This is a genomic window from Paraburkholderia bannensis (assembly GCF_014200455.1).
Taxonomy (GTDB): domain Bacteria; phylum Pseudomonadota; class Gammaproteobacteria; order Burkholderiales; family Burkholderiaceae; genus Paraburkholderia; species Paraburkholderia bannensis_A.
Window position 1 is genome coordinate 172,508 of the sequence record NZ_JACHBW010000006.1, and the last position, 56,608, is coordinate 229,115.

The window sequence follows — 56,608 nt, forward strand, 5'->3', positions numbered from 1 at the left end:
GCCTGCCGCTCACCGGGCAGCAGGAACTGGCGGCGCGCGGTCGGTTGTGGTTGTCGGATCAGGATCGCGGCCTGATTCTGTCGCCGCACGAGACCCAGGATCTGGCGATCACCGGCAACTGCCGCAAGATCATCGTGTCGATTCCGCGGCAGGCCTTACGTCAGGTGCTGGAAGGGCTGTTGCAGCGTCCGCTCGACGCCCCCGTGACTTTCGAACCGCATATGGACGCCGCCAACGGCGATCAGGCGGCATGGTGGCGCATGGTCAGGTTCCTGCTGGCGGAGATGGGGACTGGCGGCCCGCTATTCGGCCATCAGCATATGGCGGGCGATCTCGAACAGGCCTTGCTCAAAGGGCTATTGCTGTCCCAGCCGCACAATTTCTCGCAGGAACTGGCCGACGCGATGCGGCCTTCCTGTCCGCAGTATTTGTTGCGCGCGAAACAATTCATTCACGACAATGCGCGCGAGGACATCTCGCTGGAAGACATCGAGCGTGCAGCGGGCGTATCGCGTTACAAGCTGTTCGATGGCTTCAAACAGCACTTCGGCCATGCACCGATGGCCTGGCTGAAGAAGCATCGGCTGGAGGCGGTGCGGCGCGATTTGCTGTCCGACCGTTCGGAGGGCAACGTTTCCTCGATCGCCATGAACTGGGGCTTTTCGCATCTCAGCCGCTTTGCCAGCGATTACAAGGAACTGTTTGGCGAGACGCCGTCGCAGACCCTGAAGCGGGCGGGGCGCTGAGCGCTTCATCGGGTTTTCCCGTATCAATCACGAAATTCAATAGTTCACGCGCGAAAATAATCATTTTTCAAGGCCGCGACGATGACTGAATAATCCGTCACCAGCTCACACAATGACGGAGACAGCATGTCATCACCCGCCCAGATCAAGCGTGGTATCAGCCTTTACAGCTACCAGGAAGAGTTCTTCCTGGGCAAGCTCGATCTCGAAGGCTGCCTCGCGCAAGCCGCAAAAATCGGTGCGAACGGAATCGAAATCGTCAGCGAACAGATGATCCCGCACGCGCCCCAGGCCGCCGATGCGTTTTATGCGCAATGGCACGAATGGATGGCGCAATATGGACTGACGCCGGTTTGCCACGACCTCTTTCTCGATACGAAACGCTTCCCCGGTCGCCTCATGACCGACGATGAATGCGTGGCGTCGATCGAAGCCGATCTGCGCCATGCACATCGCCTCGGCTGCCGTTTCGTACGTGTGCTCGTGAGTGTCTCGCCGCACATTCTCGCGCGCTGCGTGAGTGCCGCCGAGCGTTACGACGTGAAGATGCTGCTTGAAGTCCATTCGCCGCTGCATTTCGACCATCCGTGGATCATGCGCCACGCGGAAACGATGGAGCGGCTGGGCACGCAGCACATCGGCTTCATGCCCGATATGGGCATTTTCGTGAAGCGCTATCCGCGCGTGATGCGCGACCGGTTCGTGCGGATGGGTGCGCGCGCAACGATTGCCGATTTCATCTGCACCGCCTACGACGACCGCGTTCTCTCCGAATATCTCTTGCAGGACGTACGCCAGATGGGCGGAACGGCGATCGAGCTGGCGATGGCGGAGACGGTGCGCCATACGATCTGGTCGAACCCGAGGCGTCTGCTCGAATTCATGCCGCGCATCCATCATATTCACGCGAAGTTCTACGAGATGACCGCCGAAGGGATCGAGCCAAGCATTCCCTACGACGAAATCCTGCCGGTTTTGATCGAAGGCGGCTACAACGGCTATCTGTCGAGCGAATACGAAGGCAACCGCCACGTGCAGGATGCCTTCGAGGTGGACAGCGTCGAACAGGTGCGACGGCAGCATCGCATGTTCGAACGGCTGCTCGACCAGCACGCCGCGCTGGCGGCCTGATTTGCGGCCTGATCGCCTTGAATCATCTGGAATCGCTTCGATCGCTTCGATCGCTGCGATCAACTCGCAAGGAAACGAATCATCATGTTCGACAAATACATCATCTGCGAAAACAGCTTGCGCCAGCGCGCTGGTAACGGCGAGAGCAACGGATTCTCGCTGGAACTGCGTCTGCCGTATTACCGCGCGCTGGGTCTTTCGATGGTAGAAAAGATTGCTTTGAGCATCGACGGCGAGCCCGTGCCCCAGGAGCGCATGACGCTCGTTGTCGCTGACGGCGCGTTTGCGGTGTCGGAACTGGGCGGCGTGCAGGACGCGCGTTGGGGCTTCGGCGAAGTCGCGCGACTCGATGTGGAGGGCGTGGCGCTTGAAGCGACGCCCGAAGGCCACGACGTGCAGGTCGAGCAGCATTTGCGCATTTCCTATCTGCCGTTCATGCTGGTCGGTAAGGATCGGAAACAACTTGCGTTGCCGGCCGCCGGGGCGTGAGTGGCCGTGACACGCCGGGCTGGTAGCATGCCAGCGCGCGTGCCGGAAGGAACGCGAGTGTAAAGCGTTGAAAAGGGGATTTGAACGCAGCGGGCAAGGGTGCACAGAACACCCGCCCGTCCGGTCGACGGATCGACCACGACAAGACAAAGGCCGCCAGATGGCCGCAAGGAGACGCGTATGACGATCAGGACAGAGCGCAGGACGGAACGCCAGGCCGGTGCGGCCCAGGGGCTCGTGCTCAGCGTGGCATCGACGATGTCGGTGATGGGGGCGGTGGTGATGGCCCCCTTGCTGCCCAGCCTTCACGCCGAGTTCGCGGCGACCCCGGGCGTCGATTTTCTGGTGCCGATGGCGCTCACCGCGCCGTCGCTGTGCGTGGCCTTGCTCGCGCCGGTGATCGGCGTGGCGGCGGATCGCATCGGCCGCCGCCGTGCGTATCTTGTCGCGCTGCTGCTGTACGTGCTGTTCGGCACTGCGCCGCTGTATCTCCAGACGCTGCCGCAGATCGTCCTGAGCCGCGTGGGCGTGGGCTTCGCGGAAGCTGTCATCATGGTCTGCAGCACCACGCTGCTGGGCGATTACTTCACGGGCCCCGAGCGCGTCAAATGGCTGTCGGCGCAATCGGGGATCGCATCGGTGTCGGGCATTGCCTTCATCATGCTGGGCGGCGTGCTTGGTCGCGACAACTGGCGCATTCCCTTCGCGATGTACGCGTTGAGCCTCGTGCTGTTCGCCTTCACGCTGCTGCTGACATGGGAGCCCGCGCAGCGCGCACGCCAAGCCGTCCAGTCGCCGCGCTTTCCGTGGAGCAACCTGCTTGGCAATGGCGTGCTCACGGTAATCGGTTCGCTGCTGTTCTATCTGATTCCGGTGCAGATGGGCGCGGTGCTCGCCGGGCATGGGGTGAACTCGCCCGCTACCATCGGCATTCTGATTTCGATTGCCAGCATCCTGATTCCGATCGGCGCATTCCTGTTTCGCCGCGCGGCCTTGCATATCCGGCTCGATGCGATCGTCTGTCTGCCGTTCCTGCTCATGGGCGTGGGCCTGATCGCGCTCGGCCGCACGGGCGATGCGACGATGGATGTGGTGGCGGCTTCGGTGCATCAGCTTGGCGGCGGCTTCGTGCTGCCCGTGCTGCTGACGATGGCGCTGCAACGGCTGCCGTTCGAATTGCGCGGGCGGGGCACCGGCATCTGGATGTGCGCGTTTTTCCTCGGCCAGTTCATCAGCGCGCCGGTGGCGATTGGCGCGATGAAGGCAGCGGGCAGTATCGGCGTGTCGCTGGGCTGGCTTGGCGCGCTCAGCCTCGTCGTGTGCGCATTGCTGGTGGTGGCGGCGGTGCCGCGTGCACGTCGCGAGGGATGGGGCGTTTTGCCGAATACCACGCCGGGGCAGTGAAGACCGCATCGGTGCGATCGCTAAGCCGATCCATGAACGCCATGCCGCGCACGCCGGCATGGCGTTTTTTTTTATCGGCTTTCAGAGCGCAATGTCCGGTGTGATCTCGCTTGCGCAGTCGATCAGCAGGTCGCGAAACCATGCATAGGCGGGATCGTTCTCGCGTGTCTGCTGCCATTGCATCACCTCGGTAAGCGGCGGCAGCGCGATCGGGCAGTCGACAACGCGTAATTCGCTTTCGCGCGCAGCGAAGCGTTCGGCCACGAATGACGGCAGGGTGGCGATCAGCGGTGTGCCTGCAATGGCGGCGGGAATCGCCAGCAGATGTTCGGTGCGCACCACGCGTTCGCGTTGGGCGCGATGCAGGAGCGCATCGTCGGATTCGATGGTCGCTACGCTGCCGTCCAGCAGCGTCGGCACGATATGCGGCGACGCGTAGAACGCCGCTTCGTCGAGCGCGCCGTGTCTGCTGCGTGCACCGGACACCGCGCGATTGCCGCGCCACACCAGGCATCGATACGGCGCGCTCAGCAACGGCCGGCGCGGATGGTCCGCCGATGTGAAACTTCCCGGCAGCACCACGAAGTCGAGTCCTTGCCGCTCCAGCGCTTCGACGGCAGGCGTGCGCGCCGCACGAAACGCGCTGAAGGTGCGCACGGTGATGCTGATGCCAGGCGCCTCCCGCGTGAGCCGCGCGCTCACGAGCGGCAGCAGGAAGCCGGCGACGATCTCCGAGCAGGCAATCGCGAAACGCCGTTCGGCGCGCGACGGATCGAAACCCGGTTTCGCCGATGTGAGCACGCGCGCACGTTCGAGCCACGCCTGCACGGCGGGTTTCAACTCCAGCGCAACCGGGCTCAGAACCAGCTTGCGCCCTTCCTGCACCAGCAGCGGATCGCCAAAGTGCTCACGCAGGCGGGCCAGCATCGCGCTGATGGCGGGCTGTCCCACGTTGAGCCTGTCGGCGGCGCGCGTCACGCTGGGGTCGTCGAGCAGCGCGTCGAGCACCACGAGCAGGTTCAGATCGATCGAGCGATAGCGCATTGGCGTAATCCCATCAAAAGTTGTGCGCGCAACCGACGATCACTTGCGCGAGCCATTCGACCGCCGGATCGCCCGCGTGCGCCGCGCTCACTTGCAGCGTTTCCCAGACGTCGATGGCCGCGAATGGCGCGGGCACCACGCGCAGCGGCATCGCGCGAGCCGCCGCCTGGGCCAGGCGCGCGGGCACCGTGCCGATGCGCTCGGTGCCCGCCACGAATTCCGGCACGAGCAGAAAGTTGGGCACGATCACTTCGACCTTGCGCGCCACGCCCGCGCGATCCAGACGCCGCCCTTCGACGGTATTGGCTGCCGAATCCATGAACGTGGCGATCACGTGGGGCAGCGTCGAATAGAGCCTCGTGCTCAGACGTTCACCCACGTGAGGATTGTCGTTCGCGACGATGCAGGTGAAGGTCTCGTGAAACAGGTCGATCGACGGTTGATCGGCCGAGGTGAACTCCTTGGGCGCAATCGCGAGATGCGCGCCGCGGCGCTCCAGTTCGTCGCCCATGAGGTTGCGCGAGCGCGGCAACAGGCTGATCAGCGGGCGCATCGAAAGCGACACGCGGGGCGCTTCGTGCATGAGCCGTGCGATCACGCGCGGCATGAAGGCCTGCGCGACGTAGTCGGAGCACAGCACGACGAACTCCTGCTGTGCTTCCTGCGGGACGAAGGCGTGATTGGCGTTGGCGATGACATCGGCGCGTTGCAGCAGCGCGCGCAGGACCGGCTGCAGCTCGTAGCCGAGCGTGGTTGGCGTCATTTGCCGATTACGCCATTCGAGCAGCACATCGTCGAAGTGCTCGCGCAAGCGCCCGAGCGCCGAACTGACCGCCGACTGCTTGAGGCCGATGCGCAGCGCCGCGCGCGAGACGCTGCGCTCGGTGAGCAGGGCGTCCAGCACGACGAGCAGATTCAGATCCAGACCTTTGAGGCGCATGCGTAGCGTTCCTGGGGGCGTGAAAGCGGCTGCGTCGGGGTGGAGCGCAGGCGTGGCGTGAGGAATTGTCCGAAACAATACTTCGTCAGCGCTCTTGGTGGTTTCCCCAGGCGGCAAGCACCTAAAGACGCGCGCAAAGCCCTTGATCCAGCGGATCACAACGATCCTGCCTGGCATCACGAAAATCAATACATCGCAGGCGATATTTTTCATTTTTCGGCATGACTGGACCTGGAAATAATCCGGTTCACGCGCTGCAGACCGCGCGAACAAAAAAGACAAAACACCAAAAACGAAGCCGAAAGACTGGTCAGGAGACAACAACGATGAATCGCCAAAGCGAGGAACCGGCACGCAACGCGGCTGGCAAACAGCGCCGCAGGCGCGCGGTGAGCCGCGCGGTAAGCAGCATAGGCATCCCGCTCGGACTGTGCCTTGCCAGCACCGCCGCGAGCGCGCAGCAGGTCACGCTGTACGGCACGATCGACACCGGCTTGACCTACATCTCGAACAGTGCAGGCGGCAAGCTCATCGAAATGCAGCCGAACATTATGTGGAAAAGCGCGTTTGGCCTGCGCGGCAGCGAGGATCTGGGCGGCGGCACCCAGGCGGTTTTCGACGTGAGCAAGACTTTCAACACGTCGACGGGCGCGGATTACGGCTTCGGTCCGTCGATCGGCTTGAGCAACGACCGCTGGGGCACGCTCACCATGGGCCAGCTCAACGACTTCATGTTTCTTTCGCTCACGGTCCAGCGCTGGGGCCCCGAACTGTATTCGATGCCGCCGTACAACTCCTCGGCGGGGCCGTTCACGTCGCTCGGCCTGACTTTCGGATCGACGGACTTCAACGGCACGGCGGGCTGGTACGTGTTCAACAACGCGGTGAGCTATCGCTCGCCGACCATCGACGGTCTCACGATCGGCGCGATGTACGCGTTCGGCAACGTGGCCGGGCATGTGGGGCGAGGCGCGACGCAGAGCTATGGCGCCGACTACAGCCTTGGACCGCTGCAACTGGACGCCGCCTACACGTTCTCGCGCTCGGCCGACATGGTCGTAGACGGCGGGGCGCTGCGCAACTGGGGCTTCGGCGGGCGCCTGGCCGTGGGTAGCGCGTGGCTGGACGCGCTTTACACGAACACGCGCAACACGGGCCTTGGGACCGGCGTGCAGGTGCTGAGCGCGGGTGGCCAGTTTCCGGTGACGCGCAACACCGTGATGTCGCTGAACTATCACTACGACTGGGCCAACGCGGCGGCGCACAGCTACCACGCGCATCAGATATCGGCAGGGCTGTTCTACGGCTTCTCGCGCCGTACCGATGTCTACGCGACGCTCACCTGGCAGCGCGCGAGCGGCAACGGCGCAACGGCGATGGTCGACTACACGATGGCGCGCTCGTCCACGGCATCGCAGACGGTCGCGCGCGTCGGCATCACGCATCGCTTCTAGTTTTGCGCCCGGGTTCTCCTGATCACACGCTAACACGCTCACACGCCAACGAGGAAAGACCATGTTCACACGCATTCCGATCGCCGTGATGTTGATTGCGGCGACGATGGGCCGCGCGGGCGCGGCCGAGGACGTCAAGCGCGTCTGCCGCGATGTCTGGAAGCACGACCATTACGAGCAGAAGTGCCGCACGGTGCGCCGTGCGCCGCCGCCCGCGCCACGCATCGACGAGCCGCCCCCGCCGCCGAACTCGAAGAAAGACGGCCCGCAAAGCGGCCCGCTCAAGCATCCGCATCCGCAGAAGGATGCGAAGGCGGCCAAAGGCGTTGAGCCGGTCAGCCTGAAGCGCCCGCAGTCGAACTGAGCCGGCAGACAAGGAATCCACACGCCATGAAAACGATACTCGGCCCCGCTCTATTTCTCGCGCAGTTCGTGAGCGACGAAGCGCCATTCAACTCTCTCGACACGATTGCACGCTGGGCCGCCGGTCTTGGCTATCGCGGCGTGCAGATTCCGGCATGGGATGCGCGCCTGATCGACCTCGCGCGTCTCGCGGCCAGTCAGACCTACGCGGACGAAGTGCGCGGCACGCTCGCGCAGCACGGCATTGCCGTGACGGAGTTGTCGACGCATCTGCAAGGTCAACTGGTGGCCGTCCATCCCGCCTACGACGCGGCGTTCGATAGCTTCTGTCCGCCCGCCTTGCGCGGCCAGCCGCAGGCGCGCCAGCAGTGGGCGGTCGGGCAGCTGATGCTGGCCGCGCAGGCGAGCAGGCGGCTGGGTTTGCGCGCGCACGCGACGTTTTCCGGTGCGCTTGCATGGCCGTTCCTGTATCCGTGGCCGCAACGACCGGCCGGTCTGGTGGAGATGGCGTTCGAAGAGCTGGCGCGCCGCTGGCGACCGATTCTCGATGCCTTCGACGAAGCGGGCGTCGACGTGTGCTTCGAGATTCACCCCGGTGAAGACCTGCACGACGGCGCGAGCTTCGAGCGCTTTCTCGATGCACTCGGCGGCCACGCGCGCGCCAACATCCTGTATGACCCGAGCCATCTTCATCTGCAGCAGATGGACTACCTGGCATTCATCGATCTGTATCACGAGCGCATCAAGGCCGTGCATATCAAGGACGCCGAGTTTCGTCCCAATGGGCGCAGCGGCGTCTATGGCGGCTATGGATCGTGGCTGGAACGCGCGGGCCGTTTTCGCTCGCTGGGCGATGGTCAGATTGACTTTCGCGCGATTTTTTCGAAGCTCGCGCAATACGATTTCGAAGGCTGGGCCGTGCTCGAATGGGAGTGCGCGCTCAAGGACGCGGCCGTGGGCGCGCGCGAGGGCGCACGCTTCATCGCCGAGGGCATCATCGAAGTCACGTCGCGCGCCTTCGACGATTTCGCGGCGTCGGGCATGGATGAAGGCGCTAATCGTCGCTTGCTGGGTATCGGTTGATTGCATGTAATAAGGAAAACGAAGCATGAAGGCAATGATCAGGATCGGCATGGTGGGCGGCGGCGAGGGCGCGTTCATCGGCGCGGTTCATCGGATGGCGGCGCGGCTCGATGGCGAATATCGGCTGCTTGCCGGGGCGTTTTCCGGCGATGCGCAGCGTTCGCGCGCATCGGGCATCGCGTTGGGGATCGAACCGGCGCGCGCCTACGCAAGCTGGCAGGCGATGCTCGATGGCGAATGCAAGCGCGAGGACGGCATCGAGGCGGTCGTCATCGTGACGCCCAATCATCTGCATGCGCGCGTCGCACGCGATTGCCTTGCCGCCGGTCTGCATGTGCTCTGCGACAAACCGCTGGCGACGACGCTCGACGAAGCGAACGAACTTGCGCGGCTCGCGCGGGTGTCGGCGCGTCTGTTCGGTGTGACGTACACGTATAGCGGCTATCCGCTCGTTCGCCACGCACGCGAGCTGGTGGCGGCCGGCGAAATCGGCGAAATCCGCTCGGTGCAGGTGCGCTATGCGCAGGACTGGCTGAGCGAACCTGTCGAGGCATCCGGCAACAAGCAGGCGGCGTGGCGCTGCGATCCGGCCCAGGCGGGCGAGGGCGGCGCCGTGGCCGATATCGGCACGCATGCGTACCACCTCGCGCGCTACGTGAGCGGACTGAACGCCCAGTCTCTGCTGGCCGATCTCACGCATGCCGTGCCGGGCCGCAAGGTGGACGACAACGCTCACGTACTGCTGCGCTACGCCAACGGCGCGCGCGGCATGTTGTGGGCGAGCCAGACCGCGCCCGGTAACGCAAACAATCTGGAGCTGGCGATCTATGGCTCGCGCGGCGGTTTGAACTGGCGGCAGGAGACGCCCGACGCGCTCTGGTTCGCGCCGCTGGGCGACAGCCCGCGCGTGATCCGGCGCGGCGATGTTCGTCTTGGCGCAGTGGCCAACAAGGCGACGCGCGTGCCGATGGGGCATCCCGAAGGCTACCTTGAAGCGTTCGCGAATCTTTATGCCGACTTTGCCGCGGCGATTCATGCGCATCGCACCGGTGAGTGCGGACCCGACGTAAGCCCGTTCCCGACCATCGAAGACGGTCTCGACGGCATGCGCTTTGTGCGTACGGCGCTGGCCTCGTCACGCGCAGGCGGCGTGTGGCTGCCGCTGTGCTGAGACGGCGCGCGCGACGGCACATTCTTGAAAAACGACATGCAGGAGTATCGATGAGCAACGTAGATGATACGTATGACTATGTAATCGTGGGCGCGGGGTCGTCGGGCAGCGTGCTCGCCGACCGGCTCACGCGCGACGGCAAGAGCCGCGTGCTGCTGCTCGAAGCCGGCGGCGACAACGAGTCCGAACTCGTGCGCATGCCGCGCGCGTTCATGAAAATGTGGGGCAATCCGCAATACTTCTGGCAGTTTCCCGTGAAGGCGCAGAAGGATCGTCCTGCGAATGAAACCTGGGTCTATGGCCGCGGCCTGGGCGGATCGAGTTCGACCAACGGCACGTGGTATCTGCGCGGCATGCCCGCGGACTACGACGCCTGGCGCGACATGGGCCTGCACGAATGGTCGTGGAGCGAAGTCGAACGCTGCTTCACCGAAATGGAAAGCTATCGCTATCGCCACGGGCATCGTTCGCGCGGACGCAACGGGCCGCTGCAGATAACGGAGCTGCCGTTCCGCTCGCCGGTGATCCGCGCGGCGCGCGAAGCGGGCCGGCAGATGGGGCTGCCCGTGCTCGACGATATCAATACGCCTGATACGCAGGGCATCGGCTATACGCAGGCAACGGTGGATCGGCGTGGCCGACGCGCCTCGGCGTACCGCGCGTTTCTCAAGCCCGCGATGGGCCGCAGCAATCTCGTGGTGAAGACCGGCGCGCTGGCCGAGCGCATCGCCTTCGAGGGTGAGCGCGCAGCGGGCGTGCACTACCGTGTGGGCGAGACGGCGCAGTTCGCGCGGGCGCGGCGCGAAGTGATTCTCTGCGCGGGCGTGCTGCAAAGCCCCAAGCTGTTGCAGCTATCGGGCGTCGGTCCCGCCGATGTGCTGGCGAAAGCGGGCGTCGCCGTGGTGAAGGATATGCCTGCCGTGGGCCGCCATCTCGCCGATCACGCGATGTTCTCGATCTCGTTTCGCATGCGCAACGATGCGGGCTTCAATCGCGAATTCCACGGCTGGCGGCTGATGCGCCATGTGCTGCAGTACTACACGACCCGCACCGGTTTGATGGCGTATACATCGCCGGAATTGACGGCATTGGTATCGATGCGCTCGGCGCCGCATTGGCCCGACGTGCAGTTTGGCATTGGGCCGTTTTCAATGCGATCGAGCGAGGAAATCAAGGCCGATCCGGGGCGCGGCGCGCTGGAGGATCAGCCGGGTCTCACGCTCAACGGCTACTATCTGCGGCCCAAAAGTCGCGGCAGCGTGGCGATCCAGTCTGCCGACATCACGCAACCGGTGCTGGTCGATGCCAACTGGTGGGGCGATCCCGAGGACCGCACGCTGCTGGTCGAGATGTTGCGACTCATGCGCGAGTTCGCGGCGCAACCCGCGCTCGCACCCTATATCGTTCGCGAGGTGGTGCCTGGCGCGCAGCATCAGAGCGACGAAGAAATCTTCGAGGCGCTCAAATGGCTGGTGAGTCCGGGTGTGCATGCAACCGGAACATGCCGGATGGGCGCGCCCGGCGATGCCGTGCTCGACTCGCGCCTGCGCGTGCACGGGCTGCATGGCTTGCGCGTGGTGGATTGTTCGTCCATGCCCACGCTGCCGTCGGGCAATACGAACGGCCCGGCGATGATGCTCGGTTATCGCGCCGCCGAGTTGATTCTCGAAGATCGGGATAGCGGCGATGGGACGTCGCATCGGACGATAAAGGGCACGCACGAGGTTTCGGCGCAATCGCTTGTTTAGCGCGCGAAAATGAAGCATCGCGGGGGGGCGCTGGGGTGGCGTGCTGGGGAGATGGCGAATTGTTGCAACACACCGCAACACCGGTGGTAACATTTGTTGTCGCTCACCGTCTGGCCCCATTGGCCCCGTTGACCCCATCGGCCTCATTGCCCCCCGAGATGCCTCAAATGCCTGAAAGTTTCGACCAGCTTGCCGCATTGATCCGCGCACGATTCGCCGAACTCAGCCCGCAATTCCAGACCGGCGCTGCCTTCCTGCTCGACCATCCCGACGAAGTCGCGGTGTCGTCGATGCGCAAGGTGGCTGAGCGCGCCCAGGTGCAGCCCGCGTCGCTCGTGCGGCTGTCGCAGCAGCTCGGCTTTCCGGGCTGGAACGAATTGCGCGATCTGTTTGTCGCGCGCGTACGTACGCGGCCGGAGCCATTGTCGAGCCGCGCGCGCTCGCTGGTTGCCGGCAGCGCCAAGGATGCGCTCGCCCGCGATCTGCTCACCGCGCAGCAACACAATCTCGAAGCGAGTTCCGCGCACAACGCGCGTGCCATGGTGGAAGCCGCGCGCGTGCTGAAAAAAGCCCGCCATGTGCAGGTGGCGGGCTTTCGTTCGTGTTATGCGGTGGCGTTTGGTCTGGTGTACGGATACCGCCTGTTCAGGCCGGCGGTGTCGCTGCTCGGCGGCGAGGCCGGTACGCTCGAAATGCAGTTGCTCGGCATCGAACGCGATAGCGCAACCATCGTGGTGAGCTTCGCGCCGTATTCGGTCGAGGCGGTACGCGTGGCCGAAGCGGCGCTCGAAAGAGGCAGCAAGCTGATCGCGATTACGGATAGCGCGGTGTCGCCCATCGCGCTCAACGCCGAGAAAGTGCTGATCTTCACGCACGAAAGCCCATCCTTTTTCCCCTCGCTCGTCGCGGCGACGGCGCTGGCCGAATCGCTGGTCGCGCATCTGCTGGCGCTCGAAGGCTCGGGAGCGGTGGCGCAACTGGAAGAGGCCGAGCGCTCGCTCAACGTGCGCGGCGCGTACGTGCCGTAATCGTGCGCCTTTCCCAGGCCTGAATAAAAACGGGACGCGGCTGTGATGCCGCGTCCCGTTTTTACATGGATGCCGTGAAGATCGTCAGTTCTTCAGCCGGTAGCCGGTCTTGAAGATCCACGCGGTAATCCCGAGGAACAGCGCGAGAAACGCCGCCGTCATGCCCAGACTCACGCCCACGGCCACATCGGCGAGGCCGTAGAAGCTCCAGCGGAATCCGCTGATGAGATAGACGATCGGGTTGAACAGCGTAATCACTTTCCACGCGGGCGGCAGCATGTCGACCGAATAGAAACTGCCGCCCAGGAAGGTCAGCGGCGTGATGACGAGCAGCGGCACGATCTGCAGTTTTTCGAAGTTATCGGCCCAGATACCGATGATGAAGCCCAGCAGGCTGAAGGTGACGGCGGTCAGCAGCAGGAACAGGATCATCCAGAACGGATGCTGGATCTGGATCGGCACGAACAGCGCGGCGGTGGCCAGGATGATGAGCCCGAGCAGCACCGACTTGGTGGCCGCCGCGCCCACATAGCTGATGACGATTTCGAAATACGACACGGGCGCGGACAGCAGTTCGTAGATCGTGCCGGTGAAGCGCGGAAAGTAGATGCCGAACGACGCGTTCGAAATGCTCTGCGACAGCAGCGACAACATGATCAGCCCCGGCACGATGAACGCGCCGTAGCTCACGCCGTTCACTTCCTTGATGCGCGAGCCGATCGCCGAGCCGAACACGATGAAGTACAGCGAGGTCGAAATCACTGGCGCGACGATGCTCTGCATCAGTGTGCGTCGGGTGCGCGCCATTTCGAAGCGGTAGATCGCGCGGATCGCATGGATATTCATTGGGCGCTCACCTGTCCGTTGCGGTTGTCCGCGAGCGCGGCGTCTTTGCCGACGAGGCTCACAAAGATGTCTTCCAGCGAGCTCTGGCTCGTTTTCAGGTCGGTGAAGCCGATGCCCGCATCGCCCAGGCTCCTGAGCAGCGCGATGATGTCGTTGCGCTCGTTTTCGGCGTCGTAGGTGTAGGTGAGTTCGGTGCCGTTATCGGCCAGTTCCAGGTTCCAGGCGCTGAGCGCGGGCGGAATCGCACTCAGCGGGACGTCGAGCTGCAGCGTCAACTGCTTGCGACCGAGCTTGCGCATGAGCACGTCCTTGCGCTCGACCAGCATGATCTCACCCGCGTTGATGACGCCGATGCGGTCGGCCATCTCCTCGGCTTCGTCGATGTAATGGGTCGTGAGGATGATCGTCACGCCGCTCGCCTTGAGGCCGCGCACGAGTTCCCACATGTCGCGGCGCAACTCCACGTCCACGCCGGCAGTCGGTTCGTCCAGAAACAGCACCTGCGGCTCGTGCGCCAGCGCCTTGGCGATCAGCACGCGGCGCTTCATGCCGCCCGAGAGCGTCAGGATCTTGTTGTTGCGCTTCTCCCAGAGCGAGAGGTCGCGCAGCACGCGCTCGACATAGGCGGGATTGGGCGGCTTGCCGAACAGGCCGCGGCTGAACGAGACGGTGGCCCAGACGGTTTCGAAGGCGTCGGTCGTCAGTTCCTGGGGCACCAGGCCGATCAGCGAACGCGCGGCGCGGTAGTCGGTGACGATATCGTGACCGGCCACGCGCACGTGGCCTTCGCTCGCGTTGACGATGCCGCAGATGATGCTGATGAGGGTGGTTTTGCCGGCGCCATTGGGGCCGAGCAGCGCGAAAATTTCGCCGCGGTCGATGTCCAGGTTGACGCGCGAGAGCGCGCGGAAGCCCGATGCATAGACTTTCGAGAGGTTCTCGATGGAGAGGATCGTTTGCATGTGCGTGACATTACCAGAATCGGGGGCAGGGCATCGAACCTCGCATCGGACCTGGCATCGGAGCGCCGGGTGTGCAGCCGGCGCGCTGACGTACGCGCAGCCTATATTTTCCGTGCGTGCCATTCATTCGTTGTAAGTCACGTTTTATTTGACAACATATGTTGCGAAGCGTATAAATCCCGCATCGGCTATTTCAGGCTGAAAGTACTGACGCGCAGGTGGGTCAAACGATGCAGGCACTCAACACTATCCAGATGGGCGGCGCGCCCGAGGCGATCGGGCGGCAGCTCGGCGAACTCGCCCGACCCATTTTCGACGCCTATATGGCGCAAAGCAGCGCCTGGGCGGCGGTCAGCCGCTGGCGCGGCCATGCCTTCGTGCAGCAGTTGCGCGCGGCCGCCGGGCAGCATTTCCCAGCCTATGTGGCCGAACTGGACGCGATGGCGGCGGCGCTCGGCTGGCCGGCGCACGACCTGTTCCTCTGGAACTGCCGTGGCGAGCTGATCCACAACGCGCCCGACGGCTGCACGACGCTAGCCGTTCGCAGCGATGTGGCTGGCGGCCTGATCGCGCATAACGAAGATGGCGATCCGTATCTGCGCGGCCGTTGCGCAGTGGTCGAGGTCGCGCCCGAGGGCAAGCCTGGCTTCGTGAGCTTCTACTATCCGGGCTCGCTGCCGGGGCATACCTTCGCGGCGTCCCGCGCGGGTGTGGCGCAGGCGATCAACAACGTGCGCATTCGCGCGCCGCGCGCCGGGGTGCCGCGCATGATCCTGGCGCGCGCCGTGCTCGACGCCGCGACGCTCGACGACGCGCTCGCGTTGCTGCGCGACACGCCGCGCGCGAGCGGCTTTCACCACACCGTGGGCGGTATCGACGCCACGGGCGCAGTGCGCATCTATAGCGTGGAAGCCACGGTTCAGCGCAGCTCGATCGTCGAAGTGGGTGCGCCTTCGGGCCACGCCAATCACCTGATTCACGCCGGCCATGACAGCGAGGCGCAGATCGTCACCGATTCGTCGCGCGACCGTCAGGCACGTCTGGCCGATCTGTTGCCAGCGCTCGGCGCTCAGCCCGACGGCGCGGACTTCGTGCGCACACTGCAAGACCGGGGCGGCGCCGGCCTGCCGATCTTCCGCGACGATCCGCACGATCCCGATGACGAAAACACGCTCGCCACCGCCTGCATGCGGATCGCGCCGGGTGGCGTGAACTTCGACGTCTGGCAGGACGGCGCGCGCACGCTGGCGATGGCGATCCCGCGCACGGTCTGAGGATTGCAGGCCCCGCGCACGTTCCGAATTTCGACCCAGATATCCGCTCTCAGCGAGAACGAGAACCACCATGTCCAGCAAAGTATTCCACCGCATGCCCAAGCAAACGCTGCCCGTCGCGGTGGCGGGCGAGGGCATCGAGATCATCGATTCCACCGGCAAGCGCTATATCGACGCCAGCGGCGGCGCGGCCGTCTCGTGCCTGGGGCACAGCAACCAGCGCGTGATCGACGCAATCAAGCAGCAGGCTCAGGCGCTGCCTTATGCGCACACCTCGTTCTTCACGACCGAGGCTTCGGAACAGCTCGCCGACTACCTGGCCGAGCGCGCTCCGGCTGGTCTTGAGCACGTCTACTTCGTCTCGGGCGGTTCCGAGGCGATCGAGGCGGCGCTCAAACTCGCGCGCCAGTATTTCGTCGAGACGGGCGAGCTTTCGCGCCGTCATTTCATCGCGCGCCGCCAGAGCTATCACGGCAACACGCTGGGCGCGCTGGCGATTGGCGGCAATGCCTGGCGTCGCGAGCCGTTCCTGCCGATCCTGATCGAATCGCATCACGTGAGCCCGTGCTATGCCTATCGCGAACGCATCGCAGGCGAAACCGACGAGGCCTACGCCCAGCGGCTGGCCGATGAACTCGAACGGAAGATCCTCGAACTCGGCGCGGAAAACGTCGCGGCCTTCGTGGCGGAAACCGTGGTGGGCGCGACGGCCGGCGCGGTGCCGCCGGTGCGCGAATACTTCCGCAAGATCCGCGCGGTGTGCGACCGCTACGGCGTGCTGCTGATCCTCGACGAAATCATGTCGGGCATGGGCCGTACCGGCTATCTGTTCGCGTGCGAGGAAGACGGCGTCGCGCCGGACCTGCTGACCATCGCCAAGGGCCTTGGCGCAGGCTATCAGCCGATCGGCGCGACGCTGGTGAGCCAGCGTATTTATGAAACCATCGTGGGCGGCAGCGGCTACTTCCAGCATGGCCACACCTATATCGGCCACGCGACGGCCTGCGCGGCGGCGCTCGCCGTGCAGCACGTGATCGCCGGGGACAAACTGCTCGACAATGTCCAGGCGCGCGGCGAGCAACTGCGGGCGCGTCTGCGCGAGCGCTACGCGGAGCATCCGTATGTGGGCGACGTGCGCGGGCGCGGCTTGTTCGTGGGCGTGGAACTGGTCAAGGACCGTATGACGAAGGCGAGCTTCGATCCGTCGCTCAAGCTTCACGCGGCGATCAAGCGCGAGGCCTTCGCGCGCGGTCTGATGTGCTATCCGATGGGGGGCACCGTGGACGGGCAGAATGGCGACCACATCCTGCTCGCACCGCCGTTCATCTGTACGGCGCAACAGATCGATACGATCGAGGCTCGCCTTGCCGATGCGATTGGCGCGGCGCTGCAGGCAACTGGCGTGACCAGGGCTGCCGCTTGAGCACGCCTGCCCCCTTGGCCCTCTTGACTCTTTAGCTGATTTCACCCGACTTCTCCGGAGCGAATCGATGACGCAACCCCAGCACCCGCGCCTGCCGGCCTTCGAGGCAGCCAGCGCGACGCCCGAGCAGAAGGCCGTGCTCGATGAGATCCTGTCTGGTCCGCGCGGCAATCTGAACGGCCCGTTCCTCGGCTGGATCCATAGCCCCCAGCTTGCCCAGCACGCCCAGCGCCTGGGCGCGTTCTGCCGCTACAGCACGGGCCTGCCGCTGCGCCTGTCCGAACTGGCGATCCTCGTGACGGCGCAGCGCTGGCAGGCGCAGGCGGAGTGGTATATCCACTATCCGATCGCCATCGAGGCGGGCGTGCCCGAAGCGCTCGCCGAGCAGATCCGCACGGGTGTCGAGCCGGTTTTCGAGGAAGCCGACGACGCGTTGATCCATGCTTTCGCCACCGAGCTTTACGATACGAAGCGCGTTTCGGACGCCACCTACGCACTTGCCGTGGAACGCTTCGGACATGAGACGACCATCAACCTGGTCGGTCTGCTGGGTTACTACGCGCTGGTCGCGATGACGCTCAACGTCTTCGGCATGCGCGCGCAAGGCCAGACGACCTTGCCGTTCCCCGAGTAAGCGCGTCTCCCCCTGATCTGGCGCGCTGCGCTGGGTAGGGTGAACAAGCGCCCCATCCGGTTACGGCCGGATGGGGCGCTGTTGTCATTGGCGTGACGACCATATTTCCGTACATTGATTTACCCATCGGTCGGTTAATTGCGTCGGTCGCGGAAAATCGATATCTGATCAGCGAATGAGTAAAAAATAAAACGTGTGAACGTTTTCTGTCAGTAAACGTTTTCATGCATGATTTTCGAGGCCGCTGATTTTGAACTATATGGTTAATGCCATTTTTGTCTGCCCGTATTGATGCGTTAGAGCCGATTGATGGTTGCCTGAATGTTGCGGCATTTTGCCGTCGATTTTTTAAATAATAAGACTGTTTGCGCCGCGCGGGGCTCAGGCTTGCGCGCTAAAGCGTGGATAGCGGCGGTTGAGTAGGACAATTGGATAAATCGTGTCTGCACCTGGAATACGGCTTTCCCGTAGCCGGAATAAAATCGCTTGCGAGATTTAATTCGCATTGTTAGTCTTGCCGGACTTATTCGAAACTGCCGCAATAACATTATTGAAACGGCAGCTAATTGCGGCAGTGGCGGGTTTCAGATCCGCTCCGGGGACTATTCGAGGCACAGGCTTTTTACTCGGGGAATTCCATGCTTGATACGACCGAAGAGGTCGCCGAAAGCCCGCATCGCGCCGAAGCGGGTGTTGGCGACGTGGTCACGCTCAAATCGGGCGGACCGCGCATGACGGTGATGTACGCGGGGCCGGTGGGCTTCGCGAGCGGCCATTGGCTGATCTGCCAGTGGTTCGACGAAACCGGCGAGCTGCGCCAGGACATGTTCGCGCAGGCGATGGTCAAGATGGAGCCGCGCCTGATTTCGGCGGGCCTGGTCAGGATGCGCATGCCCCTGCGGGGCGCGTGAACCGGCGCCTGCGCGGCGCCCGTCCTGCGCTTAAAGCGGCCGAGATGGTCAGGGCCGCCAGATCGATCTAGCGCTGTCCTTCGGCGGCAATGCGCACCGCGAGGCCGGCCAGCACCGTACCCATCAGATAACGCTGGAGCGCGAGCCACTTCGGGCGGCCCACTAGAAACGACGCGATCGTACCCGCCGTGATCGCCGCCGTGGCGTTGACCGTGATCGACAGCAGAATCTGCACCGTGCCCAGTTCGACGGACTGCGCCAGCACGCTGCCCTGGCTCGGATCGATGAATTGCGGCAGCAGCGAGAGATAGAGGATCGCGACCTTCGGGTTCAGCAGGTTGGTGACGAAGCCCATCAGGAACAGCTTGCCGGGACGGTCGGGCGTCAATTCGCGCACCTGGAACGGAGAGCGGCCACCCGGCTTGAGCGTTTGCCATGCGAGCCAGGCGAGATAAAGCGCGCCGCCCAGACGCAACGCATCGTAGGCGAACGGCACGGCCATCAGCAGCGCGGTAATGCCGAACGCCGCGCACAGCATGTAGAAAACGAAGCCCAGTGCGACGCCGCCTAGCGAAATCAGGCCGGCCTTGCGCCCCTGGCAGATCGAGCGCGAGATCAGATAGATCATGTTGGGTCCGGGCGTGAGCGCCATTCCGAGTGAGACGGCGGCAAAGGCGAACAGCGGGGCGACATGAGGCATGACGGGCTCCGTGGTGCTGCGGGTCAGGCGACGGGAAGAGATGCAAGACGCGGCGCGGCAGGCAGAGCAGCGGCGGTTTTCGCAAATCGGCGGTGTGCTGCGTAATTATTTCATGGCGGGCGAGCCAGCGTCCGGCCATGTGTGCGTCGTTGGCTATTCGGCCAGGGGCCGTGCCCGTGCGTTGCCCACGGCAGGCGGCTTTAGCGTGAGGATCCTTCACGGTCGGTGTTGCGCGACTGGCGATCCTGGGCGCGGGCGTCGAGGCGGCGCGAAAACAACTGCATGCCGATGATCTTTTTCTTCTTCTGCACGTTGTCGCCGATGTCCTTGGGCGGATTGGGCTGCAAGGACCAGAACAACGCCAGGAACCAGCCGAGCACCGTCCAGCCGACTACCGCATTGAACAAGGCAATGATCAGCAGGTCGTGACGCTTGCGGCGATCGGCGATCATCGCGGGCAGGAAATACAGCATGACCGCTGCCAGCAGGACCACGATCTCGACTATGGAATGGCTCGCCATGATGATGAATCCTCCGCGACAGGGCGTCGCCCCCGAAGGCTCATTGTCGCGCGGATCGCGCCTGGAGTTAAGAATAGCCTCTCAAGTGAATGGCAAAAGTCTGACGAGAGCCGGCATCGCACCGCGCAAATACCTGGCCGGATGGCCAACGTGGGCGTCAACGCTTTGGGTGAACGGGCGTTCGGGTCTATGATCGGGGTTTTTCCGGCAAAGACTCCCCACACCATGAGCTCAGACACGACAGAGGCCACCCGCCAACTCGATCACGACGAACTGCGCGCGTTCGTGGAGCGCAAATGGAACGACGAAATCGTTCCGGCGCTCACGGACTACATCGCGGTGCCTGCGAAGAGTCCCGCTTTCGACGCCAACTGGGCGCAGCACGGCTATCTGGAGCGCGTGGTGCTGGAAGCCGCGAAATGGGCCGAAACCCAGCCCGTGCGCGGTCTGAAGCTTGAAGTGGTGCGTCTGCCCGGCCGCACGCCGGTGATCTTCTTCGAAGCGCCGGCCACGCGCTCGGGCAGCAGCGATACCGTGCTGCTCTACGGCCACCTCGACAAGCAGCCCGAGTTCGACGGCTGGCGCAACGATCTCGGTCCGTGGACGCCCAAATTCGAGGACGGCCGTCTCTATGGCCGCGGCGGCGCGGACGACGGCTACGCGATCTACGCGAGCGTCACGGCGTTGGCGGCGCTCGACGCCCAGGGCATCGAGCGTCCGCGCTGCGTCGGCCTGATCGAAACCTGCGAGGAGTCGGGCAGCTACGATCTGCTGCCTTATGTCGATGCGCTGCGCGACCGGCTGGGGAGCGTGGGGCTGGTCGTCTGCCTCGATTCGGGCGCGGGCAACTACGATCAGCTATGGCTCACCACGTCGCTGCGCGGCCTGGTGACCGGCGATCTGGAAGTGGAAGTGCTCGAAGAGGGCATTCACTCGGGGTCGTATGGCGGTATCGCGCCGTCGAGCTTCCGTGTGATGCGTCAGCTGTTCGAGCGGCTTGAAGACGCGCGCACGGGTACGCTGCTGCCGGAGGGCTTCCATATTCCGATTCCGCCCAGACGTCTGGCCGAAGCGGAAGTCACCGCGAAGATCCTCGGCGAGAACGTCTGGAAGAGCATGCCGTGGGCGTGCGGTCTGGATGGCCGCCGCGTGCTGCCGACCACCACCGATCCACAACAGGCGCTGCTCGATTCCACGTGGCGGCCGTCGCTGTCCGTGACTGGCGCGGCCGGGCTGCCTGCGCTGGAGAATGCCGGCAATGTGCTGCGTCCGCGCACGGCGTTCAAGCTCTCGCTGCGTCTGCCGCCTCTGCTGGATGCGGGCAAGGCCGTGGCGGATCTCAAGGCGCTGCTCGAAGTCGATCCGCCTTATAACGCGCGCGTTACGTTCAAGCCCGACGTTGGCGCGGCCAATGGCTGGAGTGCGCCGGATCTCGCGCCGTGGCTTTCGCAGGCGCTCGATACGGCCTCGCGCAACCACTTCGGCGCGGACTGCGCGTATCTCGGTCAGGGCGGCACGATTCCGCTGATGAACGTCCTGCAGGCCGGCTTCCCGAAGTCGCAGTTCATGGTGTGCGGCGTGCTCGGTCCGAAGTCGAATGCGCACGGCCCGAATGAGTTCCTGCACGTGCCTTACGCGAAGAAGCTCACGGCCACGGTCGCCGAAGTGATTGCATCGGCGCCTTGAGTTGATGGACTAGCGGTTTGAATTTGCCGCGGCGCGGGCCGCGCCTTGCGTGTGCCCGCGCCCGCCTGATCTAGCGATGGGAGTGTGGTTCGCTTCCTTCACGCGGCGAGTCCTCCACGACCGGATCTTGACCTTCTCCATGATCCGCATGACAGGAGCAGTTTTCCTCGTCAACGGGCCGCTCCAGATTTTTCATGATCCCGCACTCCGCGCTGCTATGGCGCGCATTGCAGCTGTCGCGCAACGTGCGTAGCTGCTGTTCCAGCACGCGCATCGTTTCGATCTGCTCGTGGATGCGCGCGATCTGGCAGTCGATCAGCGCGTTCACCTCGTCGCAGGGCTGGTCCGGATCGGCCTGATAACGCCGCAACATGCGGATGTCCGACAGGCCGATGCCGAGCGAGCGGCAGTGACGGATGAAATTGAGCTGCGCGGCGTGCGCGACCGTGTAGCTGCGATAACCGTTGGTTTCGCGCGCGGGTTCGTCCAGCAACCCCTCGCGCTCATAGAAGCGCACCGTCTCGACGTCGCAATGCGCGTGACGCGCCAGTTCTCCGATTCTCATCGCTGCGATTCCCCAAATAAAGCTTGACCCTGTAGCGGCTACAGGCTGTTCAATGATTCTGTCACTTTTGGGAGAAATCGGCCATGGTCCAGATTTTCTTGTCGCGGGGCGCACCGGGCGTTTTCGCGCAGCGCCTGCGGGCGCGAGCCGATGAGCATGGCACGGCAGCAGGCGCAGGTGCGACCGTCACGGCGCGCGATGAGATCGAAACGGGGCACGACCATACCGGTCATGTTCACGGGCATGCGCACGCACACGATCACGGCGAACACGGCCACGCGTGCAGCCACGGCCACAGCCACAGCCACGCCGAGGATCACGCGCACAAACATAAGCACGGTCATGCCGACGATCACGACGGCCATGATCACGCCGGCCACGCCAGCGCATCGTGCTGTCAAGGCGCCACGCCCCAGATTGATCGCAGCCGGCCAGCCGCACCTGCGCCCGAAGGCACCCAGCGTGCGCGCTACCGCATCGAGAACATGGATTGCCCGACCGAAGAGCGGCTGATCCGCAATCGTCTCGAACCCATGCAGGGCGTTGCGCGCCTCGATTTCGACCTGCTGGCGCGCGAACTGACCGTCTATCACACGCTGGCAGACGCCCAGCCGCTCGAATCCGCGTTGCGCGCGCTCGATATGGCGCCGCGCGTGCTGGCCGATGGCGATGATGCGAGCGCGGGTGAAGCCGCGTTTGCGCCGGGCCTCGCGATGCGCCAGAAACTGCTGCTCGCGGCCAGCGGCCTTGCTGCCGCAGGGGCGGAAGTGCTCGCCTGGACCACCGGCAAGGAGGGCGGCGTTGCGGTGCTGATCTGCGCCGCCGTCTCGCTGCTGTGCGCCGGCCTGCCGACGCTCAAGAAAGGCTGGATCGCGCTCAAGAACCTCACCATCAACATCTATTTCCTGATGTCGCTGGCGGTGGCCGGGGCGATTGCGATCGGCAAGTGGCCGGAAGCGGCGATGGTCGTGTTCCTGTTCGCGCTGGCGGAGGAAATCGAGGCGCTGTCGCTGGAGCGTGCGCGTCATGCAATCCGTTCACTGACCGCGCTCGCCCCCGAAACCGCCGAGGTCTGGTTCGCCGGTGCTTCGGCGGGGGGCGCTCAAGGCGAATGGCGGACCAGTGCGGTCGGCGCAGTCGTGGTCGGTGCGCGCATCCGCGTGCGTACCGGCGAGCGCGTGCCGCTCGATGCCCAGGTGAGTACGGGCCGCGCGGCGCTCGATCAGGCGTCCATCACCGGCGAAAGCCTGCCCGTCGACAAGAGCGCAGGCGATGCGCTCTACGCGGGCAGCATCGTCGTCGATGGCGTGGTCGAAGCGACCGTCACCGCTACCGCGCGCGACAGCACGCTCGCGCGTATCGCTTCGGCGGTGCAGGATGCACAGGCGCAACGCGCGCCGACACAGCGTTTCGTCGATCAGTTCGCCCGCTACTACACGCCTGCGGTGGTGGCGTTCGCGGTGCTGATCGCGGTAGGGGGGGCGCTCGCGTTGGGCGGCGCATGGAGCGCGTGGCTCTACAAGGCGCTCGTGCTGCTCGTGATCGCCTGCCCGTGCGCGCTGGTGGTGGCAACGCCGGTCACGGTCGTGAGTGGTCTCGCGGCGGCGGCGCGCAACGGCATTCTCGTGAAGGGCGGCGTGTGGCTCGAACGCGGTCGTCTGCTCAAGGCTGTGGCGCTCGACAAGACCGGCACGCTCACGCTCGGCAAGCCGCAACTGACCGACGTGCTCGCGCTGAACACCCTGTCGAAGCCCGCGGCGCTGCGCCTGGCCGCCAGTCTCGACGATGCGAGCACGCATCCGGTCGCCCGCGCGATCGTGGCGGGCTGGCGGGATCTGGACGAAGGCGCTTCGCTGGAAAAAGTGGACGACTTCGCGGTGCTTAACGGGCTGGGCGTGACAGGGCGTATCGCCGGCGAGGCCTGGCACCTGGGCAACCATCGGCTGGTGGAATCGCTGGGGCTGTGCTCGCCCGAACTCGAAACTCAGCTTGCCCGTCTCGAAGCGGCAGGCAAGACGGCGATCGTGTTGTGTTCCTCGCGCGAAGCCGTGGCGCTGTTTGCGGTCGCCGATGCGGTGCGGCCCGAGAGTGCGCCCGCCATGCGCGCGCTCAAACGCCTCGGCGTGACGCCCGTGATGCTGACCGGCGACAATCCGACCACCGCGCGCGCCATCGCCGGCTCGCTCGGCATCGACGACGCGCGCGGCAACCTGCTGCCGCAGGACAAGCAGGACGCGATCGCCGAACTCTCGTCGCAGCGCGGCATGACGGCGATGGTCGGCGACGGTGTGAACGACGCGCCCGCGCTGGCGCGCGCCGACATCGGTTTCGCCATGGGAGCGGCGGGTACGGCGACGGCGCTCGAAACCGCCGACGTCGCGATCATGGACGACGATCCGCGCAAGATCGCCGCGTTCATCGGCCTGAGCCGCAAGGTTTCGGCGGTGCTGATACAGAACATCGCGCTCGCGCTGGGGATCAAAGTGGTGTTCCTAGCGCTGGCGCTGGCGGGCGAGGCGACGCTCTGGATGGCCGTGTTCGCGGACGTCGGGGCGAGTCTGCTGGTGGTGGCCAACGGGCTGCGGGTGCGGCGGCATTTTGCCGATCGGCAGGCTGTCGCGCTGGCGGGTTGAGATCACGGCGGGCCTTCCTGGCCCGCTTTTTTCAGGCTTCTATTGCAACTAACAGCCAATCCAGCATTTCACCACCAAACTCTGGATCCGGTGGCACGAAAGGAGGCCGAGGAAAAACCAACGCTCATCGCGCGCCGTCATTCACCCCAAGCTTATCAAGGCGGTTCTCCACTTCGCCTCGCACAGCGCATCGAAATCGCCGCGAAACTCGACGCGTCCCGCAATGAGCGTGGCAACAGGCAAACCATCCAGAAACGCGATGCGATTCCCGGCAACGGCGGGCACTTTTTCACCCGGCAACACCGTGCCCAGCAGATTCAGCGGATCAGAGGCGGCGATGCAAACCAGCGCCGCATCCCCCGCACCCGCCACAGCACCGCGCCTGCGCACCTCGCGCAAAAGCGGGATCGCCTCAGGCAAGGCAAACTGCTCGCCGGAAAGGCCTGTCACGAAGCGCCCGCCGCGCACATGGCCGCGCGCTTCCATGCGATGAAGCACGCGCAGCAGATCGCGCCACGGCGGCAGCCAGGGGGCTTCGCGCGCCAGCAATTGCCATCCGATCACGCCATAGCGCCGCAGCAGAACGCCGGCGACATGTTCGAGCAGGTCTGCGTCGGCGGGCGCGCGGCGCGTTGGCGCGACGGGCCTGGCGGCGTCCACCGCACCGTCATTCGCCAGTGGGAGCGTTACGCGCCGCAGCACCGCCCAGCGTCCCGCATCGGCCATCGAGCCCACCAGCGGCCCGAAGCCGCGTGGTCTACGCTTGCCGTGATACGCCGCACGCTTCGCGGCAGGGCGCACCAGCGCGCGCAGGCCCGCGAAACTATCGGCGTTCACGAGACCCGCGGCCACCAGTTCGCCGAGCGCGCTTTCCAGTTCGACGCCCAGCAGGTGCGCATCGGCGGCCAGTTCGTCGAAGAACATCGCACCGTGGCGCAGCAGCGCGTCGTAGACTCGTTGCGCGCGCGCCGCGGGCTGAGCCTCGGGCGTATCGAGCAAGGCGGTCCAGCGCGCCAGTTCGCGGCGCGGCAACAACACGACCGGCGTGCTGCGCACCGTCGTCGACGCGGCGGTGCGTGCGGGCAGCCGCGCCCACGTGACATGTCCCGAGCGGCACAGTTCGTCGAGCAACATCGGCGAATAATCGTCGATACGCGCCGGCAGGATCTCGTCCTCCCATTCGAGCCCCGAAGCCTCCCAGCCTTCGAGCTGATCGAGCATGGCCGCGAGCGCTTCGCGTCCCGAGCCGCGCGAGTCCGGCGCGACATGCTGCCATTCGAACAGGAAGCGCATGAAATCGTGGCGCTCGACCGGCTCGATTTCGCGGCGCAGCTTGCGCACGGTATAGCGATGAATGCGCGCGAGCAGATGACGCTCGCACCATTGCTCCTCATGCGCGCCCGGCGCGAAGCGACCGCGCATGATGGTGCCCTCGGCTTCGAGCGCCGTGAGGGCGAGCGCGGCCACGCTCGCTTCCAGCGCAAGCGGCCGCGCCACCTGTGCGACGGTGAGCGGCCCGAAGCCCGAGAGCCGCGAGCGCACCAGTTCGACCAGCGCGGTCTGTTCGCTCCACGGCTCGCCGCGCGGGCTGGCGCGGAGTTCGTCGGGAATGGCGAGCGGTGGTTCGCTGCGGGCCTGCGGGTAAATCGCCTGCGCGCAGGCCAGCCGTTCGATGCTGACCCACAGCGCTTCATGATTGGCGACCGGCAAGCGCGTCGCGCGGCCACTGGCCGCCAGTTGCGCGAGCCAGTGTTCCCAGCCGCTTGCCTGCGCCTCGCTCTGCGCGAGCGCGCCGAGCGTGTTGAGCGCGTCGTGCATTTCGTCGGCGTCGCGCACCTGCGGCCAGGCTTCTTCACGCACGCTGGCAATGGCGTCGGCATCGAGCGCGCCCAGATCGTCGGCGGATTCGGGGTCGCTCCAGCGCCGTGACAGCACGGCTTGGGTGCGACGCTCCTCGATGGGCGCATCGTCGAGAAAGGCGTAAGGGCGCGCGGTGAGGATTTCGGCCGCGAGCGGCGAGGGCGCAGGCAGTTCGCGCGTCACGAGGCGCACCGCGCCGGACTCCATGCGGCGCAGCAGCGCGAGCCAGGTGTCGGTATCCATCGCTTCATGCAGGCAGTCGTCGAGCGTCTGGTCGACGAGCGGATGCGGCGGGATTTCGCGCTCGCCCGCGAGGTTTTCGACGCAGGCCACCTGATCGGGGAACACGGCGGCGAGCAGGTCTTCGCTGCGCATGCGCTGGATTTGCGGCGGCGTCTTGCGCCCGCCCGACTGGCGCGGCAGCGCGAGCGCAGCGGTGGCGTTCCAGCGCCAGCGCACGCCAAACAGTGGCGCGTCCAGCAGCGCCTGCACCAGCAGATGCTGCGCCGAATTCGAATGCAGATAACGCCAGACTTCGTCGAGTGGGAAGCTGTGCGCGCCCGTCAGCGACAGGATGATGGCGTCTTCGGTGGCGGCGGCCTGTAGCTCGAAATTGAACTGACGGCAAAAGCGCTTGCGCAGCGCCAGGCCCCACGCGCGGTTCATCCGGCTGCCGTAGGGCGAGTGGATCACCAACTGGGTGCCGCCGGATTCGTCGAAGAAACGCTCCATCACCAGCGTGTCGTGCGTGGGCAGCACCGTGAGCGCCTGACGCGCTCGCGCCAGATAATCGACGATCTGGCGCGCGGCGGCATCGTCCAGACCGAGGGTGTCGCAAAGCCAGGCGCTTGCACGTTCGCTTGCACGTTCGACCGCCGCTGAAGATTCGGCATCCGAATTATTTGAAAGTTCGCCCAGTTTCTCGTCGATCTGCGCGCGCAGACGCGAAATCGCAAACGACAGCTCATCGCTGCGTCCCGGCGCTTCGCCAAGCCAGAATGGAATATTGGGCGGTTGCCCTTGCGCGTCCTCCACGCGCACGCGGCCTGCTTCAATGCGCAGAATCCGATACGAGGCATTGCCGAGCTGGAACACATCGCCGGCCAGGCTCTCGACGGCAAAATCCTCGTTGACCGTGCCGATCTTCACGCTCTGCGGTTCGAGCAGCACCGCGTAATCGGCGTTGTCGGGGATCGTGCCGCCCGAGGTCAGCGCCACCAGCCGCGCGCCGCGCCGCGCGCGCAAGGTCTGACTCACGACATCGCGATGCAGATACGCGGCGCGCGGGCCGTGACGGCTCGTGAAGCCGTCGGCGAGCATGCGCAGCACCGCGTCGAAGCGCGCGCGTTCGAGTTGCGCATACGGCGCGCTGCGGCGCACGAGCGCATAGAGCGCGTCCTCGCTCCACTCCTGGCAGGCCACTTCGGCGACGATCTGTTGCGCCAGCACGTCGATCGGCGCGTGCGGCAGCGTGATGCGGTCGAGTTCGCCGCGCCGCACGCAGTCGAGCAGCGCGGTGCATTCGATCAGATCGTCGCGCGAGGTGGGAAAGAGCCGGCCCTTGGGCGTGCCGCCGACCTGGTGCCCGGAGCGTCCGACGCGCTGCAAAAATGCCGCGATCGAGCGCGGCGAGCCAATCTGCACGACCAGATCCACATCGCCGATATCGATGCCGAGTTCGAGCGACGCGGTCGCCACCAGCACGCGCAGATCGCCGCGCTTCAGACGCTGCTCGGCCTCGAAACGATGCTCGCGCGCGAGGCTGCCGTGATGCGCGGCCACCGCATCACGGCCCAGGCGGTCGGTGAGATGGCGCGCGACGCGCTCGGCCATGCGCCGCGTATTGACGAACACGAGGGTGGTGCGATGCATCGCGACGAGTTCGGCGATGCGGTCATAGACGCGCTCCCAGACATCGTTGGCCATGATCGCTTCGAGCGGCACGGGTGGCACTTCGAGCGCGAGGTCGCGCGCGCGCACGTGACCGGCATCGACGATTTCGCAGGCGGGCGGCGCAGCGGGATCGTCGCCCATGCCTACGAGAAAGCGCGCAACGGTTTCAATCGGCTTTTGCGTGGCGGAAAGACCGATGCGCAGCGGCGGCGCGGCGCACAGCGCGTCGAGCCGTTCGAGACTCAAGGCCAGATGCACACCACGCTTGTTGCCCGCCACGGCATGGATTTCATCGATGATCACGGTGCGCGCGCTCGACAGCATGCGGCGGCCGGATTCGGAGCCGAGCAGCACGTAAAGCGATTCGGGCGTGGTCACGAGAATATGCGGCGGACGGCGGCGCAGCGCGGCGCGTTCGGGCTGCGGCGTGTCGCCGGTGCGCACGGCGGTGCGGATCTCGACGGGCGGCAGACCAAGGCGCGCGAGTTCCGCGCCAATGCCTTCGAGCGGCCGTTCCAGGTTAAGGCGGATATCGTTCGAGAGCGCCTTGAGCGGCGAGACATAGACCACCAGCGTCGCATCGGGCAATGCGCCGCCGTTGGCCAGAGCTTCGCGCACCAGCGCATCGATGGCGGTGAGAAACGCGGTGAGCGTCTTGCCCGAGCCCGTCGGCGCAGCGACCAGCGTAGCGCGGCGGCTTTCGATCAGCGGCCAGGCGGCGCGCTGCGCGGGCGTGGGTGCGTCGAAGCTGCGCCGGAACCAGGCCGCCACGGCGGGATGGAAGAGGGCGAGCGGGTCGTCGGGCGTGGAGGGGAGCGAGGCCATAGGTAGTGGTTGGGGGCGCATGACGGGCGTTTCAAGGCGGTCATGGCGCGGGTCCGCGTGCACATTCCAGTGGGAAGTCTCGCAAATTTCACGTTTGTCTGCCCAAGCGCGCGACGCCCGCTGCGCATTTCACGATCCGACGGCCCCGCGCCGGCCTTTGAGCAAGGCCCGCCCGAACGCAGTATCCTCGCCCCGCTGGATGTGCCTTCGATGTTCCCTCGGTCCTCGACGGAGTTACCCCATGCGATACAACCCACTGGGCCGCACCGGCCTGTTTGTTTCCGAGCTTTGCCTTGGCACCATGACGTTCGGCGGCGGCGGCGGGATCTGGAACCAGATCGGCGATCTGCAGCAGGCCGATGCCGAGCGCCTCGTGGGCCGCGCGCTCGACGCGGGCATCAATTTCATCGATACCGCCGACGTCTATTCTCAAGGCGTCTCCGAGCAGATCACCGGCCAGGCGCTCAAGAATCTCAAGATCGTGCGCGATCAGGTGGTGGTCGCGACCAAGGTGCTGGGCGAAATGGGCCCGTCGCCGAATCAGCGCGGCGCGACGCGCTATCACATCATGGAAGGCGTGAAAGCAAGCCTCAAGCGCCTGCAGCTCGACCATATCGACCTCTATCAGATCCACGGTTTCGACCCGGCCACGCCGATCGAGGAAACCGTGCGCGCGTTCGACACGCTGGTGCAGCACGGCCATGTGCGCTATGTGGGCGTGTCGAACTGGGCGGCGTGGCAGATCGTGAAAGCGCTTGGCATCTCGCATCATCATGGGCTCGCGCGTTTCGAGTCACTGCAGGCTTACTACACGATTGCGGGCCGCGACCTGGAGCGCGAGATCGTGCCGATGCTGGGCAGCGAAGGTTTGGGTCTGATGGTGTGGAGCCCGCTTGCGGGCGGCTTGCTGAGCGGCAAGTATGGTCGCGACCAGCAGGGCGAGGCCGGCAGCCGCCGCACGACCTTCGATTTCCCGCCGGTGCAGCGCGAGCGCGCGTGGGATTGCATCGACGCGATGCGGCCGATCGCGGCGCAAAAAGGCGTCTCTGTCGCGCAGATCGCGCTCGCCTGGCTGCTGCATCAGCGCGCGGTGACCACGGTGATCGTTGGTGCGAAACGCGTCGATCAACTCGATGACAATATCGCCGCCACCCAGGTCAAGCTGTCGCCCGAAGAACTGGCTATCCTCGATGATGTGAGCGGTTTGCCTGCCGAATATCCTGGCTGGATGCTCGCGCGGCAGGGCGATGCAAGGCGTGAGCAACTGCGTCAGTCGGAGCGCTGATCCAGCGCAAGCGCAAAAAAACGCGCGGCTTTTGGGGCCGCGCGTCTCAGTTGCGAGAAGTAACTGTTATGGCGCTTACTGCGCAGCCACCACCTTCAGGTGATTCTTCACCGAATCTACACCCGACACGCCTTCCACCACTTGCTTGGCGTTATCGCGGTCTTCGGCGCTCGGCACCGTGCCGGTCAGCGAGACGACGCCTTTACGGGTCTTCACGTGAATGTGCTCGGACTTCACGTTCTTCGCGCCGAGCAGTTCCGCCTTCACCTTGGTGGTGATGGTTGCGTCGTCAACGTGTTGGCCGACGCTTTCGGAGCTGCCCGTGGACGGCGCCGCCGAGTTGGTCTGTGCGCCCGCCATCAGCGCGAAGGTCATGCAGCCCACGCCTGCGGCGGTCTTGAGCATCAGATTGCGCTTCATGAGAGTTCTCCTTTGTGAGTTGATGATCTCGGGATCGGGTACAGCAAGGTCCGTGCCGCGATCGGCCGATCGAGCGGCGGATGCCTGTTGATACAGGGTTTGAACGCGCACAATCTAGAAATGACGACGTCGAGCGAGGCGGTTCGCGCGCGCCTCATCGGGCACGCAATTTTTCCGCGCGATTGTAAAAACGTCTTTCGATTGTTCGGTCAACGGGAGTCAATTTGCGCTGCAGCAAGCCCCGATCCCGTTATAAAACAAGCGTTTGAAAAAACTGGCATGGGTGTTGCATAGAAGGTCCCATTCACTCCACATTCTCAAGAACGGGACTGCCATGCCTTCCATCGCGTTACAAGCCCGCCAGCATCTGGCGCTGACACCGCGCCTTCAGCAGGCCGTGCGCCTGTTGCAGCTCTCGTCGCTCGAATTCCAGCAGGAACTGCGCGAAGCGCTCGACACCAATCCGTTCCTTGAATACGTTCCGCCCGCCTCCGAGACCGGCGAAGCGGCCGAAGCCGCCGAAGGCGCGGCCGGCATTGGCGCGGCGGCCAACGAAGCGCCTGCCGCGCACGCGGATATGGCGGGCGGCAGCCTCGAAGGCGGAATGGACGGCGGCGTTGCCCAGGAATCGTCGAGCTATGGCGACGAGCCGGGCAACTACGGCGACGAAAGCTCGGGCTATCAGGACGATGGCGGTGGGTACACAGCCGATCTGCCTTCGTCGGGATCGATGCGCTCGTCGACATTTCGCGGCTCTGAGGACGGCGATTCCGAAGCCTCCGACTGGGTGCGAGTGCCGGTTTCCCTGCGCGATCAGTTGCACGAAGCACTGCGTCTTTCGCCGCTTGCCGAACTCGATCGCGCAGCGGCACAGATCGTGATCGAAGCGCTCGACGACGATGGCTATCTGCGCCAGGACCTGGCCGATCTGGTAGAGCTCGAAGGCGTGGCCGATATCCTGGACGAAGATCACCTGCGCGTGGCTTTGCGTGTGGTGCAAATGCTCGATCGTCCGGGCATTGGCGCGCGTTCGCTGTCCGAATGCCTCGCGCTGCAACTCGAAGCGATGCCTGCCGACACCCCGCATCGCGATCTCGCGCTGCAGATCGTCACGCATCATCTGGAACGCCTCGCACGCCGCGAAAATGGCGAACTGCAACGCCAGCTTGGCTGCGATGCGGCCTCGTTGCAGGCGGCGACCGCGCTGGTGCGCCGTCTCGATCCGAAGCCCGGCAACCACTATGGCCGCGCCGACGGCGGCTACGTGATTCCCGATGTGATCGTGCGTCAGGTGCGCGGCAAGTGGGTCGTAAGTGTGAATCCGGCCATCGAGCCGCGCGCGCGCATCCATAAGCTCTACGCGGAGATGTTCGCGCGCTCGGATCAAACCAGCCGCTCGCCGCTCGCACAGCAGTTGCAGGAAGCGCGTTGGCTGATTCGCAACGCGCACAAGCGCTGCGAAACGATTCTGCGCGTGGGCGAATGTATCGTCGCGCGTCAAAAGGCTTTCTTCCAGTACGGCGAAATCGCGCTGCGCCCGATGCTGTTGCGCGATGTTGCCGACGAACTCGGCCTGCACGAATCGACTGTTTCGCGTGCGACCGGCAACAAGTACATGGCCACGCCGCGCGGCATTTTCGAATTCAAGCGCTTCTTCCCGCGCGAACTGGAAACGCGCACGGGCGGGACCTGCTCGGCGGCGGCGGTGCGCGCGCTCATCAAGGAAATGATCGACGCTGAAAATCCGCGCGATCCGCTGTCCGACGTGGTGCTGACCCAGGAACTGGAAAAGCAGGGCGTGCGCGTGGCGCGACGCACGGTCACCAAGTATCGGCAGATGATGAAGCTGCCTGCGGCGGAAATGCGTCGACAGATTTAACTTTGCGCATGATGCGTTGAGTCGGGAACAAGCGCACGGGTTGATGCCCGTGCGTTTTTTTGTGCGCACTCCGCTTAGAGATGAGACGCTTCCACGCCAGGCAAAATCTCGACGATCTGAAAATACCGGTCCCAGAACGGCGTGTCACGTAGCGCCTCGATCAATGCTTCGTAAGCCTGATGACTCTCGGCTTCCCACATCCAGACATCGGTGACACGCGCGGCGTAGAACTCCACGTCGTACAGTCGGAGTCGAACCTGCTCCCTGTGGCGTTCGAGCAAGGGCAACACGTGGTCTTGCAACGCGCTTTGGCGTGCGTCGGGCGGCAATTCGAGCCACGCAGGCAGACTTTTCACGAGCATGAAGACGGTGAGCGCAGGTTGGGTAGAGGCTTTCACGGGGATTTCCTGATCGGTTGAATGAGTGGTTAGAATACGAGCGTTTGCTCACATTCGATACTCGCATTCCGACCATGACGCCCATACCCCGCGGCCGTCGCCGCCCTGCGCCGCTAGACGCGCGCAAACAGCCGGTGCAGCGCCGCTCGACGGCCACCGTCGATGCCATTCTCGAAGCAGCGGCTCGCATTCTGGAGCACGGCGGCTTTGCCGGCTACACCACCAATGCGATCGCCGAGCGGGCCGGTGTGAGCGTTGGCTCGCTTTATCAATACTTTCCGAACCGCGACGCACTCACGGCAGCGCTGATCGAGCGCGAAAGTGCGCCGCTGCTCGCCGCACTGGAACAGGCGGGCGCGGCCGGGAGCTGCGAGGCGGCGTTGCAGGGTTTGATCCGCGCGTCGGTTGCGCATCAGATGCAGCGGCCCGTGCTGGCGCGCCTGCTCGATTTCGAGGAGGAACGTTTGCCGCTCGGCGAGCGCGACGCGCGCATCGGCGAGCGGATTCACGCCACGCTCATGCGCGCGTTCGGCCTGCCCGATGCGCCGCAACTCGAAGATCCATCGACGGCGGCCTTCGACGTGTTCGCCATGGTTCGCGGCATGGTGGACGCAGCAGGCGCGCGCGGCGAAACGGATGCCGCCGCACTCGAAGCGCGTGCGGCGCGCGCTGTGGTCGGTTACCTACGGCACAGCGTCTGGAGCGGTAAAGCGCAGCGTTGAGTGCTTGTTTGAAGCCACCTTTAAAGCCTGTTTGACGCTTCAATGCATGCCGCGTTTGCGCAGGCGTTCGATCAGCGCCATTGCCGCCGCCGGGTTGTGCGCCTTGTGGCCGCTGATGACGTAGAGATAGACATCGCGGCTTGCTTTGGCTTCGAGCGGTTTGCCGAAGGTGGCGAGGTCGTCGGGCGTGCCGCCTTGCGCCCACCTGATCGCGCGTTCGACCCAGCGCTCCAGGTCAGCGGGACCGTAGCCGGCCTTGCGGTTGGCGGCCGTGCCCATGATGCGGGCGTAGACGAAGGGCGCTGTGGTGTCGGCAATCTGCGGATAGTCCGAATCGCCCGATACCACGATGGCGGCTTTACGCTTGCGCGCCATCGCCACAAATTCCGGCGAGCAGAAGCTTTCGTGACGCACTTCCAGCGCGTGACGCAGCTTGCGGCCATCCACTTCATCGGGCAACAATTCGAGGAATCGTGCGTAGTCCTCGGGATCGAATTGTTTGCCGGGCATCAACTGCCAGTTGATCGGGCCGAGTTTGTCGCCCAGCTTCAGCAGCCCGCCAGTGAGAAAGCGTTCGATCGACGCGCCGGCCTGCGCCAGTTCCCGACGGTTCATCGCGAAACGCGGGCCCTTCAGGGAAAAAACGAAATCTTCCGGTGTTTCGTCGTGCCAGCGCTGGAAACTCGTGGGCTTCTGCGCGCCGTAGTAGGTGCTGTTGATTTCCAGCGTGCTCAGGTGGCGGCTCGCGTAATCGAGTTCGAGACGCTGGGCGAGCCCCTCCGGGTAGAAGGTGCCGCGCCAGGGCGCGTAGATCCAGCCGCCGATGCCGACGCGGATACGGCCGGTCTTGATGGATTCAGCGGGGGAACGTGTCATCGGTCAGGCACCGTCGAAGCGCAGATGCGGCAGTTTAACGCGGTCCCTATGGCAACGGCTTTTTGAGAGCGTTTTAGGCATAGTCCGATATTCTTCGCGCCGTCGTGAGGCTAATTTAGTCACTGTGTCAGACAACCTCACTTGGAATATCAGATGCAGTCTCGTCCCTCTCGCGAGCTGAACGACGCACAGTGGCAAAGCGTCGAGCCGCTCTTTAACGACAGTCGCTCCAGCGGCCCCCGTCGCGGTCGTCCGGCCCATTGCTCCCGCGCGGTGTTCGAAGCGATCCTGTGGGTGCTTTCAACCGGTTCGGTCTGGGCCAAACTGCCCGAGCGCTACCCCGACTTCCGCACCTGCCATCGCCGCTTCAAGGTCTGGTTCGACGCGGGTCTCGTGCAACAGGCCATGGAACGCCTGTATGGCGACGAAGGCGTGGCGATGTGCGCGGCCATGAACGCGCGCATGCAGCCGTGGCGCGCGCCCGCCGGTCGCCGCGCGCCGCGTTTCCCGGTCGCGTTCTCGTTGCGCTGGCCGCTCGCGCGCACCTGAGCGTGCCGGCCAACTAGCGGAACCGTCTGACACAACAAACGGGCAGTGGGACTCAAGGTCCGCTGCCCGTTTTGCCTTGTCTTTACACTTTTCGACTGATTTCCCCGGTGCCTGCAGTCTGAAAATGCGGCATTGCCATCTGCCCTTTGTGGGAATGGCCCCCGGTGCGCGATACTGTTGGGCTCAACGCAACGGAAACCCAGAGGACATGGCGCATTTCGACGTATTCAATGGCGACGCGGACGGCATCTGCGCGCTCCACCAGCTCCGCCTGGCGCGCCCGCGCGAGGCCACGTTGATCACTGGCGCCAAGCGCGACATCGCGCTCGTCAAGCGCGTGCAGGCGCGGCCCGGCGACTCGCTCACGGTGCTCGACATCTCCTTTGACACCAATCGAGCGGCGGTCTGCGCATTGCTCGACCAGGACGTTCACGTCGAATATTTCGATCACCATCATGCCGGCGATCTGCCGATGAACGTCAACCTGATGGCGCACATCGATACCACGGCGCAGGTCTGCACCAGCGTGCTGGTCGATCGCCATCTGCAAGGCCGGTACCGTCTTTGGGCCATCGCGGCGGCGTTCGGCGACAACCTGCCCGGAACCGCGCGTGAACTCGCCGAGAAGGAGGGCCTGTCCGAGGAGCAGATCGAGCAGTTGTGCGAGCTGGGCGAGTCGATCAACTACAACGCCTATGGCGATAGCGTCGAAGACCTGTTCATCGCGCCAACGGCGCTGTATGAAGCGATCAAGCCTTACGCCGATCCGTTCGGGTTCATCGCCAGCGAGCCCTTGCTGGAGCGCATCGCTTCCTGCCGCGACGACGATCTGCTGCGCGCCCAGCAAATCACGCCGCTGATCGCCCTGCAATACGGCAGCGTCTGCGTGCTGCCCGACGAACCGTGGGCGCGACGGGTGCGCGGCGTATTTGCCAACGCGCTGGCGATCAGCGAGCCGGCTCATGCCCATGCGGTACTGAGCGTCAACGCCGACGGCAACTACGCCGTCAGTGTGCGCGCGCCGCTGCAGGATCCGCGCGGCGCGGACGAACTGTGCCGTGCCTTCCCTGGCGGCAACGGCCGCGTGGGCGCGGCGGGCATCGATTGTCTCGATGCGAAGCACCTCGACAGATTCGTCAGCGCGTTCGCGCGCGTGTTCGGCCGCCCGATGCAGAGCTGATCCGCATTGATACCGACGGCGGGTTCATGGCCCAACCCGCTGCGCCGCGCCTGCCGACCGCGTAACATGAAATTTGTCCATGCGGGGCGATGCCCGGGAGGTCGACATGTACAAGCGGATTCTGGTAGCGATCGACGGCAGTCGCGGCGCCCGCCGTGCGCTCGACGAGGCGGTGAAGATCGCCAGCGCGACGGGCGCAACGGTGCAGGCGCTCTATGTGGTTCAGCATCCGGCGCGCCTCGTGGATATCAGCACGGGTTTTGCCGAAGAGCAGATTCGCCAATCCGCGGAAGCCGATGTCGCGACCGAGGCGCTCGATGAAGCGAAAAACCTGTTCGCGCAGGCCGGCGTTAGCGGCACGACGCGCGCTGCCGATTCGAGCGGGGAAGAGGTCGCCGCCGTCATTCATCGCATCGCGGCGGAAGACGAGGTGGACCTGGTGGTGCTGGGCACGCGCGGGTTATCGGGCGTCAAACGGCTGTTGATCGGCAGCGTTGCGGAGTCATATCTGCGCATGGCCGACCGTCCCGTCATGCTGGTGCGCGAAGAAGAGCCGAAATCGGCCTGAGCGGCGCTCCCAATAGCACTGCGTCAAATCGGAAAAATACGGCATTAGGGCATTCAGCGCGCATTTCGTATCGATCTAATATCTCAATATTAGATTTTGATCAAACACGCGGGTGCGTTCTGCGCGCACTGACCGTCCATCGTGCCTATCATGTGAGCTGGCTTACCGATAAAAATTGTGCCGGAGTCCGAAAGGTCAGCGCAATCTGCCGTGATTTGCTGCGCCGCAATGTGCGCACTGCATCATCGTCCGGCGCTGTTGAAATCCACCACCTTTATTGCCCTTTAGCCGCCCGATGCAGCCGCGCGTGCCGCCTCACTCTGGCGGCGCGGCATCCGCGCCACGCACTTGGGCCCTGATAAAGCACCGCCGAAAGGAAATCCGCCATGGCCACCGTTTCTTATCCTTTATTCAATGTGTACCGCAGCGGCACGTGGGCGGCATTGCAATGGCTGGTCCATCAGCAGCAGTGGCGCGAGCAGGTCGTCGGGCTGTTGCAGCGCCGCATCGCGCGGGACCGCAACGCACTGGAATCGACGCTCGAAGCCTGGCGCGGCGCGCAGAGCTGGAGTGATTTCGGCGCTGCCACTCAGACGGTCTGGCGCGACTATCTGATCGGGAGCGCAGCACTATGGCAGGAGAGCACCGCCGCGAGCGTGCAGGTCACTGGCGTCTGGGCCAATGCCGCGCGCGATGTCATGCAGCAATGGCAGGACGCGTTCGCCCAGCTGCAACCGGGTACTGCGGCGGCGGCTGGCGCCATCGGCCCCGTCGGTACGATCGATGCGGCGCAGCCCATGCGCGAATGGATGGCAGCGTTTGAGCGCGCGATGTCAGCGGCAAGCAGCGCGTTTGGCACCGAAGCTCACTCGCACGGAGGCCAACATGGGCGCTGACCGGATTGCGTTTGTCACGGGCGGCATGGGTGGCCTTGGTGCGGCGATCAGCCGGCGTCTCGCCGACGCGGGCATGACCGTCGTGCTGTCCTGCTCGAAGGGCAACGATCGGATGGCTGCGTGGCTCGAAGGCGAGCGCACGGCGGGGCGGCATTTCCATGCGTATTCGATGGACGTCGCCGATTTCGACGCTTGCCAGGAGGTCGCCGCACGCGTGCTGACCGATCTTGGCCGCGTCGACATGCTGGTGAACAACGCCGGCATCACTTGCGACCGCAGCTTCGCCAGGATGTCCAAGGCCGATTGGGATAGCGTGATGCGCACCAATCTCGACTCGATCTTCAACGTGACCAAGCCATTTCTGGCAGGCATGATCGAGCGCGGCTTTGGCCGCGTCGTCAATATCGGCTCGGTCAATGGGTCGCGTGGTGCCTACGGGCAGGCGAATTATTCGGCGGCCAAGGCCGGGTTGCACGGCTTTACCAAGGCACTGGCGCTGGAAGTGGCGAAAAAAGGCGTGACGGTGAATACGGTTTCGCCGGGCTATCTTGCGACCCAGATGGTCGAGGCCGTTCCTGCCGACGTCATGCAGCAGCGCATCCTGCCGCAGATTCCCGTCGGGCGTCTTGGCAAGCCGGAGGAGGTGGCGGCGCTGGTTGCGTTTCTCTGCTCGGACGACGCGGGTTTCATCACCGGGGCGGATATCGCGATCAACGGCGGCATGCACATGCACTAGGCAGCGCAGGCAATGCGGGCGGCGCGAGTGCATCGCGGATAGTTAATCAGGAATGCGATATTTGTATATGTGCACAATAATCACGCGCGCACGACGCAATCCGGACATCGCAACGACACAAAATCGTCGTGCTGGTTAAAGACTTTTCACGCAACGCATTATTTTCTTTGCCGCAACAGCCATGTCGTAACGCGATGAAACACGACTGTAGCGAAACTGTACGTTTTGCCCGCTATGCTGGTCGGTACGGTGAGATCCGAACAGGAGAAAAACGATGCTCAGTCATCACGAACTGGCGGCGCTGCTGCTGATTCGCGACGCCAACGCGCCGCTCCAGACACTCGATGCCGATTTCATGGCGCTCGCGCGCTACCAACTGGTTGAAATGGACGACGACAACAGCGGTCGCGCCGCACGCCTCACCACGCGCGGGCAGGAGTTGTTGCGGCGGCTCACGCATGACCACCCGTACGGCCGGTCGGGGCAGGGCGCGAACTGAGCAGCGATTCCTGTCAAGTACCCGACATCCCGCGCTACGCTCGTTACAAACCTGTAACTAAGCGGCGAGCACTCTGCGATACAGTTCCGGCTCTCGTTTCAATCCACTGCCTTACTGCCTGAGAGTCTGTCCATGAAAGCCGTTGTCAAGCCGTTTGCCCGTCTGTCCGCCATGATGCTTTGCGCTGCTCTGGCCGCACCGCTGGCTGCTGTTGCCGCGCCGTACCATCATCAGGTATGCCACGTCGAGCATCACCATCATCACGCCGTGCGCGTTTGCCATCGCGTGCGCTAACAGGCGCGATCGGTTTGAAAAGCCGGAATGCCGCACTTTAGTGCGGCATTTTTTTAATTAAATTAATTTGCAATCCAAATTTAAAGGCATGCAGTCGATACTGATGCAAAAGGTGAATAAAGGCCATAGAAAGCATCAGGGAAATCGGCCATGCACTCTAACGAAGCCCATATAGCCAATCACCATCGCGACGGTCAGACCGCCAGGCAAGGCGAGGTTATCCCAATACGCACGGCCGGCGTGGGCTATCGCCGCTAGCCGTCGAGCCGCGTTAGCTCAGTTCCCGGGGCGATTTCCACCGCCACCCCCTCCGCCGGCGCCAGGCGGCCTGCCACCTCCCTGACCGGGCGGTCGGGCGCCGCTATTGCCCGGCGGTCTTGTTCCGCCTTGTCCCGGGGGCCGCGCATTGCCGTTGCCGGGCGGCCGCGCACCGTTATTCGGCGGCCGGTTCTGATTGCCATTGCCTGCGCCCGGCCGGTTGCCATGATGACCGCCAGGCGGGCGCGCGCCATGCGAAGGCGGGCGAACCGACGGCGGCGGTCCGGGACGCGGGCCCGGATGCCGGTTCCAGCGGCTCTGGTTGCCATACCAGGGGCGGTCGCGGTAATAGTTGCCCCAGTACGCGCCCAGCGAGAACGTGAGAATCGGCAGGCCGATGGTCGCGCCATAGTTCATCACCGGCACGCGTGCACCTTGCCACGGATACGAGAGATAACCGCCATAAACCCAGCCGCGCAGGCCAGGCAAGCTCACATCGCACCAGCTATAGCCGGCCACGCAGCCCATCACGGCGAGCGAGACGCCGCCCGGCACCTGGGCCACGACGGGGTAGTCGGCTGCCGGCCCGGCGTACAGGTTCACGGTCGTGCTGGTGAATGCCTGGCTCTGTGCCAATGCTGGCGCGGGCGCCGCGAGGATCGCGGCCAGACCGGCGAACATCGCACCGACGAGCTGCTTGTGCATTGCTGCTCCTCACTGGTTGTAATGCTTCGGGACATTTATTGCGATATCAAACAGTAAGGTAGCAGATAAGTCTTTTTCGACGCGGCAGTGCATATTACGGCTGATTTCGTCGGGACACGATGGCGCACGGAATATTTCGGGATTGGAATGTAGTGCGGCGTGGCGGGGCATGTCACACGCAAAAATGCGCGATGTGCAAGAATCGCGGCTCGGCGCAAGCATGCTCAATAGCGTGTCCAAGCCGGATTCGAAGCAGAAATATCAGAAAGACAGAAAGACCAGGAGCAGACAAGTGATTCAACGCATTGCGGGATTCTTCACGGGCGTGGTGCACCGGTTTTTGCCGGACCCGCTCATTTTCGCCATTCTTTTGACCGTCGTGACCTTCGTGCTGGCGTTCGCGCTGACGCCGCAGCCGCCCGAGGCGCTCATCATGATGTGGGGCTCGGGCTTCTGGAACCTGCTCGCATTCGCGATGCAGATGGTCCTGATTCTCGTCACCGGGCACGCTCTGGCCAGTTCGGCGCCGGTCAAGCGCCTGCTGGTTGCGCTCGCAAGCTGTGCGCGCACGCCAGGTCAGGGCGTGATGCTGGTGGCCTTCGTGGGCGCGGTGGCCTGCGCGATCAACTGGGGCTTTGGCCTCGTGCTCGGCGCGATGTTCTCGCGCGAAGTGGCGCGCCGCGTGCGCGGCACGGACTACCGGCTGCTGGTAGCGGCCGCGTATATGGGTTTTCTGACGTGGCACGGCGGGCTTTCCGGTTCCGTGCCGCTGGTGGCCGCCACCAAGGGTAATCCGATGGAAAAGACCATCGGCCTGATCCCCGTCTCGCAGACCATTTTCACGGGCTACAACGCCTTCATCACGATTGCCCTGATCGTGCTGCTGCCGATCCTCGTGCGTTTGATGATGCCCAGGCCCGAAGACGTCGTCTCGGTCGATCCCGCGCTGCTTGAAGATCCGCCCACGGTCGAGCGCAAGCTCGGCCCGGACGCGACGTTCGCCGAACGCATCGAAGAAAGCCGCTTCCTCTCGCTGCTGGTCGCGGCCCTGTGCGCGGTGTTTCTCGGCATCCGTTTCCACACCAAGGGCTTCGCGCTCGACATCGACACCGTGAATCTGGTGTTCCTTGCCGCCGGCCTCGTGCTGCACAAGACGCCGATGGCCTATGCGCGCGCGGTCGCGGGTGCCGCCAGGGGGGCGTCGGGCATCATGATCCAGTTCCCTTTCTATGCGGGGATTCAGGCGCTGATGGACCATTCGGGCCTCGCGGGCGTCATCACGAAGTGGTTCGTCGATATCGCCAACGTGCACACGTTCCCGCTGCTCGCGTTCCTGAGTTCGGCGGTGATCAACTTCGCGGTGCCGTCCGGCGGGGGCCACTGGGTCGTGCAGGGACCGTTCGTGATGCCGGCGGCGCAGGCGCTGGGCGCGGATCTCGGCAAATCGGCGATGGCGATTGCCTATGGCGAGGCGTGGACCAATATGGCGCAACCGTTCTGGGCGCTGCCCGCACTCGCGATTGCGGGTCTGGGCGTGCGCGACATCATGGGCTACTGCGTGACCACGCTGCTGTTTTCGGGCGTGGTGTTTATCGCCGGGCTTTATCTGTTCTGATGCGTCTGGCTTGAGCGATGTAAAGCGGCGCGACTTACTTGTGGCGCCGCTTTTTCAGCAAATAATCGCGCAGCACGATTGCGTGATTGTGTTCGGCGTCATGCGAGCCATAGAGCAGCACGATCGGGCCTGAGTGGCTCGCTTCGACGAGCGGCGTCCACGCAGAGGTGTTCGCATCCAGCTCCGCCAGATAACGCCGCTCGAATTCTTTCCACAGCGCCGGATCGTGTTCGCTCGCATGAAACCACTGGCGTAGCGCCGTGCTGGGGGCCACATCCCTCGCCCACGTCACGCCGGCGAGCCGTTCCTTGCGCATGCCGCGCGGCCAGAGCCGATCCACCAGAAAGCAGGTTTCACCGCCTTCGGGCAGCGGTTCGTACACGCGTTGCGTCGCGATCTTCGCTGCGCTCATCGCTTACCTCTCTTTGTCGTTTGCAGACAGCGCCACGGCAACACGCTCGCGCAGCACCGGCAGCACGTCGTGATCGAACCACGGATGGCGCTTGAACCACGCCTGATTGCGCGGCGAGGGATGGGGCAGCGGCACGATGCCTGGCCCGTATTCGCACCATGCTTCGACGGTATCGGTCAGCGTGGCCTTGCGTCGCTCGCCCAGCACATAGCGCTGCGCATACTGGCCGACCAGCAGCGTCAGCCGTACGTCGGGCAATAGCGCGAAAAGGCGTTCGTGCCACAGCGCCGCGCATTCGGGACGCGGCGGGTTGTCGCCGCCGCTGCCACGGCCGGGATAACAGAAGCCCATCGGCACGAGGGCTACGCGCGCGGCGTCGTAAAACACCTCGGCATCGATGCCCAGCCACGCGCGCAGACGCTTGCCGCTGGCGTCGTCCCACGGAATACCGGACGCATGCACCTTCGCGCCCGGCGCCTGGCCGACGATCAACAGTCGTGAACTCGCACTGGCCTGCAACACCGGACGCGCACCGAGCGGCAGCACGCCCGCGCATGCCTGGCAGGCGCGTATCTCGGTCAGCAGATCGGGAAGCAGCGGGGCGTTCGACACAGCAGCAGATTCCAGCGCGATGGCGGCAAGGCAAAAAAAAAACGGAAAAGCCAGTCTATCAAACGCGCTTTGCGCACACCTGCGGCACTCGCGCGAGCCGTATTCGGGTTTTCCTGTAATCTCGCGGCTGGTCGATGACCCCGGTCAGCACGGAGCCGCCATGCCCGCCGTAAGCGACACGACGTCAATCGCAATCCGCATTGCATCGCCCTGGAGTGAGACAAACGAGGTGAACCGATGAGCGGGGGCGCGTTGGCGCTCGGCCTCACGGGCATGCTCGCGAGCCTCGCGTTGCTCATCTGGCTCGCGTACCGTGGCTGGAGCGTGCTGCTGCTCGCGCCGCTTTGCGCGATGCTGGCCGCGCTGATCTCCGGCGAGCCGACGCTCGCGCACTGGACCCAGACCTTCATGCCCGCCACGGGCCGCTTTCTCGCGCAGTTCTTTCCGCTGTTTCTGCTCGGCTCGCTGTTCGGCAAGCTGATGGAGGACAGCGGCTCGGTGGACGCCGTCGCGCAGTTCATGATCGACCGCCTGGGCACGCGTCACGCGCTCGCGGCGGTCGTGCTTGGCGGCGCGCTCGTGACCTACGGCGGCGTGAGCCTGTTCGTGGCCTTCTTCGTGCTCGCGCCGATGGCGCAGGCGCTGTTCCGCTGCGCCGATATCCCGCGCCGCCTGATGCCCGCCGCGATCATGCTCGGTACCGCCACGTTCACGATGTCGGCGTTGCCGGGCACGCCTGCGCTGCAAAACGCCATCCCCATGCCGTTTTTCGGCACGACGCCGTTTGCCGCGCCGGGTCTTGGCATCGTCGCGACCCTCGTGATGGCGGGCTTCGGACTGTGGTGGCTGGGCCGCGCCGCAGCAGCGGCGCGACGCAATGGCGAAGGTTTCGTTGAACCGGCGGGCGGCGGCGCCGACGACGACACGCGCGGCAAATCCCCGCTCGTACGCGAGCGCGCAAGCGTCGCCCAGACCTTCGATCCCGCCGAAATCGACAGCGGCGCTGATGCGTCCGACTATGCCGGCGCACCGCCGCCGTGGGTCGCGCTGGCACCGCTCGCGATCGTGGTGGCGATGAACTTCGTGATGAACGTGGTGGTGTTGCCGCGCATCGACGCCTCGTATCTTGCCGAGCCGCGCTGGGGCGCGACGACGTTGCACGCGGTGTCGGGCGTGTGGGGCGTTTCGGTGGCGCTGGCGCTGGGCATCATCGTGCTCGTTGCGCTGAATCGGGGACGCCTCGGTGCGCTGCGCGAGAGCGTCGATGCCGGCGCGAACGCCGCCGTGCTGCCGGTGTTGAGCGTCGGCAGCCTCGTGGGCTACGGCGCGGTGATTGCCGCGCTGCCCGCGTTCGAGGCCGTGCGCGACCGGGTGCTCGGCATCGGCGGCGGCCCGCTGGTCTCGCTTGCGGTGGCGACCAATCTGCTTGCGGGGCTCACGGGATCGGCTTCGGGCGGTCTTACCATCGCACTCGACGCGCTTGGCGGCACCTATATGCAACTGGCCGCGCAGCACCATATCGATCCGGCGTTGCTGCATCGCGTTGCGGTGATGTCGTCGGGCACGCTCGACAGCCTGCCGCACAATGGCGCGGTGGTGACGCTGCTGGCTGTATGTGGCTCGACGCATCGCGAAAGTTATCGCGACCTCGTGGTGGTGAGCATCCTGGGCGCGATTCTCGCGCTTGCCGTGGTGATCGTGCTGGGATCGCTGTTCGGGAGTTTCTGAAGAGGCGTTCGCCATACGTCTGGCCGTCTGGCGTTCTGGCGTTCGGGTGGATAGACGCGCACGCCGATCCGCGCGACACTGCGCGCATCTCATTCCCGCGCGCATCAAGACGAAAAACATATGGAACTGCGCCAGCTACGCTACTTTCTTGCCGTTGCAGAGCATCTGCATTTCAGCGAGGCCGCGCGCGTGCTCGGCATTGCGCAGCCGCCCTTGAGCCAGCAGATTCTCAAGCTCGAAAAGGAAGTCGGCACCCGGCTGTTCGTGCGCCATTCGCGCCACGTAGAGCTGACCGAAACGGGACGGCTGTTTCGCGAGCGCGCGCTGCGCATCGTCGAGGATGCCGATCTGGCGCTGGCCGAAGCGCAGAACGCCGGACGCGGCGAAACCGGGCGGCTCAATCTGGGTTTCGCGGGTTCGACGGTGTTTCATCCGCTCGTGGCCACGCTGCTGCAGCGCTATCGCACGGCCTATCCTGGCGTGACGATCGGCTGCGAGGAGAGCAATAGTTCGGTGCTGCTCGAACGCGTGAGCGAGGCCCGCGTGGATGCAGCCTTCGTGCGCTTGCCGCTCGATTGCCGGGGGCTGGAAACGCAGCCATTGGTCGAAGAAGACGTGCTCGCCGTGCTGCCTCCGCGCCATCGGCTCGCGCGTCGCCGCAGTCTCGATCTGGCCGATCTCGCGGGCGATCCGCTGATCCTGTTCCCGCGCCCGATTGGCCCCGACCTCTACGATTCGATCATCAGCGCATGCCGTGCGTCCGGTTTCAATCCCGTCATCAGCATGGAATCACCGCAGATTTCCTCGACCGTCAACATGGCGGCGGCGGGCTTCGGGGTCACGCTGATTCCCTCTTCGATGCGGCAGATTCAGGCCAAGGGCGTGACCTATCACGCGCTCAAGGGCGGCTCGCTGCATACGACCATCGCGCTGGTGCACAGGCCGCGCGAGCGCGCGCCAACCGTGCAGAATTTCGTGCGTATCCTGCGCGATACGGCGCGGCATGCGTCGGCGCAGTGAGGCGCGGTGGCTCCGATCCATATCTTTTTCGTCTTGATCGACGCAAACGCGGTATTGGACGTGGGGTAGTGCGACAAATTATCCTAGCTGCATTCGCATCTGCCTTGATCTGGAACCGTCCGTATGTCCACCGTTCCCCAACGCCCCATTTCTTCCAGCGCAACCGGACGCACAGCGCCTGCAGGGCGAGCCTCGCTCGTCGCCTCGCTGCGATCCATCGTCGGTCAACGCTATGTGCTCACCGGCGACGAGCCCACGCGCCGCTATCGCAAGGGCTTTCGCTTCGGCGAAGGCAAAGTCGCGGCGGTCGTGCGCCCTGGCTCGCTGGTCGAGCAATGGAAGGTGTTGCAGGCCTGCGTGGCCGCGAACGCTATCGTGATTGCTCAGGCCTCGAATACGGGCCTGACCGGCGGTTCGACACCCGATGGCGACGATTACGACCGCGACGTGGTGATCGTGAGCATGACGCGCATGCGCACCGTCTATGTCATCGACGAGGGCAAACAGGTGGTGTGCCTGCCAGGCGCGACGCTCGATCAACTGGAGCAGACGCTCAAGCCGCTGGGCCGTGAGCCGCATTCGGTGATCGGATCATCGTGTATTGGCGCGTCGGTGGTGGGCGGCATCTGCAATAACTCGGGCGGTGCGTTGGTGCGGCGCGGACCGGCCTACACCGAGATGACCGTCTACGCACAGGTGGATGCGCAAGGCGAACTCAGGCTCGTCAATCATCTGGGAATCCAGCTAGGCGAAACGCCCGAGCAGATTCTCGCGCGCCTCGATCGCGGCGAATTGCCGGCAGCCGATATCCGTCACGATGCGGGCGCGGCCTCCGACCGCCATTACGCCGAACACGTGCGCGACGTGGATGCCGCCACGCCCGCGCGCTATAACGCCGATCCGTTGCGTCTGCATGAGGCGTCGGGATCGGCGGGCAAGGTGATGGTGTTCGCGGTGCGGCTCGACACCTTTCCCATCGAGCAGGGCGCGAAGGTGTTCTATATCGGCACCAACGCAACCTCCGAACTCACCGATGTGCGCCGTTTTCTGCTGAGCGAGCTGTCGAGCCTGCCGATCGCGGGCGAATATCTGCATCGAGACGCTTTCGATATCGCTCAGCGCTATGGCAAGGACATGTTCCTGCTGATCCAGCATCTGGGCACGCAGCGCCTGCCGGGGCTGTTCGCGCTCAAGAGCCGTTTCGATGTTTTTTTCGAGCGCTTTTCGTTTTTGCCCGCGCATCTGACCGACCGTGTGATGCAGGCGGTAAGCCATCTGTTTCCGGATCATTTGCCTGCGCGGCTCAAGGACTATCGCGAGCGCTACGAACATCATTTGATGCTCAAGGTCAGTGCCGATAGCGTGGAAGAAACGCGCGATTATCTCAAGCGCTATTTCACCCAGGCGAGCGGCGATTTCTTCGAATGCACGCCTGAAGAGGGCACGAAAGCGTTCTTGCATCGTTTCGCGGCCGCGGGTGCAGCAGTGCGTTATCGCGCCGTGCATGGCGATGAAGTCGAGGATATCGTGGCGCTCGATATCGCCTTGCGGCGCAACGACCGCGAGTGGTTCGAGACGCTGCCCGAAGCCGTCGAGCGGCCCATCGCCATCAAGCTCTATTACGGGCATTTCCTGTGTCACGTGTTCCATCAGGACTACATCGTGCGCAAGGGCAACGATTGCCTCGCGCTGGAACACGAAATGTGGAAGCTGCTGGACGCGCGCGGCGCCGAATATCCCGCCGAGCACAATGTCGGCCATCTGTATCACGCCAAGCCTGCGTTGAAGCAGTTTTACGAGCAGCTTGATCCGTGCAACTGTTTTAATCCTGGCATCGGGCAGACTTCGAAGTTCGCGCATTATCGGGAGAGTACGCAGTAAAGGCAGCAGCAAAGACTAAAGCGGCGGCGCATCCCTATGCACCGCCGCTTTGCCTTTTCAGGCCTGTTGCAACGCTAATCAGCCAGCCTTGCTCACCGGCACCCAGCCGTTCTGCGTCGCCGCCTGCGCAAGCTGTTTGGCGATCGACTTCGCGAGCTTGCCCGCATCGGCGGAAATCGTGTCGTTCCTGGCTTCCGAGGCGCCATGCACGCCCGCGCCCGCTGCCGCCGACATCGCCACGTGACCCGCGGCGGCACCCACGCCAGCGGTTTCGGCGACGCCAGGCATATGGCCGCTATCGGCATTCGCCTGGAAGGTGACGAGCGTTTGCGGCGCGCCGTTGGCGGCCACGTAGCTCACGGCGATGGTCGCGCCCACTTCGCTCTTGCCCGCGCCCAAGCCAATCAGCAGGCGGCGGCGACGGCTGCCCGCGTCGATCGTATCGATGCGGCCCTCCACCACGATAGCGGCGCGGCCGGCGGGCACGGGGCCATCGACGCGCACGGCGGGCAAGCCCTGCTTTTGAAGCTGCGCGACGATGTCGTCGGCGAGCTTTTCGCGCGCGGCAAGCGCCGCCTGCTGCTGTTGTTGCGCCGACGATTCGCCGCTCGTCATCGCCTTGAGTTTCTGCGCCATTCCGCTGTCGAGCTTCACGACATCGGGCGAAATCTCGAAGGCCGACACGTAAATCACCTCGGCCTGCACTTGCGGCAGCGCGCCGGCGGCCTGCAGCGAATTCGCCGCCGACGCACAACCCGAAGCGAACAGCGATCCTGCAAGCAGCACGGCGCCTGCGAAGCGTTTGGACTTATTGATAAGAGCGTGAAAAAGCGTGGTCATGTCGTTTCGCCTGACTGTCTTCGACACGTTCGCATCAATAAGGATGCCGAATTATCGAAGTGGGTTCATGAAAGCTGGCAGGGCGCTGCGCCATTCACTTTTGGCGGCTTGCGTCGCTCAGCACAGGCGCAAGTATGGGTTCAGGCGCGTGCTAATGCCACACCCAAAGTATGTCGATTCATGTCACGTGCGCGGGGCCGTGCTGGTAGACCTGGTAAACGGGGAAGGGTTGAGCGACAGCTTCACCACGGCTTCGAGGCCGCCGCCTTCGCGATCCAGGAAGGTTAGCGAACCTCCATGCTGACGCGCGATTCTGTCGACGATTGCAAGACCCAGGCCGGTTCCGCCCGAATGTCCGCGCGCGTTATTGCCCCGGCTGAACGGCAGTTTGAGGCGTTCCAGCTCCTCGGCGCGAATGCCGTTGCCGCGATCGCGCACGGATACACAGGCAAAACCGTTCTCTTGCCATGTCCGGATCGACAGCCCGGTACGCCCGTACACCACGGCGTTCTGCATCAGGTTCATCAGCAGGCGCATTACCGCCACGGGGCGGAACGCGAAGGAGGGCAGCGTACTTTCCTCGAAATCGAATTCGTGCCCGAGTCCCGCGAAATCGGCGACCAGTTGGCCCGCGAGCGCGTTGAGGTCGCCCGGTTGCGGCGCTTCGCGCTCGCCGCTGCCGGCGTAGTCCATGAACTGCTGAAGAATCGTGTCGATGGTGTCGAGATAGCTCTCGGCGGAGGCAACGAGGCCGTCGTTGGTGCCGCGCGGCAAGGCCATCGCAATCGCCAGGCGCAGTTTGGTAAGCGGCGTGCGGATATCGTGCGAAACGCCTGCGAGCATGAGCGCGCGCGTGGCTTCGGCCTGGCGCAGCGCATCGGTCATCTGGTTGAAGGCGCGGCTGACTTCGGCGATTTCAGTGGGACCGTCGGTGGGCAGCGCCGCGGGCGTTTCGCCCGCGCTGACGCCGCGCGCAGCGTGCGCGAGTTCGGCCAGCGGCCGGTTCAGATGCAACTGGATCAGCCAGCCCGTGAGCGCCGCGAGCAGCGCCAGTCCGAGCGACAGCACGATGGCGGTGGTGATGCCGCTCGCCTGGGCGTCGGCGGTCATCGGCAGGGCGATCCACGTGGGTTCGCCCGCCGCGTGTACGCGTATCCACAGGCGCGCTTCGTCCTCCTGATCGTTGTCCGCGATTTCCCAGCGCACCGGCATGTCAGCGGGCAAATGGCGGCGCAGCGCCTCCAGAAAGACATCGCGTTGCCAGCTGCGAAAGAAGCGCAGCGGATTCATCGGCGGCTCGATCATGCTCGACGCCGGCACCTCGCGCTGCGCATTCAGGCGCGCGGCGGCGGCGCGGCTCTCGGCGGGTGGCATCGCCACCAGCATGCCGTCCAGCACCTTGACGTAGTCGGAGAAAATGATTGAAGCGCGCTCGATGCGCGGGCGCTGCACGAAATGCAGCAACGCACTCAAAGAGCAGACCTGGGTGAGGGCAACCAGCGCCACCAGCAGCGCGATATTGCGCGAGAGCAGCGAACGCGGCAGCCAGCTTCGCGCCTCGCGGCGCGGCGAATCGGCAGGGGTGGCCATCAGGAATCGACGCCCGCGACCAGCATGTAGCCGATGCCCCACACGGTCTTGATGAAGCGCGGTTTGGCCGGGTCGTCTTCGACGATCTGGCGCAGCCGCAGGATCTGTACGTCGACGCTGCGGTCGAGCGCGTTGTGATCGCGTCCACGGGCGCGCGCGAGCAGGTTTTCGCGGCTCACGGCGCGATTGGGCGACGAGCCGAGCGCGTGCAGCAACAGCATCTGCGCCGAATGCACGTCGATCGCCACGCCATCGCGCATGAGCGTCTGCTGGCCGACATCGAATACGAAATCGCCGAAACGCAGCCGCTGCGAGGTCACCGTGGGGTCGCCCGCGGCCATTTTCTGGCGGCGCAGCAGCGCCTTGACGCGCGCCACGAGTTCGTCGGGCAGGAAGGGTTTGGCGAGGTAATCGTCGGCGCCGGTTTCGAGGCCGATCACCTTGTCCGCCGCGTCGCCCTTCGCGGTGAGCATGAGAATGGGTAAGGTGTGGCCTTCGGCGCGCAGGCGGCGGCATACGCTCAGGCCATCCTCGGGTTCCATCATCAGATCGAGCACCAGCAGATCGTAGGGCTCGCGTTGCAGCATGCGGTCGAGGCGCTTGCCGTCCGCGACGGCGCGCACCTCGAAGCCGTGACCGCTCAGGAAGCGTTGCAGCATGTTGCGCAGTTCGGCTTCGTCGTCCAGAACGATGATGCGGTTCGCCTGCTCCATGGCCGCCTCCGGCGCGGGTCGATGCGGATGGAGCGTACTCCATCCGTCGTTGGGTTTTCGCATGCCGCGATCATCGGCTCGCGGCGGCGCGCTCGCGCATGAAGTCCTCGATCTGCGCGAGCGTGACGTAACCGGCGCGCTGGCTGTCGATGGCGTCGAAGTGCTGGGCCACCATCGGCATACCGGCTTGTGCCTGCTCGCGGGTGAGCTTGCCATCATGGGTCGTGTTCGCCTGGGCGAAACGCGACTGCAACTGCGCGAGGGCGCGCGTCATGCGTTCGTTCGCGGCGGGCGAGGCAGACAGCGTGGGCGCGCCGTTGGGCGCAGCCGGCAAGCCTTGCGCAGCAGCCGCTGCTGAAACGATACACAAAATCAGGGGGACGATCATCTTCTTCATGGTGTGCTCCGTGGCGTGGCGAATAAACTGGCCGACATCGGGAGTCGGCCGGGTAGGGAAATCAGTTCAGCGCTTGCGTTTTCAGGGGTGAATCCGCTGCAGGCCTCAGGCCCAATGTGCCGGCACCCAGATGCCGCCCATCCAGTGGCCGGGCACCCAGACCGCAGGGCGCGGCGCGATATACACGGGACGCGGTGCGATATAGACCGCATGCGGCAACGGACGCGCGACATACACCACCTTGGGCGCGGGCGGGGCAACGTAGACGACCTTCGGGACGGGCGCGACGTACACCGTCTTCGGCGGCGGGGGCGGCACGTAGACGGCCTTGGGCGCGGGCGCGACATAAATTGCGGTATTGGCAGGCGGCGGCGCGATCAGCACGGGCGCAGGAGCCGGAGCCGGAACCGGCGCGACCGCGACCGTCGCGCCCACGGCTACCGTGCCGCCGCCGGTGACGACCGTCGTACCACCCGTCACGCTGCCGGCGACAACCGTCGTGCCGTGCACCACGGTGCTGCCGCCCGAGGTTGTCACGACGCCAGACGCCACACGGGTGGCGCTGCCCGAATGCGTGTACGTCCCGCCATCCGTCCCCGTGACCGTGCCGGAGCGCGAGCAGGTCGAACCGGCGCAGTTCGTCGAGGCGTTGTGGCTCACGCTGTTGCCGTTCGCCGCCGTGACCGTGCCCGTCGAGCTGTACTGGCCCGGTGCGGTGCGCGTCACGCTGCCGGAGGAAGTGGCGCTGCGGCCGTCTTCGCCCGTCATCGTGCCGGTGTGCGAGCAGGTGCCGCCTGCGCAGTTCGTGTCGCCCGAATGCTGCACCGAGCGCCCGTTCGGGCCGACCGCCGTGCCGCTGTTCGAGAACTGTCCCGGCGCGTTGCGGGTGACCGTGCCCGTGTTGGTGGCGACGCCGCCCCACGGCCCCATCACGCCGCCGGCATGTGTGCAACTGCCGCCGCCGCAGGAACCTGCATGCGCGCCGCTATAAGTGCCGTGCGGCGTATAGGCGGTGCCGTGGCCAGACCAGCCTGCGAAAGCAGGTGCGCTGGCGAGTGCGATGAGCGTGGCGGCGGCGAGATGGAGCGTTTTCATCAGAGATCCTTGCGATTCGGGCGTTCGAGCGCAGCGGGGCGCTTCGGTGCAGTTCGGTTCGGGACACCGGTGCGGCGTGTCAGCGGAACGAACTATAGGGCGGTCCCCGCCGCGAGTCGCGTGCAAAACCATGTCGCGGTGTTACATGCGGCCGGGTGTTTCTGGCGTTTGCCCGTCTACAAAAGGCTCGGCGCGCATATGGCTCATGCGCCGGCCGCGCGCATGACATATGTCGACATACTTTGCGCGTGGTGTTTCGCGCCGCGCGCCTCTACAGTTCGCCTCATCCGACGCGACGCCAGCCTCATTTCCTCGACACGAACGACGCGTCTGTCCACAGCGCTGTTATCAGGATCTCTCACGCTCATCATCATGCTGACCACTGGAAAACTCGCGTACTACGTCACGCTCTTTATCGTTGCCGCCTCGCTGATCGAAGCGGCCTGGCTCACCTTCAAACAGCACCGCGCAGGCGAGAGCAAATTCGACTGGTATGAAGTCTGGCTCTCGCTCGCCGATCTCGCCGGGCGAAAAATGTTAGCTTTCCTGCCGATTTCGCTGGCTGCGCCGATTTTTCATTTCGCCTGGGAGCATCGCCTTTTTACGCTCTCGATAGACAACTTCACGCTGGCGTTCTTCGTCTTCATCGGCCAGGAGTTCTGCTACTACTGGTATCACCGCGCCTCGCATCGCATGCGTTTTTTCTGGGCGACGCACGCGGTGCATCATTCGCCCAATCAACTGACGCTTTCTTCCGCGTACCGGCTTGGCTGGACCGGCAAGATCGCCGGCCCCGCATTCTTCTTCGCGCCGCTGGTCTGGCTGGGCGTACGTCCGGAAATCGTGCTGGCCGTGCTGTCGTTCAACCTGCTGTATCAGTTCTGGCTGCATAACACGTGGATTCCGAAGCTCGGCTGGTTTGAGTACGTGTTCAATACGCCGTCCGCGCATCGCGTGCATCATGCGTCGAATCTCGACTACCTCGACGCGAACTACGGCGGCGTGCTGATCGTGTTCGACCGGCTGTTCGGCACCTACGTGACGGAACGCGCCGACGAGCCTTGCCGCTACGGCCTCGTTACGCCGACACGCTCGCGCAATCCGCTGGTGGTGGAATTCGAGCATTGGTTGAGCCTCGCGCGCGATATCGCTGCCGCGCCCACGGTAGGGGCCGCCGTGCGTCACGTGATCCTGCCGCCTGGCTGGACTGCTCACGGCCAGGGCGAGACCACCGAGGATCTGCGCAGGCGCAGCCTCGCGGCGGTGCGCGCGGAGGTTCGGGAACGTCGGGTTCATTGAGGATGCAGTTGCCGTGACACGCAAGCTCCGCTAACGTGGCGGCCTGCGGCGGCCACGAGCCGCCGCTTTTTTTCGAATTGGTTTTGAATTTTCCGTCCGGATCCGGACGACTCTTTCGCACAAAGCAGGCAGAAACGATGGATAACTCAGTGAACGGCAAGACGGTGGCAATCACCGGCGGCTTTGGCAGTCTTGGTTTGGAGACGGCGCAGTTTCTGGTGTCGCGCGGCGCGCGCGTGGCGCTGATTGGCCGCGGCGCAGCCCCTGCAAGCGACGCGTTGCCCGCCGCGCTCAGAGATGCGGTGTTGCTCGGTGGCGTCGATCTGGTGGATGCCGATGCGGCGCGCGCGGGGCTGCAAAAGTCTGCAGAAGCACTGGGCGGTCTCGACGCGCTCATCAATATCGCGGGCGCGTTCCGCTGGGAAACCATCGCGGACGGCGACGCGCGCACTTGGGATCTGATGTTCGATCTGAATGTGAAGACGGCGCTGAACGCTTCGAAAGCGGCGCTCCCCGCGCTGCTCGCGCGTGGCGCGGGACGCATCGTCAACATCGGCGCGGGTGCGGGACAGAAGGCGGGGCTGGGGATGGGCGCTTATTCGGCGTCGAAGGCCGGCGTGGCGCGCCTGACCGAAGCACTGGCCGAAGAGCTCAAGGACAAAGGTGTGACAGTCAACGCGGTTCTGCCGAGCATTATCGATACGCCGCAAAATCGCGCCGATATGCCCGATGCCGACTTCTCCCGCTGGGTTCAGGCCGACGAAATTGCTGCGGTGATCGCGTTCCTGATTTCGTCTGACGCAAGCGCCGTAACGGGCGCGGCAATCGCGGTAAACGGGCGCGTTTAATCCGGGCGCGTTTAACCGCTGCGCAGCGGCGGCAAAACGGCTTTAATGCCCGTGACCGCCGCTGCCGTGAGCGCCGGCGCTTTGCCACGTGCCGCCGCCGCCATGCCAGCCGCCGTGGCTGCCGTGCCATCCACCGCCATGCCAGCCATAGCGGTAGCAGCATCTGCCGCCGCCCCAATACGCGAAGCCGAAACTCGGCCCGTAATAGTAGTCAGGGTAATAACCGTAGCCGTACGGATAGCCGTAGGCATACGGATAAGCGTAACTGGCGTCGTAATAGCCCGGATAGCCGGGGTAGGGAGCCACGGCACAGCCCGCAAGCACGGCGGCCGCTCCCATTGCGCAGACGAAACGGAACACGATAGCCTCCCCTCGATACTCCTTTGGCAGCGCGGGGCGGGGACGGGTTCAAAAGGAATTGTGTCCGCGAATTACTGTCTTGTTCGCCCGGATTGTCAGGAAACCGAAAGAGTTCGCGGGGTGCCGAAAATCAGCCGATCCAGCAACAGCACGGCAACGATGGTCGCGCCCATCAGCGGGAAAATCACCGCGAGCATCGCCAGCCCGGCTTTCCATGCCCGCATCGGCGGGGCGGCGCGCTCGCGCGACGGAGCGCCCACGGTGCGCCCTGGACGGCGCAGCCACCACATCACCACGCCGGTGACGGCAAGGGCAGCGAGGCCCAAGGAAATCGCCGTGCAGATAACCTGATTCGCCAGCCCGAAATAGCGGCCCATGTGCAGCGATGTGCCATACGAAATGACCTGCGAGACCGCCCCGTAATCCGCATAGCGGATGTCCTTGAGGATCCTGCCGCTGTATTGGTCGATGTAGACGGTGCGTTCGCGCTGCGGATCGGACGGGAAATACGACACCGTATAAACGCCCGTAGCCGTCGACGGCAAGGCGATGTCATAGCCACTTGCGACGCCAAGCGCGCCCATGCGCTGGACCACCTGATCGAGCGTGAAGCGCACGCTTTCATGCGTGGCCGCAGCGGGCGATTGCGGCACGCGCACTGCGCCCACTGCCCACGGCACGTTGGGCAAAGGGAGGTCGTCCATCACCATGCCGGGCATGGACGACATATCGTGGCCTGCATGTTCAGAATGATCCATCGGCGCAGCGGGCGGCGCGGATTTCAGTGGCAGACCGCCGCCCCACGCGCCGCGCGGCGCACCGGCGTTTACGCGCGTCGCCAGCGCCTTGAACTGCTTGCCCCATGATCCCGTCCACGGCAGGCCGCTGACGACGAACGCGAGCGCACCCACCGCAAGCCAGATGCCGATCACGCTATGCAGACTCTTCCAGAACGGCCGGCCCGTCGCGCCCAGATGCGGCCAGAGCGCCGCACGCAATGTCGCCCTCTTGCGATCCGCAGCCGAAGCACGCCGTGGCCACCAGAGCGCCACGCCCGTGCCGATCATCACCAGCGTCCAGCAGGCGGCCAGTTCCATCAGCAGCTCGCCCGGCTTGCCGAGCAGCAACTTACGATGGAGCATGCGATCGACCTGCATGAAGCGGCTATCGACATCGAGCGTGCCTAGCACATCGCCACTATAGGGATTCAGATAGACGCTTTCCTTGCTGCCGTTCGCAAGTGCGAAAACGAATTCGGCGCTGCGTGCGGGATTTGTGTCGATATGCGCGCGAATCGGCTTTGCATCGGCGGGCTGCGAAGCCCGCGCACGTGCGAGCAGATCATCGGCAGGCAATCGGGGCGATTCTTGCGGCGTCACCACGAGACGATGCGGATAAAGCAGCGGCTCGATCTGCGGCTGGAAACAGTAGATCGTGCCGGTGATCGCCAGCACGATCAGAAACGGCATGACAAAAAGACCGGCGTAAAAATGCCAGCGCCATAGCGTGCGATAGCCGGGATGGACAGCGCTGGCAGCGCGTGCGGTGCGCGTGCCGGAAGCGGGCAGCGTAGCGGACATCGGAGGCTCCTGTTATTTC

The 56,608-nt window shown here is 64.6% G+C and carries 54 protein-coding genes (1 of these 54 only partly in view); 32 read left to right on the top strand and 22 right to left on the bottom strand.

From position 1 onward, the window contains the following. The 4 genes from F4827_RS12155 to F4827_RS12170 all read left to right on the top strand — a co-directional run. On the top strand, positions 1–746 hold the 3' portion of the coding sequence (locus F4827_RS12155; protein WP_260175145.1) for an AraC family transcriptional regulator. Its footprint begins 286 nt before the window's first position; only the last 746 of its 1,032 coding nucleotides appear in the window; its start codon lies beyond the left edge, outside the window; it ends in the stop codon at positions 744–746. 126 nt (positions 747–872) lie between these two features. Further along, positions 873–1,877, top strand: a complete 1,005-nt coding sequence (locus tag F4827_RS12160) for a sugar phosphate isomerase/epimerase (RefSeq protein WP_183724180.1) — start codon at positions 873–875, stop codon at positions 1,875–1,877. A gap of 84 nt (positions 1,878–1,961) precedes the next feature. Next, positions 1,962–2,366 (top strand): DUF6379 domain-containing protein, encoded by a 405-nt coding sequence (locus F4827_RS12165; protein ID WP_183724181.1) that lies wholly within the window; start codon positions 1,962–1,964, stop codon positions 2,364–2,366. 180 nt (positions 2,367–2,546) lie between these two features. Continuing rightward, positions 2,547–3,770 (top strand): MFS transporter, encoded by a 1,224-nt coding sequence (locus F4827_RS12170; RefSeq protein ID WP_183724182.1) that lies wholly within the window; start codon positions 2,547–2,549, stop codon positions 3,768–3,770. 81 nt (positions 3,771–3,851) lie between these two features. Here the strand turns inward: F4827_RS12170 and F4827_RS12175 are convergent, their stop codons facing one another. Together F4827_RS12175 and F4827_RS12180 are read right to left on the bottom strand one after the other, a co-directional pair. After that, positions 3,852–4,814 (bottom strand): LysR family transcriptional regulator, encoded by a 963-nt coding sequence (locus F4827_RS12175; protein ID WP_183724183.1) that lies wholly within the window; start codon positions 4,812–4,814, stop codon positions 3,852–3,854. 13 nt (positions 4,815–4,827) lie between these two features. After that, the gene (locus F4827_RS12180) at positions 4,828–5,754 is read right to left on the bottom strand and encodes a LysR family transcriptional regulator (RefSeq protein WP_183724184.1); all 927 of its coding nucleotides are present in this window, start codon (positions 5,752–5,754) and stop codon (positions 4,828–4,830) included. Positions 5,755–6,080: 326 nt separating this feature from the next. Here F4827_RS12180 and F4827_RS12185 point away from each other — a divergent pair, with 326 nt between their 5' ends. From F4827_RS12185 to F4827_RS12210, 6 genes are all read left to right on the top strand, one after another. After that, positions 6,081–7,208: a porin gene (locus F4827_RS12185; RefSeq protein ID WP_183724185.1), complete on the top strand. Its 1,128-nt coding sequence runs from the start codon at positions 6,081–6,083 to the stop codon at positions 7,206–7,208. 61 nt (positions 7,209–7,269) lie between these two features. Beyond that, positions 7,270–7,572, top strand: a complete 303-nt coding sequence (locus F4827_RS12190) for a hypothetical protein (protein WP_183724186.1) — start codon at positions 7,270–7,272, stop codon at positions 7,570–7,572. 26 nt (positions 7,573–7,598) lie between these two features. Next, positions 7,599–8,654, top strand: coding sequence for a sugar phosphate isomerase/epimerase (locus tag F4827_RS12195; RefSeq protein ID WP_183724187.1), 1,056 nt, complete (start codon positions 7,599–7,601; stop codon positions 8,652–8,654). 25 nt (positions 8,655–8,679) lie between these two features. Continuing rightward, the gene (locus F4827_RS12200; protein WP_260175146.1) at positions 8,680–9,825 is read left to right on the top strand and encodes a Gfo/Idh/MocA family protein; all 1,146 of its coding nucleotides are present in this window, start codon (positions 8,680–8,682) and stop codon (positions 9,823–9,825) included. A gap of 50 nt (positions 9,826–9,875) precedes the next feature. Continuing rightward, positions 9,876–11,573: a GMC family oxidoreductase gene (locus F4827_RS12205; RefSeq protein WP_183724188.1), complete on the top strand. Its 1,698-nt coding sequence runs from the start codon at positions 9,876–9,878 to the stop codon at positions 11,571–11,573. Between the two features lie 167 nt (positions 11,574–11,740). Then, positions 11,741–12,601, top strand: coding sequence for a MurR/RpiR family transcriptional regulator (locus F4827_RS12210; RefSeq protein ID WP_183724189.1), 861 nt, complete (start codon positions 11,741–11,743; stop codon positions 12,599–12,601). A gap of 84 nt (positions 12,602–12,685) precedes the next feature. On the opposite strand, the gene F4827_RS12215 is transcribed toward F4827_RS12210, so the two are convergent. Then, the gene (locus F4827_RS12215; RefSeq protein ID WP_183724190.1) at positions 12,686–13,447 is read right to left on the bottom strand and encodes an ABC transporter permease; all 762 of its coding nucleotides are present in this window, start codon (positions 13,445–13,447) and stop codon (positions 12,686–12,688) included. Beyond that, positions 13,444–14,409, bottom strand: coding sequence for an ABC transporter ATP-binding protein (locus tag F4827_RS12220; RefSeq protein ID WP_183724191.1), 966 nt, complete (start codon positions 14,407–14,409; stop codon positions 13,444–13,446). The genes F4827_RS12215 and F4827_RS12220 overlap by 4 nt, the downstream gene beginning before the upstream one ends. Before the next feature lie 230 nt (positions 14,410–14,639). Here F4827_RS12220 and F4827_RS12225 point away from each other — a divergent pair, with 230 nt between their 5' ends. From F4827_RS12225 to F4827_RS12240, 4 genes are all read left to right on the top strand, one after another. Continuing rightward, positions 14,640–15,683 carry a C45 family peptidase gene (locus F4827_RS12225; RefSeq protein ID WP_183724192.1) on the top strand — a complete coding sequence of 348 codons (1,044 nt, stop codon included), beginning with the start codon at positions 14,640–14,642 and terminating at the stop codon, positions 15,681–15,683. Between the two features lie 70 nt (positions 15,684–15,753). Next, positions 15,754–17,106 carry an aspartate aminotransferase family protein gene (locus F4827_RS12230; RefSeq protein ID WP_183724193.1) on the top strand — a complete coding sequence of 451 codons (1,353 nt, stop codon included), beginning with the start codon at positions 15,754–15,756 and terminating at the stop codon, positions 17,104–17,106. A gap of 67 nt (positions 17,107–17,173) precedes the next feature. After that, positions 17,174–17,740, top strand: a complete 567-nt coding sequence (locus F4827_RS12235) for a carboxymuconolactone decarboxylase family protein (protein ID WP_183724194.1) — start codon at positions 17,174–17,176, stop codon at positions 17,738–17,740. A gap of 638 nt (positions 17,741–18,378) precedes the next feature. Next, entirely contained in the window at positions 18,379–18,651 is a 273-nt protein-coding gene (locus F4827_RS12240) for a YodC family protein (RefSeq protein ID WP_183724195.1), read from the top strand. 67 nt (positions 18,652–18,718) lie between these two features. On the opposite strand, the gene F4827_RS12245 is transcribed toward F4827_RS12240, so the two are convergent. Further along, positions 18,719–19,351, bottom strand: coding sequence for a LysE family translocator (locus F4827_RS12245; RefSeq protein WP_183724196.1), 633 nt, complete (start codon positions 19,349–19,351; stop codon positions 18,719–18,721). Between the two features lie 200 nt (positions 19,352–19,551). Continuing rightward, positions 19,552–19,872 carry a superinfection immunity protein gene (locus tag F4827_RS12250; RefSeq protein ID WP_183724197.1) on the bottom strand — a complete coding sequence of 107 codons (321 nt, stop codon included), beginning with the start codon at positions 19,870–19,872 and terminating at the stop codon, positions 19,552–19,554. 225 nt (positions 19,873–20,097) lie between these two features. On the opposite strand from F4827_RS12250, the gene F4827_RS12255 reads away from it, so the two are divergent. Beyond that, positions 20,098–21,558: a M20 family metallopeptidase gene (locus F4827_RS12255; RefSeq protein ID WP_183724198.1), complete on the top strand. Its 1,461-nt coding sequence runs from the start codon at positions 20,098–20,100 to the stop codon at positions 21,556–21,558. 70 nt (positions 21,559–21,628) lie between these two features. Here the strand turns inward: F4827_RS12255 and cadR are convergent, their stop codons facing one another. Then, positions 21,629–22,123 (bottom strand): Cd(II)/Pb(II)-responsive transcriptional regulator, encoded by a 495-nt coding sequence (gene cadR / locus F4827_RS12260; protein ID WP_183724199.1) that lies wholly within the window; start codon positions 22,121–22,123, stop codon positions 21,629–21,631. 38 nt (positions 22,124–22,161) lie between these two features. Next, entirely contained in the window at positions 22,162–22,488 is a 327-nt protein-coding gene (locus F4827_RS35215; RefSeq protein ID WP_260175175.1) for a hypothetical protein, read from the bottom strand. A gap of 120 nt (positions 22,489–22,608) precedes the next feature. On the opposite strand from F4827_RS35215, the gene F4827_RS12265 reads away from it, so the two are divergent. Next, positions 22,609–24,756 carry a heavy metal translocating P-type ATPase gene (locus F4827_RS12265; RefSeq protein ID WP_311673247.1) on the top strand — a complete coding sequence of 716 codons (2,148 nt, stop codon included), beginning with the start codon at positions 22,609–22,611 and terminating at the stop codon, positions 24,754–24,756. Positions 24,757–24,897: 141 nt separating this feature from the next. Here the strand turns inward: F4827_RS12265 and F4827_RS12270 are convergent, their stop codons facing one another. Next, positions 24,898–29,334, bottom strand: a complete 4,437-nt coding sequence (locus F4827_RS12270) for a DEAD/DEAH box helicase (protein WP_260175147.1) — start codon at positions 29,332–29,334, stop codon at positions 24,898–24,900. Between the two features lie 241 nt (positions 29,335–29,575). Between F4827_RS12270 and F4827_RS12275 the strand changes: the two genes are divergently transcribed. After that, positions 29,576–30,619, top strand: a complete 1,044-nt coding sequence (locus F4827_RS12275; protein ID WP_183724202.1) for an aldo/keto reductase — start codon at positions 29,576–29,578, stop codon at positions 30,617–30,619. Between the two features lie 75 nt (positions 30,620–30,694). Here F4827_RS12275 and F4827_RS12280 read toward each other — a convergent pair whose 3' ends face one another. Continuing rightward, positions 30,695–31,039 carry a BON domain-containing protein gene (locus tag F4827_RS12280; protein ID WP_183724203.1) on the bottom strand — a complete coding sequence of 115 codons (345 nt, stop codon included), beginning with the start codon at positions 31,037–31,039 and terminating at the stop codon, positions 30,695–30,697. A gap of 334 nt (positions 31,040–31,373) precedes the next feature. On the opposite strand from F4827_RS12280, the gene F4827_RS12285 reads away from it, so the two are divergent. Continuing rightward, the gene (locus F4827_RS12285) at positions 31,374–32,918 is read left to right on the top strand and encodes an RNA polymerase factor sigma-54 (protein WP_183724204.1); all 1,545 of its coding nucleotides are present in this window, start codon (positions 31,374–31,376) and stop codon (positions 32,916–32,918) included. A 74-nt stretch (positions 32,919–32,992) separates the two neighbouring features. Here the strand turns inward: F4827_RS12285 and F4827_RS12290 are convergent, their stop codons facing one another. Then, positions 32,993–33,316, bottom strand: a complete 324-nt coding sequence (locus F4827_RS12290) for a darcynin family protein (RefSeq protein ID WP_221303664.1) — start codon at positions 33,314–33,316, stop codon at positions 32,993–32,995. 74 nt (positions 33,317–33,390) lie between these two features. Between F4827_RS12290 and F4827_RS12295 the strand changes: the two genes are divergently transcribed. After that, positions 33,391–34,038, top strand: coding sequence for a TetR/AcrR family transcriptional regulator (locus F4827_RS12295; RefSeq protein ID WP_183724205.1), 648 nt, complete (start codon positions 33,391–33,393; stop codon positions 34,036–34,038). Positions 34,039–34,077: 39 nt separating this feature from the next. On the opposite strand, the gene F4827_RS12300 is transcribed toward F4827_RS12295, so the two are convergent. Continuing rightward, positions 34,078–34,914, bottom strand: a complete 837-nt coding sequence (locus F4827_RS12300; protein ID WP_183724206.1) for a DUF72 domain-containing protein — start codon at positions 34,912–34,914, stop codon at positions 34,078–34,080. Positions 34,915–35,067: 153 nt separating this feature from the next. On the opposite strand from F4827_RS12300, the gene F4827_RS12305 reads away from it, so the two are divergent. From F4827_RS12305 to F4827_RS12335, 7 genes are all read left to right on the top strand, one after another. Then, on the top strand, positions 35,068–35,463 hold the full coding sequence (locus F4827_RS12305) for a transposase (protein WP_183724207.1): 396 nt from the start codon (positions 35,068–35,070) through the stop codon (positions 35,461–35,463). Positions 35,464–35,671: 208 nt separating this feature from the next. Then, the gene (locus tag F4827_RS12310; RefSeq protein WP_183724208.1) at positions 35,672–36,643 is read left to right on the top strand and encodes an acetyltransferase; all 972 of its coding nucleotides are present in this window, start codon (positions 35,672–35,674) and stop codon (positions 36,641–36,643) included. Between the two features lie 106 nt (positions 36,644–36,749). Then, positions 36,750–37,211: a universal stress protein gene (locus F4827_RS12315; RefSeq protein ID WP_183724209.1), complete on the top strand. Its 462-nt coding sequence runs from the start codon at positions 36,750–36,752 to the stop codon at positions 37,209–37,211. Between the two features lie 386 nt (positions 37,212–37,597). Next, the gene (locus tag F4827_RS12320; protein ID WP_183724210.1) at positions 37,598–38,107 is read left to right on the top strand and encodes a hypothetical protein; all 510 of its coding nucleotides are present in this window, start codon (positions 37,598–37,600) and stop codon (positions 38,105–38,107) included. Further along, positions 38,097–38,843, top strand: coding sequence for an acetoacetyl-CoA reductase (phbB, locus tag F4827_RS12325; RefSeq protein ID WP_183724211.1), 747 nt, complete (start codon positions 38,097–38,099; stop codon positions 38,841–38,843). The genes F4827_RS12320 and phbB overlap by 11 nt, the downstream gene beginning before the upstream one ends. 274 nt (positions 38,844–39,117) lie before the next feature. After that, positions 39,118–39,342 carry a hypothetical protein gene (locus F4827_RS12330; RefSeq protein WP_183724212.1) on the top strand — a complete coding sequence of 75 codons (225 nt, stop codon included), beginning with the start codon at positions 39,118–39,120 and terminating at the stop codon, positions 39,340–39,342. A 132-nt stretch (positions 39,343–39,474) separates the two neighbouring features. Continuing rightward, positions 39,475–39,636: a hypothetical protein gene (locus F4827_RS12335; protein WP_183724213.1), complete on the top strand. Its 162-nt coding sequence runs from the start codon at positions 39,475–39,477 to the stop codon at positions 39,634–39,636. A 276-nt stretch (positions 39,637–39,912) separates the two neighbouring features. On the opposite strand, the gene F4827_RS12340 is transcribed toward F4827_RS12335, so the two are convergent. Continuing rightward, positions 39,913–40,599 (bottom strand): SH3 domain-containing protein, encoded by a 687-nt coding sequence (locus F4827_RS12340; RefSeq protein WP_183724214.1) that lies wholly within the window; start codon positions 40,597–40,599, stop codon positions 39,913–39,915. Between the two features lie 292 nt (positions 40,600–40,891). Between F4827_RS12340 and F4827_RS12345 the strand changes: the two genes are divergently transcribed. Beyond that, positions 40,892–42,214 carry a TIGR00366 family protein gene (locus F4827_RS12345; RefSeq protein ID WP_183724215.1) on the top strand — a complete coding sequence of 441 codons (1,323 nt, stop codon included), beginning with the start codon at positions 40,892–40,894 and terminating at the stop codon, positions 42,212–42,214. Between the two features lie 34 nt (positions 42,215–42,248). Here the strand turns inward: F4827_RS12345 and F4827_RS12350 are convergent, their stop codons facing one another. Together F4827_RS12350 and F4827_RS12355 are read right to left on the bottom strand one after the other, a co-directional pair. Continuing rightward, complete coding sequence (locus tag F4827_RS12350; protein ID WP_183724216.1) at positions 42,249–42,626, bottom strand: DUF488 domain-containing protein; 378 nt, start codon at positions 42,624–42,626, stop codon at positions 42,249–42,251. Positions 42,627–42,629: 3 nt separating this feature from the next. Then, the gene (locus F4827_RS12355) at positions 42,630–43,238 is read right to left on the bottom strand and encodes a uracil-DNA glycosylase family protein (RefSeq protein ID WP_183724217.1); all 609 of its coding nucleotides are present in this window, start codon (positions 43,236–43,238) and stop codon (positions 42,630–42,632) included. Positions 43,239–43,475: 237 nt separating this feature from the next. On the opposite strand from F4827_RS12355, the gene F4827_RS12360 reads away from it, so the two are divergent. From F4827_RS12360 to dld, 3 genes are all read left to right on the top strand, one after another. Then, positions 43,476–44,966, top strand: a complete 1,491-nt coding sequence (locus F4827_RS12360) for a GntP family permease (protein ID WP_183724218.1) — start codon at positions 43,476–43,478, stop codon at positions 44,964–44,966. Positions 44,967–45,086: 120 nt separating this feature from the next. After that, complete coding sequence (locus tag F4827_RS12365) at positions 45,087–45,986, top strand: LysR family transcriptional regulator (RefSeq protein WP_183724219.1); 900 nt, start codon at positions 45,087–45,089, stop codon at positions 45,984–45,986. Positions 45,987–46,109: 123 nt separating this feature from the next. Next, on the top strand, positions 46,110–47,867 hold the full coding sequence (gene dld, locus F4827_RS12370; RefSeq protein ID WP_183724220.1) for a D-lactate dehydrogenase: 1,758 nt from the start codon (positions 46,110–46,112) through the stop codon (positions 47,865–47,867). Between the two features lie 78 nt (positions 47,868–47,945). Here dld and F4827_RS12375 read toward each other — a convergent pair whose 3' ends face one another. From F4827_RS12375 to F4827_RS12395, 5 genes are all read right to left on the bottom strand, one after another. Further along, positions 47,946–48,707 (bottom strand): DUF4410 domain-containing protein, encoded by a 762-nt coding sequence (locus F4827_RS12375; protein WP_183724221.1) that lies wholly within the window; start codon positions 48,705–48,707, stop codon positions 47,946–47,948. Positions 48,708–48,890: 183 nt separating this feature from the next. Continuing rightward, positions 48,891–50,297, bottom strand: coding sequence for an ATP-binding protein (locus F4827_RS12380; RefSeq protein WP_183724222.1), 1,407 nt, complete (start codon positions 50,295–50,297; stop codon positions 48,891–48,893). Next, complete coding sequence (locus tag F4827_RS12385; RefSeq protein ID WP_167061493.1) at positions 50,297–51,010, bottom strand: response regulator; 714 nt, start codon at positions 51,008–51,010, stop codon at positions 50,297–50,299. Before F4827_RS12385 ends, F4827_RS12380 begins: the two co-directional genes overlap by 1 nt. A 70-nt stretch (positions 51,011–51,080) precedes the next feature. After that, a complete protein-coding gene (locus F4827_RS12390; RefSeq protein ID WP_183724223.1) occupies positions 51,081–51,407 on the bottom strand; it encodes an EF-hand domain-containing protein in 327 nt (108 codons plus the stop codon). Positions 51,408–51,512: 105 nt separating this feature from the next. Further along, positions 51,513–52,502: a hypothetical protein gene (locus F4827_RS12395; protein ID WP_183724224.1), complete on the bottom strand. Its 990-nt coding sequence runs from the start codon at positions 52,500–52,502 to the stop codon at positions 51,513–51,515. A gap of 372 nt (positions 52,503–52,874) precedes the next feature. Here F4827_RS12395 and F4827_RS12400 point away from each other — a divergent pair, with 372 nt between their 5' ends. After that, positions 52,875–53,801, top strand: a complete 927-nt coding sequence (locus F4827_RS12400) for a sterol desaturase family protein (protein ID WP_183724225.1) — start codon at positions 52,875–52,877, stop codon at positions 53,799–53,801. A 137-nt stretch (positions 53,802–53,938) separates the two neighbouring features. Continuing rightward, complete coding sequence (locus F4827_RS12405) at positions 53,939–54,649, top strand: SDR family NAD(P)-dependent oxidoreductase (protein ID WP_183724226.1); 711 nt, start codon at positions 53,939–53,941, stop codon at positions 54,647–54,649. 42 nt (positions 54,650–54,691) lie between these two features. Here the strand turns inward: F4827_RS12405 and F4827_RS12410 are convergent, their stop codons facing one another. Further along, positions 54,692–55,009, bottom strand: coding sequence for a hypothetical protein (locus F4827_RS12410; protein WP_183724227.1), 318 nt, complete (start codon positions 55,007–55,009; stop codon positions 54,692–54,694). A gap of 95 nt (positions 55,010–55,104) precedes the next feature. After that, positions 55,105–56,589 (bottom strand): PepSY domain-containing protein, encoded by a 1,485-nt coding sequence (locus F4827_RS12415; RefSeq protein WP_183724228.1) that lies wholly within the window; start codon positions 56,587–56,589, stop codon positions 55,105–55,107. Positions 56,590–56,608 lie beyond the last annotated feature (19 nt).

Coding starts and splice junctions, on each gene's coding strand:
- F4827_RS12160 (WP_183724180.1), top strand. CDS start 873: ATGTCATCACCCGCCCAGATCAAGCGTGGTATCAGCCTTTACAGCTAC.
- F4827_RS12165 (WP_183724181.1), top strand. CDS start 1,962: ATGTTCGACAAATACATCATCTGCGAAAACAGCTTGCGCCAGCGCGCT.
- F4827_RS12170 (WP_183724182.1), top strand. CDS start 2,547: ATGACGATCAGGACAGAGCGCAGGACGGAACGCCAGGCCGGTGCGGCC.
- F4827_RS12175 (WP_183724183.1), bottom strand. CDS start 4,814: ATGCGCTATCGCTCGATCGATCTGAACCTGCTCGTGGTGCTCGACGCG.
- F4827_RS12180 (WP_183724184.1), bottom strand. CDS start 5,754: ATGCGCCTCAAAGGTCTGGATCTGAATCTGCTCGTCGTGCTGGACGCC.
- F4827_RS12185 (WP_183724185.1), top strand. CDS start 6,081: ATGAATCGCCAAAGCGAGGAACCGGCACGCAACGCGGCTGGCAAACAG.
- F4827_RS12190 (WP_183724186.1), top strand. CDS start 7,270: ATGTTCACACGCATTCCGATCGCCGTGATGTTGATTGCGGCGACGATG.
- F4827_RS12195 (WP_183724187.1), top strand. CDS start 7,599: ATGAAAACGATACTCGGCCCCGCTCTATTTCTCGCGCAGTTCGTGAGC.
- F4827_RS12200 (WP_260175146.1), top strand. CDS start 8,680: ATGAAGGCAATGATCAGGATCGGCATGGTGGGCGGCGGCGAGGGCGCG.
- F4827_RS12205 (WP_183724188.1), top strand. CDS start 9,876: ATGAGCAACGTAGATGATACGTATGACTATGTAATCGTGGGCGCGGGG.
- F4827_RS12210 (WP_183724189.1), top strand. CDS start 11,741: ATGCCTGAAAGTTTCGACCAGCTTGCCGCATTGATCCGCGCACGATTC.
- F4827_RS12215 (WP_183724190.1), bottom strand. CDS start 13,447: ATGAATATCCATGCGATCCGCGCGATCTACCGCTTCGAAATGGCGCGC.
- F4827_RS12220 (WP_183724191.1), bottom strand. CDS start 14,409: ATGCAAACGATCCTCTCCATCGAGAACCTCTCGAAAGTCTATGCATCG.
- F4827_RS12225 (WP_183724192.1), top strand. CDS start 14,640: ATGCAGGCACTCAACACTATCCAGATGGGCGGCGCGCCCGAGGCGATC.
- F4827_RS12230 (WP_183724193.1), top strand. CDS start 15,754: ATGTCCAGCAAAGTATTCCACCGCATGCCCAAGCAAACGCTGCCCGTC.
- F4827_RS12235 (WP_183724194.1), top strand. CDS start 17,174: ATGACGCAACCCCAGCACCCGCGCCTGCCGGCCTTCGAGGCAGCCAGC.
- F4827_RS12240 (WP_183724195.1), top strand. CDS start 18,379: ATGCTTGATACGACCGAAGAGGTCGCCGAAAGCCCGCATCGCGCCGAA.
- F4827_RS12245 (WP_183724196.1), bottom strand. CDS start 19,351: ATGCCTCATGTCGCCCCGCTGTTCGCCTTTGCCGCCGTCTCACTCGGA.
- F4827_RS12250 (WP_183724197.1), bottom strand. CDS start 19,872: ATGGCGAGCCATTCCATAGTCGAGATCGTGGTCCTGCTGGCAGCGGTC.
- F4827_RS12255 (WP_183724198.1), top strand. CDS start 20,098: ATGAGCTCAGACACGACAGAGGCCACCCGCCAACTCGATCACGACGAA.
- cadR (WP_183724199.1), bottom strand. CDS start 22,123: ATGAGAATCGGAGAACTGGCGCGTCACGCGCATTGCGACGTCGAGACG.
- F4827_RS35215 (WP_260175175.1), bottom strand. CDS start 22,488: ATGGCCGTCGTGATCGTCGGCATGACCGTGCTTATGTTTGTGCGCGTG.
- F4827_RS12265 (WP_311673247.1), top strand. CDS start 22,609: ATGGATTGCCCGACCGAAGAGCGGCTGATCCGCAATCGTCTCGAACCC.
- F4827_RS12270 (WP_260175147.1), bottom strand. CDS start 29,334: ATGGCCTCGCTCCCCTCCACGCCCGACGACCCGCTCGCCCTCTTCCAT.
- F4827_RS12275 (WP_183724202.1), top strand. CDS start 29,576: ATGCGATACAACCCACTGGGCCGCACCGGCCTGTTTGTTTCCGAGCTT.
- F4827_RS12280 (WP_183724203.1), bottom strand. CDS start 31,039: ATGAAGCGCAATCTGATGCTCAAGACCGCCGCAGGCGTGGGCTGCATG.
- F4827_RS12285 (WP_183724204.1), top strand. CDS start 31,374: ATGCCTTCCATCGCGTTACAAGCCCGCCAGCATCTGGCGCTGACACCG.
- F4827_RS12295 (WP_183724205.1), top strand. CDS start 33,391: ATGACGCCCATACCCCGCGGCCGTCGCCGCCCTGCGCCGCTAGACGCG.
- F4827_RS12300 (WP_183724206.1), bottom strand. CDS start 34,914: ATGACACGTTCCCCCGCTGAATCCATCAAGACCGGCCGTATCCGCGTC.
- F4827_RS12305 (WP_183724207.1), top strand. CDS start 35,068: ATGCAGTCTCGTCCCTCTCGCGAGCTGAACGACGCACAGTGGCAAAGC.
- F4827_RS12310 (WP_183724208.1), top strand. CDS start 35,672: ATGGCGCATTTCGACGTATTCAATGGCGACGCGGACGGCATCTGCGCG.
- F4827_RS12315 (WP_183724209.1), top strand. CDS start 36,750: ATGTACAAGCGGATTCTGGTAGCGATCGACGGCAGTCGCGGCGCCCGC.
- F4827_RS12320 (WP_183724210.1), top strand. CDS start 37,598: ATGGCCACCGTTTCTTATCCTTTATTCAATGTGTACCGCAGCGGCACG.
- phbB (WP_183724211.1), top strand. CDS start 38,097: ATGGGCGCTGACCGGATTGCGTTTGTCACGGGCGGCATGGGTGGCCTT.
- F4827_RS12330 (WP_183724212.1), top strand. CDS start 39,118: ATGCTCAGTCATCACGAACTGGCGGCGCTGCTGCTGATTCGCGACGCC.
- F4827_RS12335 (WP_183724213.1), top strand. CDS start 39,475: ATGAAAGCCGTTGTCAAGCCGTTTGCCCGTCTGTCCGCCATGATGCTT.
- F4827_RS12340 (WP_183724214.1), bottom strand. CDS start 40,599: ATGCACAAGCAGCTCGTCGGTGCGATGTTCGCCGGTCTGGCCGCGATC.
- F4827_RS12350 (WP_183724216.1), bottom strand. CDS start 42,626: ATGAGCGCAGCGAAGATCGCGACGCAACGCGTGTACGAACCGCTGCCC.
- F4827_RS12360 (WP_183724218.1), top strand. CDS start 43,476: ATGAGCGGGGGCGCGTTGGCGCTCGGCCTCACGGGCATGCTCGCGAGC.
- F4827_RS12365 (WP_183724219.1), top strand. CDS start 45,087: ATGGAACTGCGCCAGCTACGCTACTTTCTTGCCGTTGCAGAGCATCTG.
- dld (WP_183724220.1), top strand. CDS start 46,110: ATGTCCACCGTTCCCCAACGCCCCATTTCTTCCAGCGCAACCGGACGC.
- F4827_RS12375 (WP_183724221.1), bottom strand. CDS start 48,707: ATGACCACGCTTTTTCACGCTCTTATCAATAAGTCCAAACGCTTCGCA.
- F4827_RS12380 (WP_183724222.1), bottom strand. CDS start 50,297: ATGGCCACCCCTGCCGATTCGCCGCGCCGCGAGGCGCGAAGCTGGCTG.
- F4827_RS12385 (WP_167061493.1), bottom strand. CDS start 51,010: ATGGAGCAGGCGAACCGCATCATCGTTCTGGACGACGAAGCCGAACTG.
- F4827_RS12390 (WP_183724223.1), bottom strand. CDS start 51,407: ATGAAGAAGATGATCGTCCCCCTGATTTTGTGTATCGTTTCAGCAGCG.
- F4827_RS12395 (WP_183724224.1), bottom strand. CDS start 52,502: ATGAAAACGCTCCATCTCGCCGCCGCCACGCTCATCGCACTCGCCAGC.
- F4827_RS12400 (WP_183724225.1), top strand. CDS start 52,875: ATGCTGACCACTGGAAAACTCGCGTACTACGTCACGCTCTTTATCGTT.
- F4827_RS12405 (WP_183724226.1), top strand. CDS start 53,939: ATGGATAACTCAGTGAACGGCAAGACGGTGGCAATCACCGGCGGCTTT.
- F4827_RS12415 (WP_183724228.1), bottom strand. CDS start 56,589: ATGTCCGCTACGCTGCCCGCTTCCGGCACGCGCACCGCACGCGCTGCC.